We start from the raw sequence: 57,671 nt of genomic DNA, 5'->3' as shown, positions 1-57,671 counted from the left end.
TAAGCGATTATATTCTAGCGCATTATCACGCCATGCTGGAGCATTATGGTGAGAAAACCGGTATCCGCCATGCCCGCAAACATCTGGGCTGGTATATGGAACGTCATACGTCAAATGTTCCTGATACGGTCAAGAAGGCGCTGATGACCTCAGGCAATGCGCAGGAAGTATCAGACATTCTCACGGATATTTTTACCGGCCTGTCACCGGTCGCAGGGACAAAATCCCTGAAGGATGCTGCCTGATGGACGCTGCTGCATTCTCTTTGTCCGATCATGTGCTGAATACATTGCCGCAAGCGGTGATAATGGCGGATGCTGCGGGACAGATTATTTACGCCAATGCGCAGGCTGAGGTGTTTTTCCGCTCCAGTGCGGGAATCTTGAAGCGCCATGGTCTCAATTATTTTCTGCCGCCTTCAAGTCCGCTGATCGGACTGATTACGCAGGTTATTCAAAGCGGTACAGCGGTTAATGAATATCATATTGATCTGTCATCGCCGCGTATGGGCACTGAGCGCATGGTGGATGTGCAGGTGACTCCGGTCAGTGAAATACCGGATCAGGTGGTTATCCTGTTTAAAGAAACAGCCATGGCAGAGAAGCTCAATCGCCAGATGAGCCATCGCGGCGCGGCACGTTCTGTCACCGGTCTGGCGGCAATGCTGGCGCATGAAATCAAGAACCCACTTTCGGGTATTCGCGGTGCGGCGCAATTGCTGGAAATGTCGGCACGCGATGCAGCCAATGAGTCCGACTGCGAACTGACACAGCTGATCCGTGATGAAGCTGACCGTATAGTCGCACTGGTCGATCGGATGAATGTGTTTTCCGACGAGCGTCCGATTGAGCGCTCTGCCGTTAATCTTCACACTGTGCTGGGGCATGTCAAAACATTGGCGAGCCACGGTTTTGCATCCCATGTCACGATCCGCGAGGATTATGATCCGTCTTTGCCGCGTGTCTGGGGCAATCGTGATCAGCTGATACAGGTATTTCTCAACCTGATTAAAAATGCGGCTGAGGCGATTGAGCCGGAAGAGCGCTCGGGGCGCAAAGGCGAGATCCTGCTGACCTCTGCCTATAAAGCGGGCATGCATATGATTGTACCGGCGACGGGCGAGCGCCTGTCTCTGCCGCTGGAATATTGCGTGATTGATAATGGCGGCGGTGTCGCACCGGATATTCTGCCGATCCTGTTTGACCCGTTTATTACCACCAAAACCAATGGATCTGGTCTGGGCTTGCCCTTGGTTGCCAAGATCATTGCCGATCATGGCGGTATGATTGAGTGTGAAAGTTTCGCGGGAAAAACCATTTTCCGTATTCTGTTGCCAATATGGAAACAGGACAGTTCTGTCGTTTAAATTTAAATATTAAAATATCGATCTAATATCATGTAATATAATATTTATATATGTGGGAGTGAGGCATTGAATGAACCGGTAATCATCGTTGCGGAAGATGATGCAGCCATGCGCACAGTGCTTAATCAGGCGCTGAGCAGAGCAGGTTATGCTGTGCGTCTTGCCAGTAATCGTGCGGCGCTTTGGGGGCTGATTACGAGCGGCGAAGGTGATCTGGTTATCAGCGATGTGAATATGCCGGATGGTTCGGTGTTCGAAATTCTGCCGCGCATCCGCAAAGCGCGCCCCGATCTGCCGGTAGTGGTGATGAGTGCGCAGAATACTTTCATGACCGCGATCCGCGCCTCCGAAGCCGGTGCCTATGATTATCTGCCAAAGCCTTTTGACCTGAGCGAGATGGTGAGCCTGCTGCGTCGTGCGCTGTCCGAACCAAAGCCGGTGCAGGCAAAGCAGGAGAGTGACGAACAGGTGGAGAATATGCCGCTTGTCGGCCGCTCGGTCGCGATGCAGGATGTTTATCGTGTGCTGGCACGCATGATGCAGACTGATCTGACACTGATGATTACAGGGGAATCCGGTACGGGTAAGGAACTGGTTGCCCGCGCTTTGCATGAATATGGCCGTCGCCGTAACGGGCCTTTTGTGGCGATCAATATGGCAGCTATTCCGCGTGATCTGATTGAATCTGAATTATTCGGCCATGAAAAAGGTGCCTTTACCGGTGCTCAGCAGCGTTTTTCAGGTCGTTTTGAGCAGGCCAATGGCGGAACGCTGTTTCTCGATGAAATCGGCGATATGCCGATGGAGGCGCAGACGCGTCTATTGCGCGTACTGCAGCAGGGCGAATATATGACCGTTGGCGGACGCACGCCGATTAAAACCGATGTGCGTATTGTGGCTGCAACCAATAAGGATTTGCTCAAGGCAATTCACAAAGGTCAGTTCCGCGAGGATTTATACTACCGGCTTAATGTGGTGCCGCTGCGTATGCCGCCGCTGCGTGAGCGCAGCGAGGATGTGCCGGATCTGGTGCAGCATTTCTTCCGGCTGGTGGAAAAGGAAGGTCTGCCGCCAAAGCAGATCAGTGCCGAGGGTTTTGCAGCGCTGCGCCATTACACATGGCCGGGCAATGTGCGCGAACTGGAAAATCTGGTGCGTAGACTTGCAGCACTCTATCCGCAGGATGAGATTAATGCGGAGATTATCCGTCACGAATTGCAGCATCTGCCACCGTCATTACAGGCTGATGAAACAGGGCTGAAAGCGGATCAGATCACTAACTTACGTGAGGCGACGGAAATTTATCTGCGGCAGTATTTCGCCTCCTTCAACGGTGAACTGCCGCCGCAGGGGCTATACGACCGGATTTTGCACGAGATTGAATATCCGCTGCTGGCTGCAAGCCTGACAGCCACATCCGGCAATCAGATCAAGGCCGCAGAATTGCTGGGTTTGAACCGCAACACGCTGCGCAAAAAAATCCGCGACCACGACCTCAATATTTTTAGGGGTTGATGGAAATTTGTTTGATTTTTAAAGTAAAAATTTCAAGAGGTGTATTTAAGTAATTATAATATATAGGGAATATATTTTATGAGCATTATAAGAACGCTGCTGCTTGCATCGATTTCGCTTGTGTTTGTAGTTCCAGTAGCTGCTTTTGCGGAAGACAGGCGTTGTAATGATCGTAAGCCGGTGAATTCAATCAATGAAATGTTTTCGGCTCTTTATGCGTGCTGGCAACCACCGAAAGGAACTGCGGGGATGAGTATTACATTGCGATTTTCTCTGCGGCGCGATGGAACTCTCATAGGCAAGCCACGCACAACTTTTACCGAAAAAATAAATAATGATGAGCTTTCCAAGGCCTTTGTGGTTTCTATTTTAGAAGCGCTTAATAAGTCATTACCTGTGCCATTTACGGAAAGTATGGGGGGAGCGGTTGCTGGCAGACCTATGACTTTGAGATTTATATCCCAAGAAATTCGCGACCTTTAATAAAGCTAATATATTTTAATTCGCACAGCGATAACGTTGCATATGTGCAACATTCTGTTGCATGACGGCAACGGTTTATAATAGATTAACGAAATGGATAAGACGAGTCTGCTTGAGTGGTTGCGCGAATTTAAACCTGCACGGGTGAGTGAACAAAGACGTTTGCTGGCTCTGCCGGGTGTGATCATTGTTGTCCTGTCGATTATTGCATCACTTGTCTCCTTTCTGATTATGATCGGTGTCACGCCGATTGTTCCTGATCTGCATGTGACGCTGACGCTGATTATCATCAATGTGGTTCTGGTCGTCAGCCTGCTGGCGCTGATTATCCGCGAGATTTTCCGCATCACACAGGCGCGCCGTCATGGCCGTGCTGCCGCGCGTTTACATGTGCGCATTGTGGCGTTGTTCTCACTGATTGCAGCGGTTCCGGCGATTGTTGTGGCGATTGTCGCCAGCGTAACGCTCAATCTCGGGCTGGATCGCTGGTTTGAAACCAATACGCGCAATATCGTCAATTCATCGATCAGCCTTGCCAATGGTTATATCAATGAAACCGCGCGTAACCTGCAAAGCACCACCTATTCGATGCTGCAGGATATGGATGCGCAACGCACGCTCTATAGTCTCGACCGTAACGGTTTTGTGCAGCTGATGACCTTGCAGGCGCTGGGTCGCGGTTTGCTCGGTGCGCAATTATTGCGCGAAGACGGCTCGATTGCCTTGCGCAGCGAACAGGGCGGCGCAAATCTGCCGCAACCGCCGTCTGAGGCGGTTGAAACGGCACGGGACGGTAATCCGGTGATTATTCCGCCGGGTCCGACCAGCAACTTCGTTGGTGCGATTATCAAGATGCGTGAGATACCCGATGTGTATCTCTACACTGTACGTGCTGTTGATGCGCAAATTCTCGATTCCATGCGCCTGATGGAGGCGAACACCAAGCGCTATCAGGATATGGAGGCGAACCGTATCCCGACGCAGGTGATCTTTGCGCTGCTCTATTTCGGCCTGATGCTGATTGTTTTGCTGCCGGCGATCTGGACAGGTATTGCTGTGGCAGACCGTCTGGTGCGGCCGATCCGCCAGCTGATCGGCGCTGCTGATGAAGTGGCTGTCGGTAATCTGGATATTTCCGTGCCGGTGCGCTCCAGCGATGGTGATCTCGGCGCATTGTCCGGCACTTTCAACAACATGGTTGCTGAGTTGAAAAGCCAGCGCACCGATCTTTTGGCCGCTAAAGACCAGATTGATGAGCGCCGCCGCTTCTCCGAGGCTGTGTTGTCCGGTGTTACCGCCGCGGTGATCGGGGTGGATGCGCTGGGGCTGATTAATATCGTCAACCGCTCGGCAGAGCAGATGTTCTGCCTTGAGCCCGATGAGGTTATCGGTACCAGCCTGAGCACGCATATTCCGGAAATCGGACAGGTCTTTGAAGTGGCACATGATTCCGGCCGTGCGGTTTACCGCGAGCAGGTCTCGATGATGCGCGGCGGGCTGACCCGTACCTTCAATGTGCAGATCACGATTGAGGACGGCACAGGTGATGAACGCTCCTATGTCGTGACGATTGATGATATTACTGACCTGGTACAAGCACAGCGCTCAACGGCATGGGCTGATGTGGCGCGCCGTATCGCCCATGAGATCAAGAACCCGCTGACACCAATCCAGCTTTCTGCCGAGCGTATCCGCCGCCGTTATGGCAAGGTTATTACCGAAGATCGTGAGGTTTTCGACCAGTGTGTGGAAACGATTATCCGTCAGGTCGGCGATATTGGTCGTATGGTGGATGAATTCTCGTCCTTTGCACGGATGCCGAAGCCGAAAATGGAAACCATTGATTTGCGGGATTCGCTGAAAGAAGCCGCATTCTTGGTGGAAGTCAGCCGCAGTGAGATCAGTTTTGAGCAGCAATTGAGTGAAGTGCCGCTTTATGGCCATTTTGACAGTCGTCTGCTTGGACAGGCTTTTGGTAACATTATCAAGAATGCCAGCGAGGCTATTGAAGCGGTTACTGATGAAGATAATTATCACGGACATATTCTGCTGAAAGCCTATCAGGACAAGGATCAGCTGATTGTCGATGTGATTGATAACGGCAAAGGCCTGCCCGGTGATAACCGGCAGCGGCTGCTGGAGCCTTATATGACAACGCGCGAAAAAGGCACCGGCCTTGGCCTCGCTATTGTCAGAAAAATCGTTGAGGATCACGGCGGGCATATGGAACTGCATGATGCACCGGCTGATTTCTATCAGGGCAGAGGTGCGATGATCCGTATGGTTTTCCCTGCAACACCGCCGGAAATGGCAGGGACACAGACAAATGAGGAGTTGCAGGCATGACAGACAGATGCAGGCAGCTGAATGATAAATACCTGCGGATAGATCACTTTGTGGTAAATCTGCAGGATAATGGGAACAAGGCAGGTGGATTAAATGGCTTCTGATATTCTCGTCGTTGATGATGAAACGGACATCCGTGATCTGGTTGCTGGTATTTTAAGCGACGAAGGTCACGAAACCCGCACAGCTTTTGATGCGGACAGTGCATTGGCTGCGATCAATGATCGTGTGCCGCGGCTGATTTTTCTGGATATATGGTTGCAGGGCAGCCGTCTGGACGGGCTGGCATTGCTGGATGAAATCAAGAAACTGCATCCGGATCTGCCGGTGGTGATGATCTCAGGTCACGGTAATATTGAAACTGCTGTCTCGGCTATCCGTCGCGGCGCTTATGATTTCATTGAAAAGCCGTTCAAGGCAGATCGTCTGATCCTCGTGGCAGAGCGGGCATTGGAGACATCAAACCTTAAGCGCGAAGTTTCTAACTTACGTAAACGCTCCGGTGAGACATTCGAACTGCTTGGCAATTCGCTGGCGATGAACCAGTTGCGCCAGACTATCGAACGCGTGGCTCCGACCAACAGCCGTATCATGATTACCGGCCCTTCGGGTTCGGGTAAGGAAATGGTGGCACGTGCCATTCACGGACAGTCGAGCCGTGCTAACGGGCCTTTCGTGACGGTGAATGCCGCTGCTATTACGCCGGAGCGCATGGAAATCGAGCTTTTCGGCACCGAAATGGACGGCGGGGAACGCAAGGTCGGCGCACTGGAAGAGGCGCATGGCGGTATTCTCTATCTCGACGAAATCGCCGATATGCCGCGTGAAACCCAGAACAAGATTTTGCGTGTTCTGGTTGACCAGCAGTTTGAACGTGTTGGCGGAACCAAGCGTGTGAAGGTTGATGTGCGTATCATTTCTTCGACCGCGCAGAATCTTGAAGGCATGATTGCCGAAGGTCTGTTCCGTGAAGATCTGTTCCATCGTCTGGCCGTTGTTCCGGTGCAGGTGCCGCCATTGGCACAGCGCCGCGATGATATTCCGTCGCTGGTATCCTTCTTCATCAATCAGGTGGCTGAACAGGCCGGTATCAAGCCGCGCCGTATCAGCGATGATGCAATGGCGGTTCTGCAATCCCATAGCTGGCCCGGCAATGTGCGTCAGCTGCGTAACAATGTGGAACGCCTGATGATTTTGGCGCGCGGCGATGATGTGGATGCGCCGGTAACGGCTGATCTGCTGCCGGCGGAAATCGGTGATACGCTGCCGCGCACACCGACTGATTCCGATCAGCATATTATGGCGCTGCCGCTGCGCGAAGCGCGTGAAATGTTTGAAAAGGAATATCTGGTCGCACAGATCAACCGTTTCAGCGGTAATATTTCACGCACGGCTGAGTTTGTGGGTATGGAGCGTTCCGCTCTGCACCGTAAACTCAAGTCGCTCGGAGTGTAATTATGCGCATCATTATCTGCGGTGCCGGTCAGGTCGGCTTCGGTATTGCTGAGCGGCTCGCTGCGGAACATAACGATGTATCGGTGATTGATACATCGGAAAAGCTGATCCACGCCGTGCGTGATCTGCTTGATGTGCGCGGTTTTGTCGGTCACGGCTCGCATCCGGATGTGCTGGAAGCGGCCGGTGCCGATGAAGCGGATATGATTATCGCTGTCACGCTTTACGACGAGATCAATATGGTGGCCTGTCAGGTTGCCCATTCGCTGTTTAATGTGCCGACCAAAATTGCCCGTATCCGTGCGCAGACCTATCTGCAAAAGCAGTATCAGGAGATGTTCTCGCGCGATAATATGCCGATTGATGTAGTGATCTCGCCGGAGCTGGAAGTCGGCGATATGGTATTGCGCCGTATCGCTTTGCCGGGTGCTTCCGATGTGTTGCGCTTTGCCGATGACAAAGTGGTCGCGTTTGCCATTGAATGTATGGAAGACTGCCCGATCATCAACACGCCGCTGAAACAGCTGACCGATCTGTTCCCTGATCTGCCGTCAACGGTGGTCGGCGTGGTGCGTAATGACAAGTTGTTTGTGCCGCATTCCGAGGATCATCTGCTGGCAGGCGATCTGGCCTATGTGGTGACAACGGTAGAGCAGGTACGCCGTACACTTGGCCTGTTCGGGCATGACAAGCCTGAGGCGCGGCGGATTATTATCGCCGGTGGCGGTAATATCGGGCTCTATGTTGCGAAAAAGATGGAAGAGCGCCAGCCGCATACGCGGCTGAAGATCATTGAACATAATCGTGAGCGTTCAGCTTTTGTGGCTGATGAGCTGGATAAGACAATTGTTCTGAACGGCAGTGCGCTGGATCAGGAATTGCTGCGCGAGGCGGAAGTTCAGGATGCTGATCTAATGGTGGCACTGACCAATCAGGATCAGGCGAATATTCTGTCCGGCATTATGGCCAAGCGCCTTGGCTGCAAGTCGAATATGGTGCTGATTAATAATTCTGCCTATCAGGAATTCATTCATACGGTTGGTATTGATTCTTATGTCAGTCCGAAAAATGTGACGATTTCCAAGATTTTGCAGCAGGTGCGGCGCGGACGCATCCGCTCGGTGCATAGTGTCTATGACGGGCGGGCGGAGCTGATTGAGGCGGAAGCCCTTGAAACTTCACCATTAGTCGGCGCGCCATTGCGCAATATCGACCTGCCGGCCGGTTTGCGGGTGGGGGCGGTTTACCGTGACGGAAAAGTTATTAAGCCGCATGGCGATCTGCATATTCGCCGTAATGACCGCGTAGTGATGTTTGCGACAAGTGATGCGGTGAAGCACGTAGAACAGATGTTCCGCGTGAGTCTCGATTTCTTTTAAGCGCCTCATTTTAAAATTGAGTATGTTTTATGGATATTTGTACATTCTGGTACGGCAGCCAATTACGGCCGGTGGATCATATGTGCCTGACTTCCATGGTCAGAACCGGACAACGGGTTAAGCTGTTCAGCTATCAGCCTGTCGAAAATCTGCCGGAAGGCGTGGAGCAGCATGATGCTGCAACGATCATGCCGATTGAATCATTTCGCCGTCTTGATCCCGGTTTTCCGAACCTGAAAGATAATCTGACGATTGTTCAGTTCAGCGATATTTTTCGCATCAATCTGATGAAACATCGTCAGGGCGTGTGGCTGGATACGGATGTTTATCTGCATAAGCAGTTTCATCCGGATGCATCCAAACCCTATCTGGCGCGTGAAAACAGGGAGCGCGTCGGCGTTTCGGCTTTGTATTTCCCGCCCGATCATCCGGTGATTGCCGAATTTGATGCTTATATGGCCGGTGATTATCCGCTGCCGAAATGGCTCGGTTTGCGCAGACGGGTTTTGCGCCCGCTCTGGTACCGCCTTATCGGCAAGGAAGTGACCCCTGCTATGATCGGCATTACCATTTTTGGCAATGACGGTATTTCAAGGCTGGCCAAAAAATATGGCTGTTTCAATGATGCGGCGCCCAAAGAAAGTTTTTACTACTGGACGGCGCGTGACTGCCTGAACATTTTTGATCCGAAATATGGTCTGGAACCGCTCAACCATCCTGAATTTATCGGTTTTCATGTGCATCGCAAAAGTCCGGAAGAGCTGGTTGCGCGCAAGGGCAGCTTTTATGAGTGGATGCTGAAGCAGACAGGTGAGCTGACGGAGGCTGATTAAGCGCCATGAATTGTCAGAATACAGGTCAGATACAAAATATATTTGGCCTGAATGGCATAGTTCTGACTGTGCGGCAGCTAATCATCCGGCAGCATACAACATTTTGACGTTGCGCAAAAAATAGCGGCCTGTTAACCCTTTGCGGAATGTGGGATTATTCCCGCAACTATTGATTCTGTATCAATATACAGGTGCAATATCTGGGGCAGATGATAAAACCGGATGACAGGGGAAGTTTTTCTGCTGTTTCTTCGGAAATGAACTGTTTACGGGCTATGCGCTTCAGGCGGCATATTTGTAAACAGGGTGGATGTCTCCCCGAAATCAGTGCTGGTTGCGGATCGAAATAAAGGAATAAAAAAATGGCTGAACGATCGCAAAATCTTCAGGATCTCTTTCTGAATTCTGTACGTAAGCAAAAAATCTCTCTGACGATCTTTTTGATTAATGGCGTTAAGCTGACAGGTATTGTCACATCCTTTGATAACTTCTGTGTCTTGCTGCGCCGTGACGGACATTCACAGCTGGTATATAAACATGCCATCTCAACCATTATGCCAAGTCAGCCTGTGCAGATGTTTGAAGGCGAAGAAGAGTAAGCATTACAGGTCATTACGACTGTTTGCTGAAATTTCGGAATGTTTTTATATCCGCAGTGCCTCAAGGCCTGCGGATATATTTGTTTGTAAATACGGGAATAATTATCTGAGGCGCGCTCATTGATGCAGGCAGCCCTGATGATTATCTGATGGGAACAGAAGCCGTTCCGGACAAAGATGGCCGGTAAAGGCGATACATAAATCAGGATACACATTTGAAAAAACGCAATGATCCGGCAGCTGATCTGACGCCAGAAACAGAGATGCCAGAAACATATGAATTATCATCCGATGATAATTATGATGACGGCGCCAAACAGAAAAGCAGCAGAAAGCCTTTCACAACAAAAGTAGAAGATACACGGGCTTTTGTTGTCGTGCCGATTTTGCCGGAACGTTACGCGCTGGTCGTCGATCAGGATGAGAGCGAACGCCCGAAATATCGCCGGAGTGATGAGGCGCGGCTTGAAGAAGCTGCGGGACTTGCACGCGCGATTGATCTGAAAATTATCGACAGTTTTCTGGTGCAGACCTCCCAGCCGCGTCCGGCCACTTTGCTTGGCACGGGTAAGGTTGAGGATATTGCCGAACGCATCGAACGTGAAGAAATCGAGCTGGTGATTGTCGATCATCCGCTGACACCGGTGCAGCAGCGCAATCTGGAACGCGAATGGAAGGTCAAGGTTATTGACCGTACCGGTCTGATTTTGGAAATTTTCGGCCGCCGCGCGCAGACCCGTGAGGGTAGCCTGCAGGTTGAGCTGGCACATCTGAACTATCAGAAAGGCCGTCTGGTTCGCAGCTGGACGCACTTGGAGCGTCAGCGTGGTGGTGGCGGCTTTATGGGCGGTCCGGGTGAAACCCAGATCGAGGCCGACCGGCGTATGCTGCAGGAGAAAATCCTGCGGATCAAACGCGAGTTGGATACGGTTGTGCGTACCCGCCAGCTGCATCGCCAGAAACGCCGTAAGGTGCCGCATCCGGTGATTGCACTGGTCGGCTATACCAATGCGGGCAAGTCTACTTTGTTCAATCGTCTGACCGGTGCTGATGTGCTGGCGGAAGATATGCTTTTCGCGACGCTTGATCCGACTTTGCGCCGTCTGCGGCTGCCGCATGGCGATATGATTATCCTGTCCGATACGGTTGGCTTCATCTCCAACCTGCCGCACCATCTGGTTGCCGCATTTAAGGCGACACTGGAAGAGGTAATTGAGGCTGATCTGATCCTGCATGTGCGCGATATGTCAGACCCTGACAATGCGGCGCAGGCTGAGGATGTGGAGACAATTCTCAGCGGTCTCGGCATTAAAAAAGGCGATGAGCGTGTCATTGAGATCTGGAACAAGATCGACCGTTTGAGCGAGCCGATGCAGGACAGCGCGGAAAATCTGAGCAGCGGCAGTCATGAAGATGCACGGCCTTTGCCGTTGTCTGCGCTGACGGGGCAGGGTACGCCTGAATTGCTGGCTTTGATCGAAAGCCGTATTTCCGGTGCGATGGAAAAGGTGCAGGTCAGCCTGCAGCCGGATCAGTTCGGTCTGATTGACTGGATTTACCGTCATGGCAGCAATGTGCGCCGTCAGGATGAGGAAGACGGTTCGGTGATTATCGATGTGGATATGACCGCCGGTTCCGCGCAGAAATTCCGCGATAAATATGCTTCCGTAACAAAACGCAGCTAAGGATGTGCAGCAGTCTGCCGTCATTTAGATTTCGGTAAGTATGAAAGATTAGACAGGGGCGGAATAGGGCGTTTATAGCGCAACACCTTGCGAAACGGGTACGCCTCGCCCTATGTATTGAGTATTACGAATCCTGACGGCAGTGTTTCGCTCCGTTCTCCGATAGCCAAAGGCAGTTAATGATGAGAGATCCAATTGAAACCGTTATGAATCTGGTCCCGATGGTGGTTGAGCAGACTGCACGCGGTGAGCGGGCCTATGATATTTTCTCGCGTCTTCTGAAAGAACGCGTGATTTTCGTGAACGGTCCGGTTGAAGACGGCATGGCTATGCTGATCTGCGCGCAGCTTCTGTTCCTTGAAGCGGAAAACCCGAACAAGCCGATTGAAATGTACATCAATTCGCCAGGTGGCGTGGTCACTTCCGGCATGGCGATTTATGACACGATGCAGTTCATCAAGCCTCCGGTTTCCACGCTCTGCATGGGGCAGGCGGCATCTATGGGCTCGCTGCTGCTGACAGCCGGTGCAACCGGTCAGCGTCTGGCACTGCCGAATGCACGTATCATGGTTCACCAGCCATCCGGCGGTTTTCAGGGGCAGGCTTCCGATATCGAGCGTCATGCGCAGGATATCATCAAGATGAAGCGCCGCCTCAATGAAATCTACGTCAAACATACCGGCCGTGATTATGAAACTATCGAGCGTACGCTCGACCGTGATCATTTCATGACCGCTCAGGAAGCGCTCGAATTCGGCCTGATTGATAAAGTGATCGAATCACGCGATCTCGGCGAAAAGAAAGACTGATAAACCGGATTCTGATCCGTTTTGCCTGAAAAACGGATCAGTTTTCTGAAGACCGGAATTTCGTGACAAGTGGTTTTCCGGCAGAAATCTTCGGCATTGTATAATTTTAGCCACATTTTTTCTGCCATTACCGCTTTTACTGTACTGTCGCATAAAACAGTGCGGTAGACAGGTTGTAAAACTGTCTTTTGCCTGTTTATGCTGAATGCTGTGTTAAGTGATTGTTTGGGTCTTGTGCCTAAAAAGACGACTGCCGTTCATGTCGGTTTCGGTCGGGAAGACATAACGGTTAGAACTTGGTGCCTGTTGCGGACAGCGGGCGGCCATTACTGAAAGGAAACTGCGATGAGCAAAGTCAGCAACGGCGGTGGCGATTCCAAAAATACGCTCTATTGCTCCTTTTGCGGAAAAAGCCAGCATGAGGTGCGCAAGCTGATTGCGGGGCCGACCGTTTTTATCTGTGATGAGTGCGTCGAGCTTTGCATGGACATCATCCGCGAGGAAAACAAATCCTCGATGGTGAAGTCGCGTGAAGGCGTTCCGACCCCGCAGGAAATTATGGCGGTTCTCGATGATTACGTCATCGGTCAGAGCCATGCCAAGCGTGTTCTGTCGGTTGCGGTTCATAATCATTACAAGCGTCTGGCTAACCAGCCAAAGAGCGGTGATGTTGAGCTGGCAAAATCCAATATTCTTCTGGTTGGCCCTACCGGTTGCGGTAAGACCTATCTGGCACAGACACTGGCGCGCATCATTGATGTGCCGTTCACCATGGCTGATGCCACGACACTGACCGAAGCCGGTTATGTCGGTGAAGATGTTGAAAATATCATTCTCAAACTGTTGCAGGCTGCCGACTACAATGTCGAGCGTGCGCAGCGCGGTATCGTCTATATCGACGAAGTGGATAAAATCAGCCGTAAGGCCGATAATCCGTCGATTACCCGTGACGTATCCGGTGAGGGCGTACAGCAGGCTCTGCTGAAGATCATGGAAGGCACTGTGGCTTCCGTACCGCCGCAGGGCGGGCGCAAGCATCCGCAGCAGGAATTCCTGCAGGTGGACACAACCAATATCCTGTTCATTTGCGGTGGTGCATTTGCCGGACTGGATAAGATCATTTCGTCCCGTGGCGAAAAGACCTCCATCGGCTTCAGCGCGACTGTAAAAGCGCCGGATGAACGCCGTATCGGTGCGATTTTCCACGAGCTGGAGCCGGAAGATCTGGTGAAATTCGGTCTTATTCCGGAATTTGTCGGTCGTCTGCCGGTTATTGCGACACTGGAAGATCTGGATGTGGCCTCTCTGGTCAAGATCCTGTCTGAGCCGAAAAACGCTCTGGTGAAGCAGTATCAGCGTCTGTTCGAGATGGAAAATGTTGAGCTGACATTCCATGAAGATGCGCTGCTGGCAATTGCTGGCCGTGCGGTAGAGCGTAAGACCGGTGCCCGTGGTCTGCGTTCGATCATGGAAAAAATCCTGCTTGATACCATGTTTGACCTGCCGACACTGGAAGGTGTTCAGGAAGTGGTTATTTCCGGCGAAGTCGTGGATGGCAAAGCGCAGCCGCTTTACATCTATGGCGACCGTAAGGAAGAAAAAGGCACGGTTTCCGCTTAAGGAAACAAACAGCCTGTCAGCTGTGACGAAAATTAAAAACGCTCAGGAGCAATCCTGAGCGTTTTTCGTTTGAATATACGTTCAAGAGCTCACGTTCTTATATTTATGAGTTAAAATATCATATTTTATTGTGCTGGATTGTGGACGATAGGGGAAACACGGCGAAACCGGCACTTTAGGCGTTTCTTTAACCGCGAAACCGCTTTAAAAGATGGGTATGAAAATTGCATTTTGATCCGGTGGTCATAAATGCGCTGATTTATTCTGCTGTATGAAGCATAAACAGTGCTTGAAATAGCGGCAACGGGTGGCCAATTATACAGTCGATGCACGCAGTGATTTGCTGATGAAACGGGGGTCATTGTGTGGCGATCGGGTGGTTAACCCGGGAAAGGACTTAAAATGACGGATACAGAGTTGAAGACATCGGTGGGTGGTCAGGACGGGCTCTATGCCGTATTGCCATTGCGCGATATTGTTGTCTTCCCGCATATGATTGTGCCGCTTTTTGTCGGCCGCGAAAGATCAATCCGTGCGCTTGAAGAAGTGATGGGCGTTGATAAGCAGATCTTGCTTGCCACGCAGAAAAATGCTGCTGACGATGAGCCGGCCAATGACGCGATTTATGAAATCGGTACAGTTGCCAATGTGCTGCAGCTGCTGAAACTGCCGGACGGCACTGTAAAAGTGTTGGTCGAAGGTATTGCACGCGCCAAGATTTCCAAATTCAGCGACCGTGAAGATTATCACGAAGCCTATGCTGACATTCTCGAACTGCCGGAAGAAGAGCCGGTGGAAATCGAAGCGCTGTCCCGCTCGGTGATGAGCGACTTTGAAAATTATGTGAAGCTGAACAAGAAGATTTCGCCTGAAGTTGTCGGCGCGACCAGTCAGATCGACGATCATTCGAAACTGGCCGATACGGTAGCCTCGCATCTGGCGATTAAGATTGCTGAAAAGCAGGAAATGCTTTCGATCCTGTCGGTTCGTGAGCGTCTTGAAAAAGCTCTGGAATATATGGAATCCGAAATCTCGGTTCTTCAGGTTGAAAAGCGCATCCGCTCGCGTGTTAAACGCCAGATGGAAAAGACCCAGCGCGAATATTATCTGAACGAACAGATGAAGGCGATCCAGAAGGAACTGGGCGACGGTGAAGACGGCAAGGATGAACTGGCCGAGCTGGAAGAACGCATTGCCAAGACCAAGCTGAGCAAGGAAGCTGCGGAAAAAGCGCAGGCTGAAATGAAGAAGCTGCGGTCGATGAGCCCGATGTCGGCGGAAGCCACAGTGGTGCGCAACTATCTAGACTGGCTGCTGTCCCTGCCGTGGAACAAGAAGTCCAAGGTCAAAACCGATCTGGCTTTTGCCGAGGAAGTGCTGGATACAGAACATTTCGGCCTGGATAAGGTTAAGGAGCGTATTGTCGAGTATCTCGCGGTACAGTCACGCGCTGCCAAGATCAAAGGCCCGATCATCTGTCTCGTAGGCCCTCCGGGGGTTGGTAAAACCTCGCTGGCGCGCTCGATTGCCAAGGCAACCGGTCGTGAATATGTGCGTATGTCGCTTGGCGGTGTGCGTGATGAGGCTGAAATCCGCGGTCACCGCAGAACCTATATCGGCTCCATGCCGGGCAAGGTTGTGCAGTCGATGAAGAAAGCCAAGAAGTCTAACCCGCTGTTCCTTCTCGATGAGATTGACAAGATGGGGCAGGATTTCCGCGGTGATCCGTCATCGGCAATGCTGGAAGTGCTGGATCCGGAACAGAATGCAACTTTCATGGATCATTATCTGGAGGTCGAATATGACCTGTCCAATGTAATGTTTGTGACGACTGCAAACTCGCTGAATATTCCGGGCCCTCTGCTTGACCGTATGGAGATCATCCGTATTGCCGGTTACACCGAGGATGAAAAACTTGAAATTGCCAAGCGCCATTTGCTGCCAAAGGCAATCAAGGAACATGCTTTGCAGCCGAATGAATTCTCGGTTGATGAAGCAGCCATTCTTGCTGTGATCCAGCACTACACCCGCGAAGCCGGTGTGCGTAGTCTTGAACGTGAAATGATGAAGCTGGCGCGTAAAGCTGTCACGGAAATCGCACGTAAAAAGACCAAGTCGGTTCATGTGACCAAGGATAATATTTCTGATTATCTCGGTGTCATGAAGTTCCGTTACGGACAAATCGACGGTGAAGATCAGGTTGGTGTTGTTACCGGTCTGGCATGGACGGAAGTGGGCGGCGAATTGCTGACCATTGAAGGTGTGATGATGCCGGGTAAAGGTCGTATGACCGTGACTGGTAACCTGCGTGATGTGATGAAGGAATCCATTTCGGCTGCGGCATCCTATGTCCGCTCCCGTGCGGTGGATTTCGGCATCGAGCCTCCGCTGTTCGACAAGCGCGACATCCACGTGCACGTACCGGAAGGTGCGACACCGAAGGATGGTCCGTCTGCCGGTACAGCAATGGTAACCGCAATTGTTTCTGTGCTGACCGGTATTCCGGTACGCAAAGACGTTGCTATGACTGGTGAGGTTACATTGCGCGGTCGTGTTCTGCCAATCGGCGGCCTGAAGGAAAAACTGCTCGCAGCTCTGCGCGGCGGTATCAAGAAGGTGCTGATTCCGGAAGAAAACGCCAAGGATCTGGCTGAAATTCCGGACAATGTGAAAAACGCATTGGAAATCATTCCGGTCTCTTATGTCGGTGAGGTGCTTGAACATGCACTGATCCGCAAGCCGGAACCGATCGAATGGGTTGAACCGGAAGTATCAGCCATTGCTAAAACCGGCGATGATGATGCTGTTGTGGGCATGGCTCACTAATCATCTGCAATAAAAAATCAAAAGCCCCGCAAGTCTGACTTGCGGGGCTTATTCTTTAATTGGGGTAAACTGGCAAAGTTACATTCCAACGATTTTGCGGGGCGGGTTGTCCGGTATCAGCGCAATTGACACTGATGCGTTTTACCTGATCCGCATCATCTCGCCATGCTGTATCCAGTGGCAGCAGACATTCAGGTACAGCCACCTTGGCATTAACAACAGGAAATGCCCAATTGCTGTTCTGCTCTATGTTTTGATGATTGATAAAACGCGCGGCAACGGCGGCAATCTCATCAGGATTTTGCATTGTTGTATTTACCTGCCTTTGGTGTTCGGCAAAAATCGCATGGCACATACGCAGATTATCGAGGCCGAAACGCTGGCGGCAATAGATGCGGATGTCATCAATACGAGCCAGCGACAGCTTTTCAAAAGCCTCAACATCACATTCCCCGCAAACAATCGGATTAACAAAGAAGAGTTGCAGAGAGGGCTGTTGCTTGACGAAAAACGTATAATCCGTGTCATGCTCGCGATATTTTACCTCAATGCCGGTGAACAGAGCCGCTGCCAGTAACAATGGCATCAGGCCGAGGGCGGCGAACAATGCGTGTTTTCTCATGAGAGAGTACCATTCTTAAAACAGATATCTCTGCCGTAAGCAGTGAACATCCGAATGGCAAATATAAAAAAGACCAGTATCAAACTGGTCTTTTCATTTTGGGAGGCTTTATATTTTTAATGTTCTGCGCCTGAGCCGCCGACAGCAACAATGCTGAATGGCTGATCGGCCACAGGTATGGTGCGGTCTTCTTTGAGGCTTTCAATATTAATCAGGCGTACCAGACTGTGGCGCGGATCGGTAATCGCAATATGGTCACCCGCAACGGCCAGACGCGGGCGCGGATCACGCCAGTGGCCGTCTTTGCTGTAAGGCTCGGTCACTTTCGCAGAACGGGTGATTGTGCCATCCAGAATATTGATGAGATGAAGCTGGCCGTCTTCCGTCAGCACATAGGCATTTTTCAGGCGGGCAGGGTCGAGCGCAAAATCCACACGACGGGTCGGCAGATCAACCAGGCGATAAGGCGTGTCGCTTTCCGGATCGATCAGAGCAATCTTGTCCTCACCATAATTGCCGAGGAAAAACTGCATCGCTTTGCTGCCAATCAATGTACTGACTTTGCCCTTTGGCAGATCAGCACCATAGGTCAGCATTTTCAGCTCGGCTTTTTTATCTTTGGACGGGCTGGCGATCAGCACGCCTTCCTCACAACCAAACGCAGCGAGACTGGCGGAGAAGGCTTCGCCATGCAAGGCTGTGCAGGTTGCAACATCGCCGGTCTGCGTGCCGTCGGCCTCAAGAACACGCAGGCCGAGGCGTGGCGGCAGGGCGTCGGGCTTGGTTTCTGCTTCCAGATTTGGCACGGAAGCCAGATATTGATCGCCGAAAGGCACAATCACACCATGATGCGGCGCTGTGGCATCAATGATCTTTGCCTGCGGATTGCCTTTCAGAATATCCTGCTCGGACAGTTCATGGCCTTTGCCTTCGCGGTCGAAGAACAGCACAACATTGTCACCATGCATCACCGCATGAACCGGACGTTTGCCTTCAAATTTCTCATCCAGCAAGGCTGTGTCCGAAACTTCCAGATCACGATGGTCGCCATGATCGGAAAGGCTGATGCCGGTTTTAATGACATTCACCTGATCGGCATCGGATTGCACGGCGAATACAGTTTCGCCGGATGCACTCGCCGTCAGACCGGCATAGCCTTTGATATCAAATTTTCCGAGTTCTTTGCCGCTCTCCAGATCAATCGCCCGAACCACCGGCTTGGTATGATCGGCAACAAACAAACGCCAGACCTGCTTATGTTCCTCATCTGCACCGGCATGACCGGCAATCAGTAGGGAGCCTAATATGCCGAGCGCCGTTGCGCATTTTAGTTGTTTTAGCATCATAAACCTCAAGTCGAAATGTAATAACATTACGACTGATAGATGCGTTTATCTGACATGTCTATGCCGCAAAAGAAATTATTGTAATTTTATAACATAAATAGAACGGTCTGATTGAAACTTAATCGTCAGAACCGCTCTATCTTTTTATCCTCGCATTGTCCGACGCAAACCGCTTCGACTTTGTTGGAAATGCTTTTATGGCTGCGTTTATAAATGCAGCCATTCCTTTGCACGGGCAATATCGTCCTGCGAGAGCTGATGACCTGCATTGAGCGTCTCTGCCGTTAAACTCGCGCCGTTCTTGCTGAGCCATGTATTCAGCGCTTCAGCATATTTGCCGTAAGGATCAGATTTTCCGGCCAGAGTCAGTACCTCTGTGCCGGACAGGTCAGCCTGCGGTACATCTTCCAGCACATGCATCGGGCGGCACAGAATAGCGCGGCGGATCAGTTTCGGGAAAAGCGCCATCACTGCAGCGGCAAAATTTGCACCATTGGAGTAGCCGAGCACCGTGATATCTTCCGGTTTCAGGCCATAAGAAGCAATTGCCCCTTCAAAAAAGGCGTTAAATGCCTCAGCCTCCGAGCGGATATCCGCCTGATCGAACTGCGTGGCGCCAAAGCGGCGGAACCAGCGGGCAGTCCCTTCCTCATGGCTGCGTCCGCGCACGCCGAGCAGGGTAGCACGCGGGTTGACGCGATGCGCCATCGGCATCAGATCGGCTTCATTGCCGCCGGTACCGTGTAGCAGTAGAATAACACTGCCATCGGGATTTTCCGGCGTATAGAAGCGATGCACAAAGGGCAGGTCACGCATGGCAATTCTTTCCTCTCCGGGCATCGCAAATTGCGGCATTATCACTTTCAGATCCTGCGCGCGCTCCTGATTATGCGGTGGTACAAACAGTGTTTCGCCCAGATGCTCCGGTGTTTCATCAATGGTAAAACCCGGTCCGTCGGTTGCCAGCTCAATCAGTGTTCCGCCCGGTTCACGCACATAAAGTGAGGTGAAATATTTGCGGTCATGGAAGTTGGTGATCGACGAATTGAGGCGTGACAATTCTGCTTCAGCCGCTTTGACTGCATCAACATCTTTGGCGCGGAATGCCACATGGTCGGCAATGCCGGTTCCGGGAATGCCCGGCACAAAGCCGCTGACATTGCGAACATCCACGAAATCCGTATCGGAAACCATGCGCAACACAGTTTCTTCACGCTGACCTTCACTATAGCCGAAGCGCTTGATGAAAGCGGCGGTTTCTTCCTGCGTTTCAGTGAAAAGGGTAACGCTGTGCAGACGGGTGGGTGCAGAATTCCACGGATGTGCAGCCGGCATGTCATGACCGACCAGTTTGACGGTAACGCCATCGGGATCTTTGAGACGTAATACTGGTTCACCGAATTCACGCTTTGGCCCTTCAACGCGAATTTGCCGGGACAGAGCGCGTGTCAGCCAGTCACCGATTGATTCCGGCGGGACTGCGAGTGCAATTTCCGCTACCTGACCATGACCGACACGACCGCGCGCACCTTCTTCCCAGACAAGAAATGTAATCAATGAACCTGGTGAGCCAAGGGCATCACCGTAAAACAGGTGAAGCTGCTCACCGTCTTCAAAGCCGCCGGTTTGCTTGACCAGACGCAACCCCAGAAAACCTGCATAAAAATCAATATTGGCCTGCACATTGCGGGTGATAAGGGTCACATGATGGATACCGGAGGTCATATTGGCCTTTCTGAGACTGATAAAGCAGAGAATGAAATCAATCTCTGCCGAACTGTTCGGTGTTTCGCATTATATTATCGTAGATTTGTATTTTTGTAATATGGGCAGGGTGAACACTGTATCAACACCATTCAATTCCCGAAAAGTTGATTTATTTCACAGGCATAAAAAGACCCCGCATTGCAGAGCAATACGGGGCAGATATCGAGTAGGTATCATGAGGAGATCAACTTGGTGAAAATATCATCTGTTGACAGTCCAACTATACGCATGAGTGCATATTAAAATAGTCCAATATAAGACTGGCAAATTGTTGTAGTGAGAAAAATCCGGAGAAAGTGGTGAGCGCGCACGGGTTCGAACCGTGGACCTACTGATTAAAAGTCAGTTGCTCTACCGGCTGAGCTACGCGCTCTTGCAATTTCTGAGACATGAAGTCTCTGTCAGGAGCATCTCGGTAATGCTCTGCAAGTGGGGCGATACATAAGGCGGTTTGGCGCCATCGTCAACACTAAAATCAGTGTTTAAATTCAAAATCTTAAGTTTATACACAAGACAGGTACAAAGACAGATTTAATGCGCAGACAAACAAGCTGCTCAAATTTAAGAGGATTTTATAAGGGGAGAAAGTGGTGAGCGCGCACGGGTTCGAACCGTGGACCTACTGATTAAAAGTCAGTTGCTCTACCGGCTGAGCTACGCGCTCTTGCAATTTCTGAGACAAGAAGTCTCTGTCAGGAGCATCTCGGTAATGCTCTGCAAGTGCGGCGATACATAGGTGCCGATATCGCGATCGTCAACACCAAAAATCATTGTTTTTGATGTGAAAGCGGATTTTTTGAAGTTTTTTCCGGTTTTTCCCCATGTTGAGGTGCGGAAATCGCGCTCATATCATGCATATTTGATGATTTCTGTGTTCTGAAGAAAAATACAGAGGGGCGATTCATGCCTCCGAATGAGATTCTTTTAAAGAATGATTCCGGCAAGCCATTGTTTGCATGGCTGATTCCTGAAAATTTACCGATATTCGCACCTGCAGTTCCTATCCGGAACATTTCTGGCTATAAGACCCGCACGACTATAAGCAGCACCATGCCCGTGAGCTCGCACTGAATCAGCGGAGCAAGGCTGGTGGTTGCTGAAAGTCACGGATTTCGTAATTTGACAGGGAAATAATATGGCAATCGACATTTCTTATCTGACAGCCGTTGGTGCCGGTGCCTTATCTTTTCTCTCTCCTTGTGTTCTGCCGCTCGTGCCGCCTTATCTCTGTTATATGGCCGGTGTGAGTGTGGATGATTTCCGCAATGGCGGAGAGGCCTCGCAGGCCACACGCAACCGCATCCGGTTGCTGGTGACGTCATTTGCATTTGTTCTCGGCTTTACCACCGTATTTGTGGCACTTGGTGCCGGTGCATCGTCAATCGGTCACTTTCTGCGTCAATGGCAGCAGGAAATGGCGATTGCCGCCGGTCTTGTTATTATTGTGATGGGGTTGAATTTTCTTGGACTGATCCGCATTCCGTTGCTGTCACGGGAAGCACGTTTTCAGGCAAATTCCGCACCGGCCACACCTTTGGGTGCCTATATTATGGGGCTGGCCTTTGCATTCGGCTGGACACCATGTATCGGGCCGGTCTTGGGGCCGATCCTGACACTTGCAGGTTCCAAAGCTTCAGTGCTGGATGGTGCATCGCTGCTGGCTGTTTATTCGCTGGGGCTGGGCATTCCGTTTATGCTGGCGGCGCTGTTTTCCGGCCGTTTCATGCGGTTCCTGTCACGTTTCCGCGTGCATATGGGCAAGGTCGAAAAAGTAATGGGTATTTTGCTGGTGCTTGCCGGTATCCTGTTCCTCACCGGCGGTATGGAAGCTTTTGCTTTCTGGCTGCTTGAGACATTCCCTGTACTGGGCAAGCTCGGCTAATCACGATACGTACCGGTTGTTTCTGAAAAGTGACCGGCACAACCATAAATCCTGAACAGGAAACTGTTTAAAAACAGAATAATACCGCGATTCATGCAAAATCATCGGCACCTTGCTTGTTTTGTGTAAATGAATCTATACGTTTTGCCTTTAAAGTGGTTCTGATAATTCAGACCTCTTTGCCAGTTATGAAACACGGAATTAATATGGCTTCCAGATCCTGCCTGACTATCATCCTCGCTGCCGGTGAGGGTACCCGCATGAAGTCTTCCATGTCCAAAGTACTGCATGAGATTGCCGGTCTGCCGCTGGTGGGGCATGTGGTTAAGGCCGTGCAGGGTGCTGATGATGGGGCTGATCTGGCCGTTGTTGTCGGTCGCGGCGCTGCAGATGTACAGAAGGCTGTTGGCAAAATCAGCGATAAAGCACGTTTCTACGAGCAGACCGAGCGTCTTGGTACTGCCCATGCGGTTCTGGCTGCGCGTGAAGCTTTGGCGGAATCGCATGATGATGTGCTGGTCGTGTTTGGTGACACACCGCTGATCGAAGAAACCTCTTTGCGCGCTGCCCGTAACAAGCTGGCGGAAGGCGCGGATATTGTGGTGATGGGCTTCCGTCCGGAAAACCCGACCGGCTATGGCCGTCTGGTTGAAGAAAATGGCAAGCTGATTGCCATCGTTGAAGAAAAAGACGCGACGGACGAGCAGCGCAAAATCACATTCTGCAACGGCGGATTGATGGCGCTGAACGGCAAGCATGCGCTGCAGCTGATCTCTGCCGTGAAGAACGATAATTCCAAAGGCGAATATTATCTCACCGATGTGGTGAAGCTGGCACATGCGCAGGGGCTGAATGTTATTGCCATTGATGTACCGGTTGAGAATGTCATTGGCATCAATAATCGTGCAGAACTGGCCGAGGCTGAAGCTCTGTGGCAGGCACGCAAGCGCCGTGATGTAATGCTATCCGGCGTGACGCTGATTGCACCTGAAACGGTTTTCTTTGCGCATGATACGCTGATTGAGGCCGATGTGCTGATTGAGCCGAATGTGTTCTTCGGCCCTAAAGTGACCGTTGAGTGCGGTGCCGTTATCCATGCATTCTCTCATGTTGAAGGCGCACATATTGGTGCCAATACCAGTGTGGGGCCGTTCGCACGCCTGCGTCCGGGTGCAAAACTGGCCGAGAAAGCCAAGGTCGGCAATTTCTGCGAAGTGAAAAATGCGGATATCGGCGCCGGTGCCAAGGTCAATCATTTGTCCTATATCGGTGATGCAACTGTGGGTGCGGAAACCAATATCGGCGCGGGCGTGATTACCTGCAATTATGATGGCTATAACAAGTTCAAAACCATAATCGGTAGCAATGCCTTTGTTGGTTCCAACTCTGCTCTGGTTGCGCCACTGACAATCGGCAATGGTGTTTATGTGGCCTCTGGCAGCGTGATTACCGATGAAGTGCCTGAAAATGCATTGGCGCTCGGTCGTGCCCGTCAGGTTAATAAAGAAGGCCGTGCAGAGATTTTGCGCGAAAAATATAAAGCCATTAAAGCAAGCAAAAACAAATAATTATCATAAAATCGTCATTTTTAAATTTAAAGTGATGATAGGAATTGTGTGGTCTTAAGGCCTATAGGTCAGACCTTAAAACAAAGACGCAACAGGAACAGACACTCATGTGCGGAATTATTGGTATTGTCGGTAAACAGCCGGTCGCAATGCGACTTGTGGATGCGCTGAAGCGTCTTGAATATCGCGGTTATGATTCAGCCGGTATTGCCACTCTGGTGGATAATCAGATTGCCCGCAGCCGTGCCGAAGGTAAGCTGGTTAATCTGGAAAACCGTTTGGCGGCAGAACCGCTGAGCGGCACAATCGGTATCGGTCACACACGCTGGGCAACCCATGGTGCGCCGACAGAACGCAATGCGCATCCGCATGCCACTGAGCAGGTTGCGATTGTTCATAACGGTATTATCGAAAATTTTGCTGAACTGCGTACAGAGCTGGAAGCTGAAGGCGTTAAGTTCCAGAGCGATACGGATACGGAAACTGTAGCGCAGCTGGTCGCCCGCAATATCCGCTCCGGCGATGCGCCTGTTGAAGCCGTACGCAATGTGCTTAGCCGTCTGCGCGGTGCTTTTGCACTGGCTTTCCTGTTCACCGGCGAAAATGAAATGCTGGTCGCAGCACGCCGCGGTTCGCCACTGGCCATCGGCTATGGTGAAGGGGAAATGTTCCTCGGCTCCGATGCGATCGCGCTGGCACCGTTCACCGATAAAGTGACCTATCTGGAAGATGGTGATTGGGCAGTTCTGACCCGTGATAGCGTTGTCATCTATGATGAAGGCAATAATGCGGTCAGCCGTGTTGTGCAGCAGTCTGCCAGTGGTGCTTATGTTGTCAATAAAGGCAATTATCGCCATTTCATGGAAAAGGAAATCTATGAGCAGCCGGAAGTGATTTCCCGCACATTGGCGCATTATCTGGATTTCGCATCCTCGTCGATCCGCACCGATGTCAATAATATCGACTGGTCGAAGATCAACCGTATGGCTGTTTCCGCCTGCGGTACCGCTTATTACGCAGCAACAATCGGCAAATACTGGCTGGAACGTTATGCGCGTCTGCCGGTAGAGATCGATATTGCATCGGAATTCCGCTACCGCGAAATGCCGCTCTCAACCGATACGCTGGCACTGTTTGTGTCGCAGTCTGGTGAAACCGCCGACACGCTTGCATCGCTGCGCTATTGCCGCTCGCAAGGCCTGCCGATTGCCGCTGTGGTCAATGTGCGTGAATCCACCATTGCCCGCGAGTCCGATATTGTTCTGCCGACCCTGGCAGGGCCGGAAATCGGCGTGGCATCGACCAAGGCTTTCACCTGTCAGCTTTCGGTTCTGGCTTCGCTGGCACTATCCGCTGCCAAGGCACGCGGCACGATTACACCGGAAGAAGAGAAGCAGCTGGTCAGTGAGCTTGGCAATCTCTCTGGTGTGCTGCATGAAGCGCTGAAACTGGCACCAAAGATCGAAGCGATCTGCCGTGACCTGATGAATGTCAAAGATGTGCTTTATCTTGGACGCGGCACATCCTATCCGCTGGCTCTTGAAGGTGCGTTAAAGCTCAAGGAAATCTCCTATATTCATGCGGAAGGCTATGCAGCCGGTGAGCTGAAACACGGGCCGATTGCACTGATTGATGAAACCATGCCGGTGATTGTGATTGCACCATTTGACCGTCTTTATGAGAAGACCGTGTCGAATATGCAGGAAGTGGCAGCCCGCGGTGGCCGGATCATCCTGATCACGGACAAGGAAGGTGCAAAACACGCAAATGTGGAAGCACATTCCGTGCTGATTATGCCGGATGTGCCGGAATTCATTTCGCCTCTGGTTTATGCTCTGCCGATCCAGATGCTGGCTTATTACACTGCTGTCTTCATGGGGACAGACGTGGATCAGCCGCGTAATCTGGCGAAATCCGTGACTGTTGAATAGGTCAAGGCAGTCTGTTTTTTCAAAGCCCGCTTGTCTCAGATAAGCGGGCTTTTTATTTATAGATCATAAGCGGCGGGAGAATGGTTATGCTGGTGCAGCAAGGCAGATTGGCAATACGTGTTTTGCAGAAAAGCGATGCGCTGGTGATGCTGCGCTGGCTGCAGGATAAACGTGTGCTGGAATTTTATGAAGGACGCGACAAGCACTTCGATCTGCAATCCATCATCGAAATTTTTATTGAAGATCAGGGGGAAACCACACCGTGTCTGGTGTTGCTGGATAATAAGCCGCTGGGCTATGTGCAGTTTTACCCGCTGGATAGCGAAGATAAGCAGGCACTGGAATTACCTGTTGAAGATATAATCTACGGGCTGGATCAGTTTATCGGCGAGTCGGATTTCTGGGGACTGGGGCTGGGCACACAGCTTGTCTCACTAATGCGGGATTATCTCATAACAGAAAAGGCAGCACAGCGCCTTGTACTCGACCCGCAAAGCCGTAACTTGCGTGCTATTGCCTGTTATGAAAAATGCGGCTTTGAAAAACTCCGCCTGCTGCCCGCCCATGAAATGCACGAAGGGCAGCTGCAGGATTGCTGGCTGATGCAGTATTATCCTGCACGCAGCAGTCTGATTGCCTCGTCACGGCCGAAAATATAGAGCAACAACCGCAGCGCCTGACCGCGCTCAGATTGCAAATCAATATCGCGCTCCAGCATCAGACGGGCATCTTTACGGGCGATTTCCAGAAGATCAGTATGCGCTTCCATGGAAGCGAGTTTAAAGCCCGGCGTGCCGGACTGGCGGGTGCCGAGCAATTCGCCTTCACCACGCAGTTTCAGGTCTTCTTCGGCAATGCGGAAACCGTCTTCCGTCTCACGCATCACCTGCAAACGCGCTTTGGCAATCTCACCCAGCGGGCCTTTATAGAGCAGCAGACATGTGGATGGCTTATCACCACGCCCGACACGACCACGTAGCTGATGCAATTGCGACAGGCCGAAGCGCTCGGCATGTTCAATCACAATTACGGTTGCATCCGGCACGTCCACACCAACCTCAATCACCGTTGTGGCAATCAGCAGGCTTGTATCACCGCGCTTGAAAGCCAGCATGGCATCGTCTTTTTCCTGTCCGGTCATGCGGCCGTGAATGAGGCCAAGCTTGTCGCCAAATACCGGCAGAAAAGATTGAAAGCGTTCTTCGGCAGAGGTCAGCTCAACATGTTCTGATTCTTCCACCAGCGGGCAGATCCAGTAGATTTTCTGCCCCTCGGAAATTGCCTTACGCATTCGGTCAACAATTTCACTCAACCGCTCACTCGGCACAATTGCGGTGGTGATCGGCTGGCGGCCTGCCGGTTTCTCAGTGAGTTTGGAAACATCCATATCGCCAAAAGCGGTCAGAACCAGCGTGCGCGGTATCGGTGTGGCGGTCATCACCAGCATATCCGGCGCAGTACCCTTGGCGGTGAGCTGCAGACGCTGATGCACGCCAAAACGGTGCTGCTCATCAATAATCACAAATACCAGATCATGATATTCGACCTTATCCTGAAATAGCGCATGGGTACCGATAATGATATGAATTGTACCATCGGCCAGTTCGTCGAGAATGCGCTGACGCTCTTTGCCTTTTTCACGCCCTGTCAGCAAAGCAGCTTTCAATCCGGCTTTTTCAGCCAGCGGTGCAATGGTTGCAAAATGCTGACGTGCCAGCACTTCAGTCGGTGCCATCAAGGCGGATTGTCCGCCTGATTCCGCTGCATGTGCCATAGACAGTAAGCCAACTACAGTTTTACCCGCGCCGACATCACCTTGCAGCAGGCGCAGCATGCGCTCCGGCTGCTTGAGGTCGCCGATAATATCTTTAACTGCCTGTTCCTGACCTTTCGTCAGGCTATAGGGCAGATTGGCCAATATCTGCGCGGTGATTTTGCCTGTGCCATTGAGCGGGCGACCTGAGAGACGCTTGGTCTTGGCGCGCACCAGTGCCAGCGCCATTTGTCCGGCGAGAAATTCATCATAGGCGAGGCGGCGACGCGAAGGGCTCTCTTGCGCAATATCTTCCGGTTCTTCCGGCAAATGCAGATGATGCAAAGCTTGCGAGAAAGACGGAAAGCCCTCCCGCTGCATCAGCGTCTTATCCTGCCATTCCGGCAGATCAGGAATGCGTGTCAGCGCATCACGCATCGCGCGTGCCAGTGTTTTGGGTGAAAGACCGGCAGTCAGCGGATAGACCGGCTCGATCAGCGGCAGATCATCGCTGCCGTCAATCGGCGCAATATGATCGGGATGCACCATTGAGGCACGACCATTGAACCATTCGACTTTGCCGGAGACGATGACCTTTTCGCCAAGAGGCAGGCTCTTTTCCAGCCACGGGCGCTGGGCACGGAAGAAAACCAGTGTTACTTCGCCCGTATCATCATGGGCATAAATGCGATGGGGCACGGAGCCGCGCATAAAGGCGCCTGATTTGGCAGTGGAGGGTGAGAACTGATATTCATCAACTGTCACTTCCAACGTGACCACGGCCCCTTCCTGCGCAAAAGCCACACCCGGACGGTTGCGCCGGTCGATCACACTGTTTGGTGCCAGAAACAGCAATTGTCCCACACGCGGTTCAAGCATCGTCGCGCTTTCCGCGCCGAGCAGTTTCAGCAGCAGAGCAGAGACTTTAGGCCCGATACCGGTAAGGGTGCGGACGGATGCAAACAGGGGATCAAGCAGACTTGGACGCATGAAAGCAAACTTACTTAGATCTTATTAACTTGCAAGCTGACATCGCGCTCATCCCGCGTTATATGGCTGGTAACATACTTGAATACACAGACGTTAATCCGGAGAGTGATATGAGCACAGGCAGTAAATTATCGGGCACCGAGGCAGGCGCACAGCTGGATCCGCGTCGTCGCAAGCTGCTGTTCCGCTCATGGCACCGCGGTATGAAGGAAATGGATCTGATCTTCGGTCAATATGCTGACATGCATATTGCAACCATGGATGAAGATACATTGAATGAGTTTGAGCGCCTGCTCGAAGTGCTCGACCGCGATCTGTTCAAATGGATTACCGGCGAAGACAAAACACCGGAAGCTTTTGACACGGTTTTGTTCCGTGATCTTATTTTGTTCCGCGATAAAATCGACTATTGATCTTATAAATCAGAAGTTCGTACACATAGCAGAGTCATCCTATGCCCGTATTTTCCAAACTTGGTCTGAAACCGGTACTCGTCAATCATGTGCTGATTGACGGTGTTGCCGATGGTTATGAAGCCTTTGTGCTGGCCAAGATTCTGGAAGAGGCGGGCGATAAAGGGCCGATACTGTTCATCGCGCGCGACGGGCAGCGCGTGGCGGATATTGAGCAGGTGATCGGCTTCATCATGCCGGAATTGCCGGTGTTGCATATTCCTGCATGGGACTGTCTGCCTTATGACCGCGTTTCCCCCGGTGCAACCGTCTCGGCCAGACGTCTGAATGCTTTGAGCCAACTGAGCGCTTTGCGGGAGCAGAAACATCCGGCGCTGATTATTGCCACTGCCAATGCGGTATTGCAGAAACTGCCGCCACGCGCTGTGTTGGCTGAGCAGAGTTTCTCTGCACGGCCGGGCAACCGCGTGAATATGGATGAGCTGACCCAGCGCCTTGAACGCAACGGCTTTGAACGCGTGCCGACCGTACGTGATGTCGGTGAATTTGCGGTACGCGGTGGTATTCTTGATCTGTTCGTGCCGGGTGCGGAAGAGCCGCTGCGTCTGGATTTCTTTGGTGATACGTTGGAGAGCATTCGTGCGTTCGATCCGGCCTCGCAACGCACCACTGAGACGCGCAAGGAGTTCACTCTCCAGCCGATGAGCGAGATTACGCTCTCGCCGGATATGATCAGCCGTTTCCGTAAGAATTATATTGCTGCCTTTGGTGCGCCGTCACGCGATGATGCGCTTTATGCTGCGATCTCAGAAGGTCGCCGCTTTGCCGGTATGGAGCACTGGCTGCCGCTGTTCTATGACGAGATGGAAACCCTGTTCGATCACACAGGCGCAATGCCTGTTGTATTTGATCATCTGGTGCCTGAAGCTATTGCCGAGCGTCACAAGCTGGTGCTTGACCATTATGAAGCGCGTCAGAAACAGGCCGAGGGCAAAGAAGCCGCTGATGCTATTCCCTATAAGCCCGTTGCACCGAGCCAGCTCTATATGTCGCTGCGTAAGGTGGAAGAGGCCGCAGAGGCGAATGGCAAGCGCTATGATCTCACGCCTTTTGAAGCACCGGAAGCCAGCGGACGACATATTATCCATGCAGATGCCCATAAAGGCCGCAGCTTTGCCGAGGAACGCGCCGCTAAAGACGTCAATCTGTTTGAGGCCGTAACCAAATATATCGCTGAACTTCGCGCAAGTGGCAAAAAGATCATGGTCGCCGCATGGACGGAGGGCTCACTTGACCGTCTGTTGCAGGTGCTGGACGAACATGGTCTGGAAAAAATCGAGACGGTTAAAGATCTGCGGACAGTCAAAGCCCTGTCGCGTGATAAGATCACTGCAACTGTGCTGGCCGTGGAAAGCGGCTTTGATGCCGGTGATCTGGTTGTGGTGGCCGAGCAGGATATTCTCGGTGACCGCCTGATCCGACGCACCAAGAAACGCAAGCGCGATGCGGATTTCATCTCTGAGGCCGGTAGCCTCACCGCAGGCGATATCGTTGTGCATGTCGATCACGGTATCGGTAAATTTGTCGGCTTGCGCACAATCACTGCTGCCGGTGCGCCGCATGATTGCCTTGAACTGCATTATGCCGGTGACGACCGTCTGTTCCTGCCGGTTGAAAATATAGAACTGCTGTCGCGCTATGGCTCGGAAGGCTCAAGCGCTGTTCTGGATAAGCTTGGCGGCGGCGCATGGCAGGCGCGTAAAGCCAAGCTCAAGAAGCAGCTGCTGGAAATGGCCGGACAGCTCATCCGCATTGCTGCAGAACGCGCTATGCGCGGTGCGCCGGTTCTGAATCCGCCGGATGGTCTTTATGGTGAGTTTGCTGCGCGCTTCCCTTATGACGAGACAGAAGACCAGCAACGCGCCATTGATGCGATCTTTGACGATCTTGGCGATGGCAAGCCGATGGATCGTTTGGTTTGCGGCGATGTCGGCTTTGGTAAAACCGAAGTCGCGCTGCGTGCGGCTTTTGTAGCGGCGCTCAACGGCTATCAGGTGGCGGTTGTTGTGCCGACCACATTGCTGTCACGCCAGCATTTCAAAACCTTTTCCACGCGCTTTAATGGTCTGCCGATTAATGTTGCCCATGCCTCGCGTCTTGTCGGAGCCAAAGAACTGGCATTGACCAAGAAAGGTGTTGAAGAAGGCACGGTGGATATTGTTGTCGGCACCCATGCGCTGCTCGGCAATTCGATCAAGTTCAAAAATCTCGGCCTGCTGATTATCGACGAAGAACAGCATTTCGGTGTCAAGCATAAAGAACGTCTGAAAGACCTTAAATCCGATATTCACGTGCTGACACTCACTGCAACGCCGATCCCGCGCACTTTGCAGCTGGCGCTTACAGGTGTGCGTGAATTGTCGCTGATTACCACGCCGCCGGTTGACCGTATGGCGGTGCGTACCTTCATTTCACCTTTTGACGCGCTGGTCATCCGTGAAACCCTGATGCGCGAGCGCTATCGCGGCGGCCAGAGTTTCTATGTCTGTCCGCGTATTTCCGACCTTGCAGAAATCAAAGAATTCCTCGACCAGCATGTACCGGAGCTGAAAGTTGCCGTGGCTTATGGGCAGATGGCGGCCGGTGAGCTGGAAGACATTATGAATGCCTTCTATGACGGGCAGTATGATGTGTTGCTCTCCACAACCATCGTGGAATCCGGTCTGGATATTCCGACTGCCAATACCATGATCGTGCATCGTGCGGATATGTTCGGTCTTGCGCAGCTCTATCAGTTGCGTGGCCGTGTTGGCCGTTCCAAGCAGCGTGCATTCGCGCTGTTCACATTGCCTGCGGGCAAAACGCTGACGCAGACCGCTGAGCGCCGTCTCAAAGTGCTGCAATCGCTGGATACTTTGGGCGCTGGTTTCCAGCTTGCGAGCCACGATATGGATATTCGCGGCGCGGGGAACTTGCTGGGCGATGAACAGTCCGGTCATATCAAGGAAGTCGGTTTCGAGCTGTATCAGCAGATGCTGGAAGAGGCCGTTGCTGAGCTGAAATCCGAAGGCCCTGTGATTGACAGCCATTGGTCGCCACAAATTGCGGTTGGCACAGCGGTGATGATACCGGAAACTTATGTGCCGGATCTGCAATTGCGTCTGGGGCTTTATCGCCGTCTGGCCGATCTGGAAACAACGCAGGAGATCGACGGATTTGGTGCCGAGCTGATCGACCGTTTTGGCCCGCTGCCGGAAGAAGTGCAGCACCTGCTCAAGATCGTGTTTATCAAGGCGCTGTGCCGCAAGGCCAATGTTGAGAAACTGGATGCAGGGCCGAAAGGCATTGTTATCCAGTTCCGTGAGAAGACCTTCTCGAATCCGGCAGGTCTGGTGCAGATGATTGCGGCACAGGGCTCGCTGGCGAAGATCCGGCCGGATCAGAGCATTGTGTTTATCCGCGATTATCCGACCGCTGAAAAACGCCTGACCGGTTCAGCCGTAATCATGACGCAACTGGCAAAAATCGCCGGAGAATAAGCAAAAAACAGGGGGGAATAAAATGCAAAAACAGCTGGTTGAAACCAGACATGGCCGTCTTGAGGTCATGACAAGCGCAGGCAAGGGCGCTCCGGTTTTGTTTATTCACGGCAATTCTGCGTGCAAGGAAGTGTTTCACAAGCAGTTTGAATCCTCTCTGGCGCATGATTTCCGGCTGATTGCTTTTGATTTGCCGGGACATGGCGCTTCTAATGATGCTGCTGATCCGCAAAAATCCTATACATTGCATGGCTATGCGCAGGCCGCAGCCGATGTGCTGAAGGCGCTGGATGTATCATCGGCAGCGGTGTTCGGCTGGTCGCTCGGTGGGCATATCGGTCTGGAAATGATTGCGCAGCAGGCACCGGTCAACCGGTTGATGATTACCGGCACGCCGCCATTTGCCAAAGATACGGATGCGGTAGGTCAGGCTTTTGTGGCGAGTGAAGCGCTGAAATATGGTGGTCAGCGTGATCTGGACGATGCGGAGGCACAATCCTATGCGCGTCATGTGGTGCATCCGGATAAACCGACACCGGCTTTTATGGTGGATGCCGTGCGCAGAACCGACGGGCTGACACGCCAGACAATGTTCAAAAATATTCTGGCGGAGAATATTGCCGACCAGCAGCATATGGCTGAGAATTGCCCCGTGCCGCTGGCTATCCTCAATGGTGCTGAGGATCATTTCATCAATAATGCGCATATCGCATCGCTGAATTATAAAAACCTCTGGGAAGAGACGATTTTCCTGCTGCCACAGGTCGGCCATGCGGCTTTTCTGGAAAAGCCGCAGCTGTTTAACCGCATATTGGAACGCTTCCTGCGCGGCTAATTTTGTGGTTTGCGCAGGCGCACAATCCATGCAATCGGCGTAACGCGCGTATCGGCAACGACTTCTTCTTGTGCAGCCAGTTCTTTCGAGGCCATTGGTTCAACACTGGCCTCGAGAATAAAACCTGCAGCGTTAATCATGCCGATCCATTCGCTTAAAGTGCGGTGGAAGCGCGGAATATTGAACGGTTTATGCTGCTCGCGCTCAGTTTGCGGAACGCTTGAAAACAGCCATGTCTCAAGACTGCCGTCAATATTCTCAAAATAATCTGCAACCAGAACCGCGGTTACTTTACCATTCTCATCACGAATATTCTTACGAAATGGCGGCACAAAACACGGATGCAGAATGGTGAACTGGAAGAAACCCTGCGGTTTAAGAATGCGGAATATTTCTTTCAGTACATCGCCTTGTTGCGGCATATCCATCATCGACATGAAGGCGCTGGCGAAGTCAAATTGTGCATCATCGAATGACAGGTGCAGGGCATCCGCCGTCAGATAACGGATACCAAGCGGCTCGTTTTCTTCATATTCGGAAGCATGGTGCACAAAGGTCGGCGCAATATCAATGCCGGTCATTTTCGCACCGGCGCGTGCCAGAGCGCGCGTATTGGCACCTTCACCGCAGCCGACATCTAATCCGTTCAAGCCTTTGATATCCGGCAGCATTTCCAGAAAAGCCGGTGTGTGCAGCGCATCGCGGTAAATATCATAACCGGCGCGGACAAGCTTCGTCCATGTCGCAGCATTGGCCTCCCAATTTTCTGATACAGAGCGTTTCAATGCATCATTTGTGGACTGATCTGCTTTATAATGGAAGGAAAGACGAAAAAGGCTCCTTGGCGAGCACCAAAGAGCCTTAGAATAATATTGTTGCAGTGGTTTAAAGATCAGCGATCTTCGCTCAGACCCGGCTCATAACCTTCCGCAATCTGACGGATAGCATCAGCCATGGCCTCGGCGCTCTGTGCACCCATGACCGCATATTTCTGATCGAGAATGAAGCATGGCACACCGGTCACGCCCATCTGTCCGGCAACGGCGATTTCCGCACGAACATTGTCGCTGTCCGTGTCACCTTCAAGCAGGGTTTCGATAATGGTATATTCCATACCGGCATCTTCTGCGGCTTCGATCAGGATTTCATGGCTGCCGATATTTTCGCCCTGTTCAAAATAGAGTGAGAACAATTCGCCGACAACGCGATCCTGTACTTCCGCGCTGACTTCACCCGCCCAGCGGATCAGGCGATGGGCATCCAGAGTATTTGGTGCGACTTCAATCGCATCAAAGTCGAACTCGATGTCTTCTTCTTTGCCGATGGCGATCAGCTGGTCATGCACTTCATTTACGCGGCTCTGGGAGCCGAGCTTTTCAACCAGATAGCGTTTGCGCTCTTTGCCTTCAGCAGGAAGTGTCGGGTCGAGCTGAAACGGACGCCAGCGCACTTCAACATTCAGTTCCGGCAACATTTCAAGGGCGGCTTTCAGGCGCTGACGGCCGAGAAAGCACCACGGACAGACGACATCGGAAATAACATCGATTGTGATTTGTTTATTAGTCATGAAATTACCTGTCATCATTTGCCAGTTATTATTAGTTCACAGAGGTGGTTTCAGTCCACCATGTAGGGAATTGATAGCCGTAAAGCGAGGTTTTTTGTGGAATTTTTATCCGCTCCCACCGTGCAACCTGCTGTTTCGGCAAATAATAGAGTGGCAGATAATAGCTGCCGGAAATCAGTAACCGGTCAAAGGCGCGCACTGCATCGGTAAAAGCAGGGCGGTCTTTTGCGGCAAGCATAGCTTCAATCATCGCATCAATAGCTGGATCCTGCGCACCCGGATAGTTGAAACTGCCGGATGCATCACGAGAGCCGGAACCCCAGCGCATCCATTGTTCATTGCCGGGTGAGAGCGAGGCTGTCAGCGCACCGATAATCATATCATAATCGAAATTCTGCAAGCGCTGCTGATATTGTGCATCATCGGCACTGCGGATTTCCGCAACAATACCAAGCCGTGCCAGATTGCGCTTATAGGCCAATGCCAGCTTTTCCTCATCGACCGAGCGGGTCATGATTTCGAAACTCAGACGTGTGCCTTCCGGTGTGTGCGCTACACCGTTTTCAAAAGTAAAGCCTGCCTGTTCCAGAAGATCATAGGCCTTTTTGGCAGGCGCACGGTCATGACCGCTGCCATTGGTTGTGGTCGGGCGCCATGTGCCGTCCATTGTTTCCGGCAGAATTTTATCCTGATAGGGCGCGAGTAACTGCTTTTCACCTTCGCTCGCCGGACGACCGACGGATGACAATTCCGAACCCTGCCAGAAACTCGCCATACGGTCATATTGACCGGAGAACAGTGAGCGGTTTGCCCATTCAAAATCAAAGAGCTCGGAGAGTGCGCGGCGCACTTTAACATCAGCAAATTTCTCGCGCCGCGTATTGAAGACAAAGCCGAGCATATTGGCCGGTGTGCCTTTGACAAAAGTGTCCTTAATGACTTTTCCCTGTTTTACCGCAGGAAAGTCATAGGCTTTGCTCCAGTGATTAGGTGAACCGTCAACATAAACATCAACGATTCCCTTCTTGAAAGCCTCGAAATAGGAGGTTTCATTGCGGAAATATTCGATGGTGATGGTGTCGAAATTGCTGAAGCCGCTGCGGCTTGGCAGGTCTTTTGCCCAGTAGTCAGGATTGCGTTGATAGGTGATGCGCTCACCAGGTTTAACTGCCTTAACAATATAAGGGCCGCTGGCGATCGGTGGCTTCAGCGAAGCTTTGCCGAAAGTTTCCGGATCAACGGCATGTTTCGGCAGCACCGGCATAGTACTGGCCAGCAGTAACGGGAATTCCCTGTCAGCCTTGTCATTAAAGGTAAAACGGATGCCGCGTTCACCGGTTTTCTCGATTTTGGCAATGCGGTTCATACGGGCATTATAGGGCGGGCGGCCTTTTTCCGTCAGGATTTCATAGGTGAATATCACATCTTCCGGTGTCACCGGCTTGCCGTCCGACCATTTTGCCTGTTCGTTCAGCGTAAATTCAATAAAACTGCGCGCATCATCCGTTTCAACACGTTCTGCCAGCAGGCCGTAAAGCGTGAAAGGCTCATTGGCAGAACGCTGCATCAGTGTTTCAAACATCAGATTGCCGAAATCCGCATCATTGAACATGCCACGCGCCGTGGTACGCATGCTTTGCAGAACAAACGGATTGAGACTGTCAAAGGTACCGACCACACCATAAGTGATATTGCCGTCTTTAGGTGCAGCCGGATTGGTATAAGGGAAATGTTTGAAATCGGCTGGCAGCGCAATGTCGCCATGCATGGACAATGCGTAGGATGGCACGCTGTCTTGTGCGGTAGCTACAGTCTGCGCCTGTGCTGTACCATGAGTAAAGGGCAGGCCGGTTGTGCCAAATGCGGTTGCCAGAACGGAAGTTCCCAGCATGGCAAGCAGATGACGCCTGTTGATGATGCGCGGGAAGGGCTGGAACGGCTGTGTCATTGGTCAATCACTATCCGGTAAAATTATAAGAATGCTCTGATTTGTCAGAATTTTGCGTGTTTTTGATTAATTTTGAGAATGTTTGAGGATTATACCGTTCCGGTACCATATTTGATTCGTATCAGATGCACTGTATAAACCGCTTTTTTAGCGGGAATATGCAGCAAGCCACAGAATTATAATATGAAATATTGACCGGCCGGTTTTCGTTTTCTGATAAGTCAGGCGGGAAATGCGTTGTTTTTATAGCGCAAATCGACGTTAAAAAACTATGGTTAATAAAACGGCACTGGATAATACGTTACAGTCAGTGTAACACCGCAAATAACGCAGGGTCACGCTGTTGCCGTATTTTATCCGCAGTCATGGTTGCGAAAATTCGGTTCACTTGCTGATCCGCAAGGGGAAAATGTTGTCTTGCCAGTCTCGATGATAATTCCCGTAAAAAATACAGGCTGTTTATTTCTCTGAAACAGCATAGCCAGAATTCAGATCAGAGTGTTGAAAGGAACCTGTTGATCATGACCAGCACGAAGACATTCGCTGCCGCATCCGCAATTGCCGGCGCCGTTGCCCTGCTTGCAACCGCGACCCTTCCGGCCACAGCTCAACAGCTGCCGCCGCAGGGATGGTTCAAGGTCTGCTCGAAGCAGGAAGATAATGATATTTGCAATACACAGAATATCGTGACTGCAGATTCCGGTCAGCTGCTGACCGCGATCAACCTGATCGAAATCAAAGGCAAGATTAATCGTAAGATTTTTCAGGTTTCCGTTCCGACCGGTCGTCTGATCCCTGCGGGTATCGGCATGCAGATTGATGCGAACAAAACCACTAAGGTTGAATACGGTATCTGCTTCCCGGATCGCTGCATTGCAGAAGCTCCGCTGACAGATGAAATGGTCAATGCGCTGAAAAAAGGCGGCAAACTGACCCTTACATCCGTAAACTTCCAGAATAAGCCAAATCCGATCACTGTTCAGCTCACCGGTTTCTCCGATGCTCTGAATGGCAAAGGTCTGCAGCAGAACGAACTTGAACAGCGCCAGAAAGAACTTCAGGACGCAGTTCAGAAGCGCCAGAAAGAATTTGAAGCCAAGATGAAAGCAGAACAGGAAAAGGCGAAAGCCGGTAACTGATCTGGAACATCCGGAAACAGATTTTAAAGGGCGCCTCTGGCGCCCTTTTTTATTGGAGGAAAAATGACAAGACCTGAACTGACAACGCAGCGTCTGAAACTGCGGATATATACACCGCAGGATGCTGCTGAAATGTACAGCCATATCACACCGACGCTGACCCGTTTTATGGCGTGGGAGCCGCCTGCATCCTATGAAGAGTTTTTGGAGAACAAACCTCTTTGGGAGGAGCGTTTTCTGAAGGGGACGGATTACCACTTCGTTGCCAGAGATATCCAAAACGGGCGTTATATTGGTATTGTCGGGGTGCATCGGGCAACAACGACCACACCGGAATTCGGCGTTTGGATGTGTGAGGATGTGCACGGGCAGGGCTTCGGAAAAGAGGCGGTCACTGCTGTGTTCGACTGGGCAAAGGAAGCGTTACAGGCAGACTATTTCGTCTATCCGGTAGCCGAAGAAAATCGGGCTAGCCGCAAGATTGCCGAAACTCTGGGCGGCAAGCTTGTCTCCTCGGAGCAGAAGCCGAAATATATGGCTGTGACTTATCACATTCCGGCTTGAAACATACGCGGAGTATAGGCGGTAACGTGTAATTTCTTGTAATTTCTTGTAATTGCCACGTAATGCTGAAGTCATATCATCGGGTTTTCTTTATAAGGAAACTCGATGATACCAGAAATTGAAACAACGCGTATGATCTTGCGTCCATTCAGGGCAGAAGATGCGGATGAAATCTGGCCGTGTATGACAGCGAATTTAGCACGTTATATGCGCTGGGAGCCGCCTGAGCGGGCTGAAGATTTTGAAAAAATTTGGCGTAAATGGCCGATGCAATTTGCTGAAGAAAGCAATTGCATTTTCATCGCGCGGAAAAAAATGGATCATTCTTTTATTGGTCTATTCGGTATACATAGTTTTAAAACACCAACGCCACGTTTAGGTCTTTGGGTGCGTGAGGAACTGCACAGGCAAGGGTTCGGGCCTGAAGGCATAGTTTCTGTCATGAATTGGGCGCGAGGGGATTATTCACCAGACTATTTTATTTATCCGGTAGCAGAAGAAAATATACCGAGCCGCAAGCTTGTAGAAAGCCTTGGCGGTAAAGCTGTGACAACGGAACAAGATCCCAAGTTCACGTTGATTATTTATCATATTCCGGCTTGAAAATTTCATGATAATAATGGCCGGATATGTCCGGTCATTGTCCTGATACTGACTTTTTCATTATGTTTTAGCGCGGTAATTTCTGTTATACCACTTTACAGGAGTTACCTAAAATGTCCGCCAATGATACTGCTCTGATCGTTATTGATGTTCAGGAATCTTTTCGCCAGCGTGCCGTATGGCAGGATGATATCGCCCGACCTTTTATCCGGAATGTGCAGACGCTGATTGATGGTGCTACAAAGCGCAAGATTCCGGTCGTGCAGATTTTGCACACGGATAATGATGATGTGTTTCAGCTGGAAAGCGGTTTTGTACGCACATTGGAAGGCGTGGAGATTGAGCCAACCGTGCAGTTTTACAAGAAACGCCACTCTGCTCTGGTGGAAAGCGGGCTGAATATCTGGCTGACGGAGCGCGGTATTCGCAAGCTGATTATCTGCGGCATCAGAACCGAACAGTGCTGTGAAACGACAACGCGTCATGCGTCTGATCTGGGCTATCAGGTTGATTATGTAACGGAAGCCACACTGACTTTTCCGATGCAGCATCCTTCAGGACAGGTCTTCTCTGTTGAGGATATCAAAATGCGCACGGAGCTGGTTCTGGCAGGGCGTTTTGCACGCATTGCTACGGTTGAAGAAGCACTTCAGGCTGCTTCAGTATAAGGAAATTGGATTGTGAATAAGCCAAGCGGCACGACGACCCCAAAGATTATACCTGTCTATGTTGTTGTGCCGCCGCATATCCTGCTGCTGGATGTGGCGGGGCCGGTAGAAGTGCTGCGCCGTGCCAATGCGGAGCAGCAGGACATTCTGTTCGATTATCATTTTGTCTCAACGCGAACGGAGCAGGTGAGTTCAATCGGGCTGGCTGTTGCAGGGCTTGAGCCATTGCCAGCACAGCTGCCGGATGATGCCTATATTCTTGTCTGCGGCACCATAACAGCACCGGCAGAGGCAAATGATCCTGAGCCGGAATACCGGCAATTGGCAGCATGGCTGAAAACAATCTTCCGGCCATCAATGCATCTGGTAACGATCTGCTCCGGTGCTCTGATCGCTGCACGTGCCGGTTTGTTCGATGGTTATGCCTGCACTACTCATGCGCTGTCTGTTGATGAATTGCGTGAAATTGCTCCGGCGGCGCGTGTGCTGGATAACCGGCTTTATGTGCAAGATGGCTCACGTTATTCGAGTGCAGGTATCTCCACCGGAACTGACCTTATGCTGCATCTGGTGGCAAAGCTGACATCGCCGGTCGTAGCTCTGAATATTGCCCGTTACATGGTTGTCTATATCAGGCGTACTGGTGGCGAGCCGCAATTCTCGCCGTGGCTGAGCGGGCGTAATCATATTCATCCGGCAATTCATCGCATTCAGGATGCGATTATTGCTGATCCGGCGCGGTGCTGGTCTCTGGCAGAGCTGGCTGATACCGGTTTTATGAGTGTTCGCAATCTGTCGCGTCTGTTTCAGGAGCATACGGGGCTGACGGTGACGGAATATGTCAATCTGATCCGCGTAACACTGGCCAAAGATATTCTGACCAATTCGCCGCTGGATATGGAGAATATCGCCGAGAAAACCGGCTTTACCTCAGCCCGCCATCTGCGCCGTGTCTGGTCGAAATATAATGCGGTGCCGCCGAGCCATTATCGCCGGATTACCGGACAGGTGTAAGATCGCGTTGTGCAATACCACAAATCACTGCCAGCAATAACAATCCGGCTGAAGCCCACAGACCACTTGAGAGATTGTGCGTCAGGTCATTGATAAAGCCGATCAGCACAGGGCCGACAATTTGTCCGATTGAGAACATAACAGTCATCATACCGATTGCTGCTGCCCAGCCTTCCGGTGGCAGATTGCGGCGCACATAGACTGTAGTTGAAGCAACAACTGCGAAAAAGGCACAACCGAAACCGGCAGCAGAAACCATCAGCAGAGGCGTGCCGGATGAGAAAATCGGCAGCAGTGATGCAATCAGCGTGACGAGTGAGAGCAGAGCGAAACCATAGCCATGCAGTACTTTTTTCTGAATACCTGCGCAAATCCATGGCGAGGAAATTGCGCCAAGCCCGATCACAAACCAAAAGGCTGATTGCAGCATAGCCCCGCCGCTGGAATTCTGCACCCATGCGATCATAAAGGTCATATAGGCAATATAACCGGCACCGACAAAGAGATATCCCGCTAGAATGCCGCTCATGGCTTTGTAATCAACGCGGTAAGGTTTGCTTTTCTGATCCGGCTTGTAGAGCGTTACATTTTGTCCGCGCGCACCGATCAGCAACAGAGCCAGCGGGGCGGCGATCAGCGCCAGCAAGGCCCATGCATAAGGCCATGAGCCTGCACCCAAATAAGCAATCAGATAAGGAATGACGAGACCGGACAGGAAAATACCGATACCCGGCCCTGCATAGAAAATACCGAGAATAACCGAACTGCGTTCAGGATGGCGTTGAGCAAGACCGGTTGTCAGCAGGCCACCGGCCACAAAAGCCAGACCTGCACTGAGACCGGCAATAAATCGCAGCAGGTTGAGAATAAGCACATCGCGGAAGACCGCGCAGAATGCCAGCGAAGCGACAACCAGCCAGATATTGATGATCATCATTTTATAGGCACTGATATAGCGCAGCAGGCGCGATGCGAGCAAAGCGCCGAACAGATAGCCGATCCCGTTGCTGGTATTCATCCAGCCCGCATCTGCATAGGACCAGTGCAGATCGGCACGCATATCCGGCAGCACAAGCGCATAGGCAAAACGTGCAAAACCCAATCCCAGTGCCGGAACCATTGCTAAGGCCAGCACAACGGCTAAGGCATTTTCACTTTTTCCGAACGGGTCTTGGGTGGTCATTACAGGCATTCCGGTATTGTTTTACAGTATAACTTATAGCGGATTCACAGCTTGGCGGTGATGATTAATCCGCATGAGAGAGCGTGTTCAAATAGAAAAAGCCCCGCCTGATTATTCAGGCGGGGCTTTTACAAATCATGACTGATTAAGCAGCCATTGCTTTCTGCAGGTTTTCGTCGATCTTGTCGAGGAAGCCTGTTGTCGACAGCCAAGGCTGGTCCGGACCGATCAGCAGAGCCAGATCCTTGGTCATGTAGCCGGATTCAACTGTGTCTACGCAGACTTTTTCCAGTGTATCGGCAAAGCGCTTCAGCTCGGCATTGTCGTCGAGCTTGGCGCGGTGCGCGAGGCCACGGGTCCATGCGAAGATCGAAGCGATCGAGTTGGTTGAGGTTTCCTCACCCTTCTGATGCTGACGATAGTGACGGGTTACAGTACCGTGAGCAGCTTCTGCTTCAACGGTCTTGCCATCCGGTGTCATCAGAACCGAGGTCATCAGGCCGAGCGAGCCGAAGCCCTGTGCCACGATGTCGGACTGCACGTCGCCGTCATAGTTCTTACAAGCCCAGACATAGCCGCCGGACCATTTCAGAGCCGAAGCAACCATGTCGTCGATCAGGCGGTGTTCGTACCAGATCTTGGCTTCTTTGAACTTCTCAGCAAATTCAGCCTGATACACTTCTTCAAAGATATCTTTGAAACGGCCGTCATAGGCTTTGAGAATGGTGTTCTTGGTCGACAGATAAACCGGATAGCCGCGCTGCAGGCCGTAGTTCAGCGATGCGCGTGCGAATTCACGGATGGATTCGTCGATATTGTACATAGCCATAGCTACACCGGATGATGGTGCATCATAGACTTCGTGTTCAATGGTTTCGCCGTCTTCACCAACGAATTTGATCGACAGCTTGCCTTTGCCCGGGAATTTGAAATCAGTCGCGCGGTACTGGTCACCGAAAGCATGACGGCCAACGATGATCGGCTGAGTCCAGCCCGGCACCAGACGTGGTACGTTTTTGCAGATGATTGGTTCGCGGAAAATTACGCCGCCGAGAATGTTGCGGATGGTGCCGTTTGGCGATTTCCACATTTTCTTGAGTTTGAATTCTTCAACGCGGGCTTCATCAGGGGTGATGGTGGCGCATTTCACACCAACGCCGTGCTCTTTGATAGCATTCGCTGCGTCGATGGTAACCTGATCATTGGTTGCATCGCGGTGTTCTACCGACAGATCATAATATTTCAGATCGATGTCGAGATATGGATGGATGAGTTTGTCTTTGATAAACTGCCAGATGATGCGGGTCATCTCATCGCCGTCAAGCTCAACAACGGGATTTGCAACTTTGATCTTTGCCATTAAAACCTCTCCTTCATGAAGTTGCGCCTCTCATAGCACTGCTTAGGCGAGAGGCAAAGTGCTAACGACGCCTTGAGAACAGGAATAATAAAAAACGCAGGAGATAACGGGTTTTTATACTGTCAGAGGGCAATTTATTTGTTCACGATGGTGTGAGATATGCTTCGCTTCGCTGCATGACAGAGCCGTACAGGTTGCGGGCGATTCAGTTTTTTGAACTGAGACCTGTTTAATTGTCATGCATGGTTTGAATTCCGTCACTCTTCCGTTTAAGAAAAGCGCGAAAAGCGCATGCGGAATGTCTCGTTTTGCGCGTGAAGTTCGAGTTTTGAGAAGATAATGGCCGGTACAGACAAACAGCGCCCGATGATTTCAGAAGGTCCAGCAATCATTCTTGTGGAGCCGCAATTGCCGGAAAATATCGGCATGGTGGCACGCGCTATGGCGAATTTCGGCCTTGGCGAATTGCGTCTGGTCAATCCGCGTGAAGCTTTTCCGAATGACAAAGCACGCTCTGCCGCCAGCAAGGCTGACCATATTATCGATAGTGCTGTGCTCTATGATGATCTGCCGTCAGCGCTGGCTGATCTGAATTTTGTCTATGCCACAACCGCCCGCGAGCGCGACGGTTTCAAGCAGGTGCGCGGTCCCGTGGAAGCAGGTAAAATCCTGCGCCAGAAATTCCGTACCGGTGAGAAAACCGGCATCATGTTCGGGCGTGAACGCGTCGGCCTGAAAAATGATGAAGTTGGTCTGGCCGATGAGCTGGTGACTTTTCCGGTCAATCCGGCCTTTGCCTCGCTCAATATCGCGCAGGCTGTGTTGCTGATGTCCTATGAATGGATGAAATCCGGTCTGGAAAATGAAACGGACACGGTTTTCCGCGGGCCTGAACTGCAACCGGCCAATAAAGAATATCTACACGGTTTCTTTAATCATTTGGAGGAAGCTCTGGATACGCGCGGTTATTTCCGGCCAGAAGCGCGTAAGGAGATCATGGTGAATAATCTGCGGGCAGTGCTGACCCGTCCGGCATTTGCGGAAGCTGAAATCCGCTTGCTGCGCGGCGTGCTGACCTCGCTGGATTATTTCTCACCGAAGAGCCCGCGTGGATCCGGCGCGCCCGAAGGCCGCGCCAGAATACCCAATGATGCCGCTCCAGAAGGTAGAGCCAGAGTGCATAAAGACGAGACACAGAATACTGAGCAGGATAAACCGGACGAAAAGTCCTGAGGCAGGTTTGCGATGCACCATCTCGCGCAATATACAGCAACCAATATTTCCAGCAGGCAGGATGCGCCGGTCATCGTTTTTGATAGCGGTATCGGCGGTCTGACCGTGTTGCGCGAGGCGCGGGTGCTGATGCCCGACCGCCATTTTATCTATGTGGCTGATGATGCAGGTTTTCCTTATGGTTCATGGGAAGAACCGGCCTTGCGCGAGCGTATTGTCAGCCTGTTTGCTGATCTGATCCGCCGGTTTCATCCTCAGCTTTGCGTGATTGCCTGTAATACGGCGTCCACATTGGTGCTCGATGATCTGCGACAGGCTTTTCCCGATACGCCTTTTGTCGGCACGGTTCCGGCAATTAAACCCGCCGCTGAGCGCACCAATTCCGGTCTTGTCTCGGTTCTGGCAACGCCGGGCACGGTTAAGCGTGCCTATACGCGTGATCTGATCCAGTCTTTTGCCACACAATGCCATGTGCGTCTTGTCGGTGCTGACCGGCTTGCCACTTTGGCGGAAGCGCATATCCGCGGCGAAAAGATTGATGATGAGCTGGTGCTTGAGCAAATCACACCATGCTTCATTGAGAAAGACGGTAAGCGTACGGATATCGTGGTGCTTGCCTGCACGCATTATCCGTTTCTCGCCAATGTATTCCGTCGTTTAGCGCCGTGGCCGGTTGACTGGCTTGATCCGGCTGAAGCAATCGCCCGGCGCATGTTGTCGCTGCTGCCTGAGAATAAAGACAAGATTCTGCATCATCATGATGATCTGGCGGTGTTTACATCCGGAAAACCGGATTATGCGATCCGCCGCTTGTTGCAGGGCTTTGGCCTGCGGAACTAGAGTCAAGCAGCAAATTGCTATGCCCGCTTCCGGCGGGCAATCTTCACTATTCCTGCGGATAAAATCTTTTTTAAAAGAAAGCACTTGACCTTAACCTAAGGGCAAGCCTGCATAACTTGTGCGATGATAGTCACAAGGAGAAAGCATGCTCACAATAGGACAAATGGCGCGCTCCCAAGGGGTAACGACAAAAACACTGCGCCATTATGACAGTATCGGTCTGTTCAGCCCCTGCCTGAGCGGGCAGGATAATGGCTACCGCTATTACCGGCCGGAACAGATCGTAACACTGGGGCGCATTGTCTGGCTGAGGCAGCTTGGTATGGCTCTGGATGAGATCAAAGCACTGGCTGCCAGTGGCGGTCTGGACAGTGTGGAGAAGATGCATGCAAGCCTGCAAAATCATGCAGTGCAGCTTGAGGCTGACATTAACCGCCGTCAGAAAACCCTCGATCATCTTTATCGCTATCTCGCACAACCGGAGCGTAAAATGCCTGAATTACAAAAGCCTGAACGTGTTTTCTTCGCTGCTCAACGGATTATCGGCATGTGCTGGTATCCTGAGGATGAGGGCAGCATCGCGCAAATGTGGGATCGTTTTGAAGCGCGTGAGCATGAGATTGAACGCCTGAATGAGCCTGTCGGCACTTTCGGCATTTGCCAGCCGCTGGAAGACGGCCAGTGGCGTTATATTGCGGGTCTTCCGGTTGGCGCAGATGCAACCATTCCTGAAGGACTGGTCGCCATGGAAATTCCGGGACGCTATTACGCGAAAGTTGAGCATCAGGGTGAAGTGACGACTTTGCCGGAAACATTCCGCGCGGCCTATTCGGAATGGCTACCAAGCGCAGGCATGCAGCCTGATGAAGGGCCGGAATTTGAATATAGCGGTGCGCGTTTTCTCGGGCCGATGAATCCTGAAAGCGTGACCGAGATCTATATTCCGCTGAAATAATCGGCATTCAAAAATGAAGTGATAAATGAGCGACCTTGATCATGTTTCAGGTCGCTCTTTTTATGATTGGGTTGTAATGCCAGTAACGAAAAAGAATATCAGCGGAGATTGGAATGATGAAACAGACAGTGGCTGTATTGGCGGCAGGGCTTGGCATTTTGACGCTGACAGGCAGTTTGGCCTCTGCAAATGAGCAGGTGGGTTTCCGGCAAACCGAACTGGCAGATAAGAGCGGCAAGCGTGACTTGAAAGTCGCGCTTTGGTATCCGGCATCCGACACAAAAGCAGCCGAGACTGTTGGTGAAAATCCAGCATTTATTGGCATTCAGGCCGTTAAGGGCGCAGCACCGGACGGAAAAACGCATCCGCTTGTGGTGTTGTCGCATGGTTATGGCGGTAGTTGGCGTAACCTGAACTGGCTGGCAGGTGAGCTAGTCGGGCAGGGCTATATCGTTGCCGCGCCGGATCATCCGGGCACAACGACGTTCAATCGCGATAAGGAACAGGCTGCGCAGCTCTGGGAGCGGGGGCATGATCTCAGTCGTGTGATTGATGCTGTGACCACTGACAGCGCCTTAGCGGGCAAGGTTGAGCCAAGCCGCATTGCCGCAATTGGTCATTCACTCGGAGGCTGGTCTGTTGTCGCTCTGGCCGGCGCACAGTTTGACCCTGCGCGATTTGACAGGGATTGCACAGAGCAACCCAATCCGCGCACTTGTGGTCTGGCGAGTGAGCTGATTACGCCACGAGCCGAAGTGGCAGCTGAAAAGCTTAAAACAATGAAGGCCGACCCGCGTGTTGGAGCAATTGTCTCGCTTGATTTGGGCTTGGCGCGTGGTTTCACTCCGGAGAGCCTGAACAGCATTACTGTACCGGCGCTGATCTTTGGGGCAGGCGTTGATATCGGTGATCTGCCTGCGAAACTGGAATCCGGCTATGTCGCTACCAATATGCCTGCAAAAACCGCGCAATATGTTGAGATTGCGGATGCCATGCATTTCAGTTTCATGCAGATATGCAAGGCCGGTGCGGCAGAACTTATCGAGGCAGAAACCCCGGGTGACGGTATTGTCTGTAAAGACGGCGGAGAGCGCGGCCGAGAGGCAATACATCGTGAAGTCGCTGATATGATTATTGCCTTTCTGGCGAAATCATTACCTGCAAAATGATAAGAAAAAGGCCGCGCTGTTATGCAGCGCGGCCTTTCTTTTGATGGCCTTGAGAGGCTTATTTAACTTTCAACTCACTGACTTTGCCAACGGTGAAGAACTGGGTTTCACCATTGGAGTCATCCACACCGTCATTATCGGTCACAACATAGCCGATGCCGTTTTTGTCGATGGCGAAGCCTTCAAGTTTATCCGGCACAAAACCGTTGAGCTTCTTGAGGTCAGGAATGAAATCATAAACCAGTGTTTTGCTGACAAGCGGCAGTTTCTCACCGATCTTCGCTGGTTTCAGATCAGCCATTGCCACTTTGTAGAGGCGCTTGTTGACAGCTTCATTGCCGATCAGGTTATCACGCTCAACAATGTAAAGCTGACCGTCATGGGCAGTGATTTCTGACAGGCCGACCCAGCCTTTTTCTTTCTTATCCAGCGGATAGGAAACGGCAGCCCATTCTTCGCTCTTCAGATTGTAGCTGAGGATTTTGACAGTACCTTTGTCATCATCAGCCCATTCGCGCTGTACAACCATCCAGAGCGTTTCATTGTCGCCTTCACCGGTGCGGGTGATGCCTTCAATACCAAAACGGGTCTGATGCTTGAGCAGGTCTTCAGGCAAAGCAATTTCTTTTTTGATCTCGCCTTTGTCGTTCACATTGAGAATGGCATGCGGTACCAGTTTCTTCTGGTCGCCTTCATTGGCCAGCCAGAAACCGCCTTTGCCATCGGTCGTAATGCCTTCAAGATCAATCTTTTGCGCTGCATCTTTACCGCGCTTGACGAGCAGCGTAGAGGTGATTTTCGCAGGCTTCTGGTTGGCGTCAATCGTGTAGATTGTCGGCGCAGCAAAATAAGCAGAGTCAGAGACTGCATAGAGAATGCCATCTTTGCTTTCATCAGCAACCAGACCGGAGAGCGCGCCCCAAGCGATTGGTGTGCCTTCTTCCGTTAGTTCGGAAACCAGCTGCGGATAATCAGCGGCTTTGTCTTGCAGCTCATAAATCATCACATGGGAGCGGGCGGCGCCGTCTTCACCCAGATCAGTTTCATTAGCGGTTACCAGCAGGTTACGTGACGGGATCGCCAGAACACCTTCAGGGCCGATGCCCGACGGTAGCAGCTGAACGAATTCAGGATCTTTACCGGTATCTTTATAAACACCGACCATCGAGCCACGCTCGCTGGCAACGAAGAGATAGTTGGTCTCGCCAAAACGACCGACCTCGGCACCTTCCAGCTCAACGCCTTTCTTGTTGCGCTTTTCCGGATAATGGCCGTGCGCAGCAATCTTGTGCTCCAGCGTATTGCCGGATTCGTAAGTCACTTTGCCGGTCTTGTCGAAGATCGTGAAGCCGCGGGAGCCGCCTTTATAATCGCCTTCATTGGCGGTCAGCAGACGGTCATCGCCAACCCATTTGATGGTGTCCGGCTCGCGGGAGACATTTTTCATCTCGCCGTTGAATTTGATCTGCCCGTCTTTCTTGGTATCGATCTTGTCGAGGTCAACAGAACCGGCAGAGAAATGTGCAGTGATCTTGCCGGAAGCAGCATTGACGATCGCAATATGGTTGTTTTCCTGAAGGGTAACAGCAATTTCATTCTTGCTGTTGATGGAAACAAATTCCGGTTCCGGATCTTCCGGTGCAACTTCTGCAATACCGGTCAGATCAACCACTTTCATGGTTTTGCAATCCGGTGTGCCGTCTTTGAGATTGAGAATAACCAGATTACCGGCTGGCAGCTGTGGCAGCTCGCCGTCATTCAGGTCTTCATCGCGCTCATTCTCAATAGCAACGGCGAGGAATGTCTTGTCCGGTGAAACGGCAACGGAATCCGGCTGACCGCCGAGATCGCAGCTCATTTCAACCTTGCGCGATGCAATATCAATGACATCCAGACGGCCGGATGGCTTCACATAGCTTTCAGATGTGTTGACACCGGCGAAAACGCGCTTGCCTGCAACGGCAACTGATGTCGGTTCGCCTTCAACTTTAAGAACGCCACCGGCTTTAGGGTTTTTAGGGTCGGTAATATCAACAAAACCGATGCCGCCATACGGGCTGTCGGAATAAATCAGCGTGTTGCCATCTTCCGAAACCGTAATGATTTCGGAGGAGGTTGCCGCTTTTGCATCTGCATCTTTCGGCAGGTTATCGGCGACTGCAAAGCTGGCGATGCGATTGAAAACCGGCTCAGCCGAAGCGGAAAAAGCAACGGAACTTGCCAGAGTGGCAGTAAGAGCGGTGATGAGAGAAAGTCTCATAGAACGGCGCGACATGAATATCCCCGAATGTTGGATAAAATTCTGGATCTCTGATCCAAAAGCCGCCATGCCTTGCTGCAAATGGCAATTTCTACGCTTCCGGTACTCACGTACTTATATATACGCTGCGTTCCGGTGCTCGAAACCACCATTTTCGCTATGGCCTGCCACTTTTTGATTCAGACATTGAGGGGAGATTTCGCCGTTCTCTGTTTCAGACAAATGTCACTTCCATGAAGAAATGATGACATGGCTTTTATTAGCAATTTATTCGTTGATAAAACGGTGGGAAAACGGGATGCGGCCGGTTTCAGAAAACGCTGAAACGCTTGCAGATTGTATTGTCGCCGGTGCGATAGCTTTGGAAACCGATTGCGTCATAATAAGCAAGCCCGTTGGTATTATCCACGCCGATAGTCGCATCAATATTTTGCAGGCCTGTATTTTCAGCAGCAAGTTTTGTTGCGGAAAACAGTGCCTTGCCGACACCACGTCTGGCAGCACGCGGGCTGACATGTGTGCCGATAATGCCCCAACCTGCGCTAACACCGTATTTATTGCCCTCAGCTGCGCGGATCAGCGACTGGAAGCCCAAAACCTCACCATTTGCATCTTCTGCCACGCTGCACAGAATGCCATGCGGGTTATTGATATAAGTATCGCGCACGAAATCCTGATCATGCGGGCGCTGCCGTTGTGTAACTGCAATAATATCTGTCAAAATGCGGCTCATGGCTTCAGCATCACTCAATCGGGCAGGCCTGATAATCATTGTTTTATCTTCCAAATAGCTGAGTGCATTTATTTGTCTGACGGTGTTTGCGGTCGCGCGAGATTGCCTTTGCCGAATGTATAGCCGGTTTCCACTGTCTTCGAGCCGAATTTTGAGCGTAGCTTATCAATGGCAGTTTCAGCCGCCGCACGCTTGCCGGCTTTGATATCCACGAGATCCGGCGGATCAGCCTTTACCGGATCGGTGAGGTCGGTCACGCCGATGCCGAGCAGACGATATTTGGTGCCGTCAATTTCCTTTTGCAGCATATAAAGGCCGGTGCGGAAAATCCTGTCGGCAAGCTGCGTAGGATCGCTCAGACGATGATTGCGTGTACGGCTTTGGAAATCCTTGGTTTTGAGTTTCAGCACCACTGTATGACCGGCAATCTCGCCATGTTTCAGCCGTCCGGCAACTTTTTCCGATAGTGCACGCAGAACCGGCACCAATTCCTCAGCCTTGGCGATATCAATATCAAACGTGGTTTCATTGGAGATGCTCTTCATCTCACTTTCAGGCTGCACTGTGCGCGTGTCCATGCCGCGGGAGAGGCGGTAGAGACGCTGCCCCATCACGCCATAGGACTTCATCAGCGCAGATTCTTCCATTTGCTGGAGCTGTCCAATGGTCTGAATACCGTCAGCATTGAGCTTGGCATTGAGCGCCTTGCCGACACCCCAGATCATACCGACCGGCTTAGGCTTCAGAAAATCCAGTGTTTCCTTTTCCCCGATCACCGAGAAACCACGCGGCTTCTCCATGTCTGAGGCAAGTTTCGCCAGAAATTTGCAATAGGACAAGCCGACAGAAACGGTGATGCCGATTTCCTGTTCAATCCGGCGGGCGAATTCTGCCAGCACAAGAGCAGGCGGCGCACGGTGCAGTTTGGCCGTACCGCGCAAATCCAGAAATGCCTCATCAATCGAAAGCGGTTCGACCAATGGCGTGAGATCAAACATCATTTGGCGAATCTGATGCCCGACCTTGCGGTATTTCTCCATATTCGGCTTAACGAATATGGCCTGCGGGCAGAGCTCAATAGCTTTGAAGGTCGGCATGGCAGAACGCACGCCGTGAATACGCGCAATATAGCAGCAGGTAGAAACCACACCACGCTTGCCGCCGCCGACAATCACCGGCTTGTCACGCAGTTCAGGATTGTCGCGTTTTTCAATGGAGGCGTAAAAAGCATCGCAATCAATATGTGCAAAGCTTAAATCATATAGCTCTTCATGACGTACCAGACGCGGGCTGCCGCAAGCGCTGCAGCGTGGTCTCGGTTCACTACGGCGTTTTTTCTGCACAGTCAGGCAATCGCGGCAGAAACCTGCCTGCGGATCGGCCTCAGCAAAATAACCGGAAACACCGTTGACCATCGTAAAAACCTGTATCATGATCCGAACATAAGCAGAACATTTGCACAATACAGGCAGATGGTTTCAAGCGCCAGCGAATTTTATACACAATCTGCAGCGATGCAGGAGGTCACACTTACATGGATTGGTCGTAAGCACTGTCGCCGTTCGGCAGAAAGCGCAGCGCCTGATTCATGCTCTCCGGCTTATGGCCGGTGGCTTCACAAAACTGCATGAGCGTTGGCTCATGCGCCAGATAGAACTGCAAAACACCGGTCAGAAAAGCCGGTTCACCTGCGGCTTCGCGGATAGATGAGACTTCAATACCGGTGAGGGACAAAAAGCGATTCATCAGATCTGGTTGCTGCGCCAGAAAGACCAGAGCTTCAATGGCCAGATTTTCAGCATCGCTTTGATTCAAGATGGTTTTTGACATTTTATATCCGGCTGGCTTTTACGTTTTGGCAACTGTAATTGCATCTTTAGCTGTATGAAAGCTGTTTAGGAGCATTTTGGTCATTGTTCAATGCTATGCTGATGGGGTTGGAATAATCATGGTCTCTGTGTGCTGTACCCGTGCGTGGTAATTGACGTGAGCCGAAAACTACGAAATGCTGCGGCCAGCACGCGGATATATTCAGACAATGTTCTGAGTAATAAGGTATTTTTTCATGACCAAAAAAGTAATGATCGTTGAAGATAATGAGCTGAATATGAAGCTTTTCCGCGATCTGATTGAAGCCAGCGGTTATGAAACCATCCGTACGCGCAATGGTCTTGAAGCTATGGATCTGGCGCGAATCCACCATCCCGACCTGATTTTGATGGATATTCAGCTGCCAGAAGTCTCCGGTCTTGAAGTCACAAAATGGCTGAAAGAAGATGACGACCTGAAAGCCATTCCGGTTATTGCCGTCACAGCCTTTGCTATGAAGGGCGATGAAGAGCGTATTCGTCAGGGCGGTTGCGAGGCCTATATTTCCAAGCCGATCTCCGTGCCGCGCTTTATTGAGACGATCAAGTCCTATCTCGGCGACCTGTAGTTACAGGATTTCGCCTAACTGAGGTGAATGATGAAAATTCCTACGTTCCGCATTGTAAGGCCGACAGATAATCCGGATGCACTGCTTCCCTTTTATCGGGATGGTTTAGGAATGACAGTTCTTGATAGTTTTCAGGATCATGACGGTTTTGACGCGATCATTATGGGGCGTGAAAATGTGCCCTATCATTTTGCATTTACACGCACCGATAAGCATCAGGCCGGTAAGGCACCAACCAAAGAGAATCTGCTGGTTTTTTATTTGCCGGATCATGCCGAGTGGGAAAATGCTGTTGAGCGTATGAAAGCGACCGGCTTTGTACCTGTGAGCGCCTTCAATCCCTATTGGGACAAGAAAGGGGTAACTTTCGAAGATCCGGACGGTTACCGTATTGTTTTGCAGCAGACAGATTGGGCGCCTTAATTACGGTTTCGACACAAATTACCAATCAGAAATGCTCTGCATTCAGACAACAAAAAACCCGGGCTGATAACAGTCCGGGTTTTTTTTAATAACCGAAACCAGAATTATTTGATTTTGGTTTCTTTGAATTCGACGTGTGCCTTAGCAACCGGGTCGTATTTACGCTTTGTCATTTTTTCAGTCATTGTACGGCTGTTCTTCTTGGTTACGTAGAAGAAGCCTGTGTCTGCGGTCGACAACAGCTTGATTTTAATTGTTGTAGCCTTAGCCATAACGATATCCTGCTCTTTTAAATAATAAAACCGCCTGCTTGTCCGGCGATTTCATCCGGGTGCGGGAATTTGGCGCGACACTACGGATACACGCCGAAAAGTCAAGCCCGCTGTTTACGAACTACCAGTCTGATAAGCAGAATTATGATAAATGCTGCAAAAAAGAGTGATAAAGTGACCGGGAAACCTGTTGCTCCCAGCAAATCCATACCGACACCGGCTGCCTGAGGGCCTGCCAGCATACCGATGCCATAGCAGAAAATGAACGCGGCATTGGCCGAAGCAAGCTCACGTCCCTGCAATTGCGAACCAAGGTGGGCGAGGCCGACAGTGTAAAGACCGGCAACCACACCGCCCCAGATCAGTAGCAGAACTGCCATCAGATACCAGTTGCTGACAACATAAGGCAGCAGCACCATACCGGCAAAACCGATAATAGCACAAATCAGCAGCAGAATACGGCGGTCACCGATACGGTCGGAGACGAGGCCGAGCGGAATCTGCATCAGCACATTGCCGAGACCGACCATAGTCAGCAGCAGCGCGGCATCGCCTTCATTGAGGCCGACACGCGTGCCAAAGACCGGAAACAGGGCAAAACCGCCGGTTTCCACTGCACCATAGACGAAAACCGCCATTGTCGCTGCCGGAACGGCGAAAATATAAGGCATGAAGGGAACATGTTCACCTTCCTCAAATTCAGGGCTGTCTTTACTGGCAATCATGACAGGGAAGGCTGCCAGCGCAATGATGACGATACCGATACCAAATGGCATGAAGCCGCCGCTGCCGATGATTGAGAACAGCCACGGGCCGACTGCGAAGCCGAGTGAAAGACATGTCGCGTATATACCAAGCACCAGTCCGCGTTTGGCAGGCGGGGCAGAGGTATTGACCCAATATTCAGACAGCACAAACAGCACTGTGAGCGCGAAATGCAAGGAAACGCGCAGTGCAAACCATGCAATAATATTCGGAAACAGATAGAAACCGAGGAAGGATAGACCGCTGATGAACAGCATCAGCATCATTGAGCGTGCAACGCCCAGATAGGAGCCGATACGCGCGGATAGCGCTGCGCCGAACAGCGATGCAAGACCGGCAACAGCCGTATTTGCACCGATGGTGCTGGCTGAATAGCCACGGCTTTCCAGAAGCACACTCAGCAGCGGAATACCAAGGCCGATCGCTGCACCAACGGCACTGATCGTGGCAATGGCTGCGCCAAGAGAGCGCCATTGCGTTGGTTGAAGTACCTCTGATGCGGGTTCAGTTGAAAGATGGTCTTGCTGCATGAAACTTAAATCACCTCACGGACATGACGGCCATGCCGTTTACGATAGAACGGAACCGGATATATAGAGGACAAATCCCTGTCTTCGAGCAGGAGTTTTTCGATATCCCGCAAAATAATGCGCGTAATCGCTGCAATATTGAGATTAAAAGCTTCGGAAAAGCTCACAAATTTCAAATCAGACAATTCCGGCTCATTATAAGCAGATGATTCTATAGCGCTTATGTCAGCCGGATTACTGTTTCGGGCAGGGAGCTCCGGGCTGATTTCATCCAGAAAACTGGCAAAGAAACGCGCATCATAGCGGCGCACATGACCGGGCGGGGTGATCGCGCGCGCCACATAGCGCAGCTGCGATAAATCGGGCAGGTGATTGCTGCGGGCAAAACCTGTCCACGGATGTGTTTGCGCATCATCATGCGGCGTACCGAGCAGCAGGCCGGTTTCCTCATAGGTTTCGCGTATTGCAGTCATTGCAAGCGCACGCGCGCGTTGTGTACTGGCACGTTTGCCAAGCCCTGCCAGCAATTTTGCTTCATCCTGCGGCCTGAGGCTGTTGGCAGCATTAATTCTGCCGTCCTGCGCTTCTGTACCGCCGCCAGGGAAGACAAACATATCCGGCATGAAATGCATCGCACGGGCGCGGCGCCCCATGAGAATACGCGGCTCATTGCCATTGCGGTCGATAAGGATGAGTGAGGCAGCATCACGCGGCCGTATAATGCGGGATGTTGCGGTGCCCTGATTACTCAAAGCTGCCGCATCATCCGGCCGGTGCATATCCTGCAAAGCGTGGTCTGTTTTATGTCCTGACATTTGCGTCAGATATATTCCTGCTGACTTTCTTTATCAAAGCCATGCATATAAAGCGCCCATTGCAGGCCGATGGTGGCACCCTTGATCGGCTGCAGCAGCACCAGTGACATCAGAATGGTCACCGGCCCCCAGATAGCCAGATGCCCCCAGAGTGACAGGCCGCCCATATTTTCCACCATCATGAACAGCGCGACGACGACGTGGCCGACAATCAGCACGGTCAGATAGGCAGGCAGATCATCGGCACGCTGCGGTGTGTAATCTTCATTACAGACAGAGCAATTAGCAACCGGACGCAGGAAGGAGCGGAACAATTTGCCGTCACCGCAATGCGGGCAGCGGGAGAGAAAACCGCGCTGCATGGCTTGTCCCAACGGGCGCGGGGTGCGGGCGGGTTTTGTCTTCTCGCCGCCGAAAACCTGCGTTTCCGTCTGTGTCAGGGTCTGATCGCTGCTCATCATCGTCTCCCAATACCTGTGTCGGGGTTATCTTTTGCTTTTACGCGAAATATGGGCTGGTTTGCCTCTGGCCGGACCGCCGGTGCGGGATTTCCCCGCCTTGCGGCTGAATTTGGTAGCTTTGTGGTGCGATTGCAAGGATGCAGGCAGCAAACGCGGTTCTGTCAGCATTTCAAAACGCAGTGCTCCGGCAACCGGCTGCGCTTCAACGAGCCGTACTTCCACACTGTCGCCAAGACGATAGCCTTTGCCAGACCTTTCACCGGCGACAGAATGACCGGCTTCATCATAGTGATAATATTCCCGGCCCAAAGTGGAAATGGGAATAAAGCCGTCGGCACCATATGTCGCAAGGGTCACAAACAGACCGGCTTTGGTCACACCCTGCACACGCGCCTGAAACTCATTGCCAACCTGTTCGGCCAGATGATGGGCGATCAGACGATCTGTCGTTTCACGCTCGGCCAGCATGGCGCGGCGCTCTGTCTGGGAAATGCTGAGCGCAATGGCAGGCAATTCGCCAATCTCGTCATTGCTCAGACCATCGGGTCCCAGATTGAGCGCGCGGATCAGCGCACGATGCACGATCAGGTCAGCATAACGGCGGATCGGCGAGGTGAAATGCGCGTAATGGCGCAGATTCAAACCAAAATGGCCGATATTATCGGTATTATATTCGGCCTGACTTTGCGAGCGCAGTACCACCTGATTGACCAGTTCTTCATGGTCTGTACCCCGAACGCGGGACAGAATGCCGTTGAACTGACTCGGGCGCAGTTCCGCACCGCGGGCAAGGCTGATTTCCAGTGTCTTGAGGAAGTCACGCAGGGATTCCTGCTTGGTCAGCGACGGCAGATCATGAATACGATAGATCAGCGGCTGGTTTTTTGCTTCCAATGTTTCAGCGGCGGCGACATTGGCCTGAATCATAAATTCTTCGATGAGCTTATGCGCATCGAGCCGGTCAGGCACGATAACTTTCAGCACCTGTCCCTGATCGTCGAGGATCAGTTTCTTCTCCGGCAGATCAAGCTCCAGCGGCTCGCGCTTGTCGCGGGCTTTTTTCAGCGCCGCATAGGCCTTCCACAGCGGCTTCAGGCTGATATCAATAACGCGTTCGGTCTTCTCATCCAGAGCGCCGTCAATGGCCGCCTGTGCCTGCTGGTAGGCGAG

Annotated in this window: 50 protein-coding genes and 2 tRNA genes (2 of these 52 only partly in view); 31 read left to right on the top strand and 21 right to left on the bottom strand. The window is 51.6% G+C overall.

Annotated features, from left to right (window positions below):
* The 13 genes from dusB to lon form a co-directional block, all read left to right on the top strand.
* Positions 1-245: the 3' portion of a tRNA dihydrouridine synthase DusB gene (dusB, locus tag F7P81_RS08995; protein ID WP_151159384.1), read on the top strand. It extends 775 nt beyond the left edge of the window; 245 of the gene's 1,020 nt are visible here — the last part of the coding sequence; its start codon lies off the left edge, out of view; the stop codon is at positions 243-245.
* On the top strand, positions 245-1,366 hold the full coding sequence (locus F7P81_RS08990) for a two-component system sensor histidine kinase NtrB (protein ID WP_151159244.1): 1,122 nt from the start codon (positions 245-247) through the stop codon (positions 1,364-1,366). The genes dusB and F7P81_RS08990 overlap by 1 nt, the downstream gene beginning before the upstream one ends.
* Positions 1,367-1,474: 108 nt before the next feature.
* Entirely contained in the window at positions 1,475-2,881 is a 1,407-nt protein-coding gene (ntrC, locus tag F7P81_RS08985) for a nitrogen regulation protein NR(I) (RefSeq protein WP_246176096.1), read from the top strand.
* A 78-nt stretch (positions 2,882-2,959) separates the two neighbouring features.
* Entirely contained in the window at positions 2,960-3,364 is a 405-nt protein-coding gene (locus F7P81_RS08980; RefSeq protein ID WP_151159242.1) for a hypothetical protein, read from the top strand.
* Positions 3,365-3,457: 93 nt separating this feature from the next.
* Entirely contained in the window at positions 3,458-5,710 is a 2,253-nt protein-coding gene (locus tag F7P81_RS08975) for a sensor histidine kinase NtrY-like (RefSeq protein ID WP_151159241.1), read from the top strand.
* 93 nt (positions 5,711-5,803) lie between these two features.
* Positions 5,804-7,165 (top strand): nitrogen assimilation response regulator NtrX, encoded by a 1,362-nt coding sequence (gene ntrX, locus F7P81_RS08970; RefSeq protein WP_022712355.1) that lies wholly within the window; start codon positions 5,804-5,806, stop codon positions 7,163-7,165.
* A gap of 2 nt (positions 7,166-7,167) precedes the next feature.
* Positions 7,168-8,544 carry a Trk system potassium transporter TrkA gene (trkA, locus tag F7P81_RS08965; RefSeq protein WP_075655375.1) on the top strand — a complete coding sequence of 459 codons (1,377 nt, stop codon included), beginning with the start codon at positions 7,168-7,170 and terminating at the stop codon, positions 8,542-8,544.
* 29 nt (positions 8,545-8,573) lie between these two features.
* Positions 8,574-9,377 (top strand): glycosyltransferase family 32 protein, encoded by an 804-nt coding sequence (locus F7P81_RS08960; RefSeq protein WP_028233973.1) that lies wholly within the window; start codon positions 8,574-8,576, stop codon positions 9,375-9,377.
* A gap of 362 nt (positions 9,378-9,739) precedes the next feature.
* Positions 9,740-9,976 (top strand): RNA chaperone Hfq, encoded by a 237-nt coding sequence (gene hfq, locus F7P81_RS08955; RefSeq protein ID WP_022712353.1) that lies wholly within the window; start codon positions 9,740-9,742, stop codon positions 9,974-9,976.
* 263 nt (positions 9,977-10,239) lie between these two features.
* Positions 10,240-11,661 (top strand): GTPase HflX, encoded by a 1,422-nt coding sequence (gene hflX / locus F7P81_RS08950; RefSeq protein ID WP_116088227.1) that lies wholly within the window; start codon positions 10,240-10,242, stop codon positions 11,659-11,661.
* Positions 11,662-11,843: 182 nt separating this feature from the next.
* Positions 11,844-12,470 carry an ATP-dependent Clp protease proteolytic subunit gene (locus F7P81_RS08945; RefSeq protein WP_022712351.1) on the top strand — a complete coding sequence of 209 codons (627 nt, stop codon included), beginning with the start codon at positions 11,844-11,846 and terminating at the stop codon, positions 12,468-12,470.
* Positions 12,471-12,815: 345 nt separating this feature from the next.
* Positions 12,816-14,090, top strand: coding sequence for an ATP-dependent Clp protease ATP-binding subunit ClpX (gene clpX / locus F7P81_RS08940; protein WP_075655371.1), 1,275 nt, complete (start codon positions 12,816-12,818; stop codon positions 14,088-14,090).
* Between the two features lie 402 nt (positions 14,091-14,492).
* Complete coding sequence (lon, locus tag F7P81_RS08935) at positions 14,493-16,916, top strand: endopeptidase La (protein WP_075655370.1); 2,424 nt, start codon at positions 14,493-14,495, stop codon at positions 16,914-16,916.
* Positions 16,917-16,971: 55 nt separating this feature from the next.
* Here the strand turns inward: lon and F7P81_RS08930 are convergent, their stop codons facing one another.
* The 6 genes from F7P81_RS08930 to F7P81_RS08905 all read right to left on the bottom strand — a co-directional run bounded on the left by F7P81_RS08930 (position 16,972) and on the right by F7P81_RS08905 (position 21,664).
* Complete coding sequence (locus F7P81_RS08930; protein WP_151159240.1) at positions 16,972-17,538, bottom strand: hypothetical protein; 567 nt, start codon at positions 17,536-17,538, stop codon at positions 16,972-16,974.
* A 116-nt stretch (positions 17,539-17,654) separates the two neighbouring features.
* Positions 17,655-18,884, bottom strand: coding sequence for a metallochaperone AztD (locus F7P81_RS08925; protein ID WP_151159239.1), 1,230 nt, complete (start codon positions 18,882-18,884; stop codon positions 17,655-17,657).
* 207 nt (positions 18,885-19,091) lie between these two features.
* Positions 19,092-20,609 carry a VOC family protein gene (locus F7P81_RS08920; protein WP_151159238.1) on the bottom strand — a complete coding sequence of 506 codons (1,518 nt, stop codon included), beginning with the start codon at positions 20,607-20,609 and terminating at the stop codon, positions 19,092-19,094.
* A gap of 339 nt (positions 20,610-20,948) precedes the next feature.
* Positions 20,949-21,024, bottom strand: a tRNA-Lys gene (locus F7P81_RS08915).
* Positions 21,025-21,239: 215 nt separating this feature from the next.
* Positions 21,240-21,315, bottom strand: a tRNA-Lys gene (locus F7P81_RS08910).
* Between the two features lie 103 nt (positions 21,316-21,418).
* A complete protein-coding gene (locus F7P81_RS08905) occupies positions 21,419-21,664 on the bottom strand; it encodes a hypothetical protein (protein ID WP_151159237.1) in 246 nt (81 codons plus the stop codon).
* Positions 21,665-21,786: 122 nt separating this feature from the next.
* Between F7P81_RS08905 and F7P81_RS08900 the strand changes: the two genes are divergently transcribed.
* From F7P81_RS08900 to aac(6')-Ian, 4 genes are all read left to right on the top strand, one after another.
* Positions 21,787-22,533, top strand: coding sequence for a cytochrome c biogenesis CcdA family protein (locus F7P81_RS08900; protein WP_022712343.1), 747 nt, complete (start codon positions 21,787-21,789; stop codon positions 22,531-22,533).
* A gap of 206 nt (positions 22,534-22,739) precedes the next feature.
* Positions 22,740-24,101 (top strand): bifunctional UDP-N-acetylglucosamine diphosphorylase/glucosamine-1-phosphate N-acetyltransferase GlmU, encoded by a 1,362-nt coding sequence (glmU, locus tag F7P81_RS08895; RefSeq protein WP_151159236.1) that lies wholly within the window; start codon positions 22,740-22,742, stop codon positions 24,099-24,101.
* A 107-nt stretch (positions 24,102-24,208) separates the two neighbouring features.
* Positions 24,209-26,032 carry a glutamine--fructose-6-phosphate transaminase (isomerizing) gene (gene glmS / locus F7P81_RS08890; protein WP_151159235.1) on the top strand — a complete coding sequence of 608 codons (1,824 nt, stop codon included), beginning with the start codon at positions 24,209-24,211 and terminating at the stop codon, positions 26,030-26,032.
* 86 nt (positions 26,033-26,118) lie between these two features.
* Positions 26,119-26,691: an aminoglycoside N-acetyltransferase AAC(6')-Ian gene (gene aac(6')-Ian / locus F7P81_RS08885; protein ID WP_151159234.1), complete on the top strand. Its 573-nt coding sequence runs from the start codon at positions 26,119-26,121 to the stop codon at positions 26,689-26,691.
* Here aac(6')-Ian and recG read toward each other — a convergent pair.
* Entirely contained in the window at positions 26,643-28,775 is a 2,133-nt protein-coding gene (recG, locus tag F7P81_RS08880; protein ID WP_151159233.1) for an ATP-dependent DNA helicase RecG, read from the bottom strand. The genes aac(6')-Ian and recG overlap by 49 nt on opposite strands.
* Before the next feature lie 110 nt (positions 28,776-28,885).
* Here recG and F7P81_RS08875 point away from each other — a divergent pair, with 110 nt between their 5' ends.
* The 3 genes from F7P81_RS08875 to F7P81_RS08865 are packed head-to-tail and all read left to right on the top strand — an operon-like array spanning position 28,886 to position 33,562.
* Positions 28,886-29,188 (top strand): FAD assembly factor SdhE, encoded by a 303-nt coding sequence (locus F7P81_RS08875; RefSeq protein ID WP_116088034.1) that lies wholly within the window; start codon positions 28,886-28,888, stop codon positions 29,186-29,188.
* A gap of 41 nt (positions 29,189-29,229) precedes the next feature.
* Entirely contained in the window at positions 29,230-32,727 is a 3,498-nt protein-coding gene (mfd, locus tag F7P81_RS08870) for a transcription-repair coupling factor (RefSeq protein WP_151159232.1), read from the top strand.
* Between the two features lie 22 nt (positions 32,728-32,749).
* Positions 32,750-33,562, top strand: a complete 813-nt coding sequence (locus F7P81_RS08865) for an alpha/beta fold hydrolase (RefSeq protein ID WP_151159231.1) — start codon at positions 32,750-32,752, stop codon at positions 33,560-33,562.
* Here the strand turns inward: F7P81_RS08865 and F7P81_RS08860 are convergent.
* From F7P81_RS08860 to F7P81_RS08850, 3 genes are all read right to left on the bottom strand, one after another.
* A complete protein-coding gene (locus tag F7P81_RS08860) occupies positions 33,559-34,347 on the bottom strand; it encodes a class I SAM-dependent methyltransferase (RefSeq protein WP_151159230.1) in 789 nt (262 codons plus the stop codon). The genes F7P81_RS08865 and F7P81_RS08860 overlap by 4 nt on opposite strands.
* Before the next feature lie 107 nt (positions 34,348-34,454).
* Positions 34,455-35,129 (bottom strand): DsbA family oxidoreductase, encoded by a 675-nt coding sequence (locus F7P81_RS08855; protein ID WP_151159229.1) that lies wholly within the window; start codon positions 35,127-35,129, stop codon positions 34,455-34,457.
* 31 nt (positions 35,130-35,160) lie between these two features.
* Positions 35,161-36,897 carry an extracellular solute-binding protein gene (locus F7P81_RS08850; protein ID WP_246176095.1) on the bottom strand — a complete coding sequence of 579 codons (1,737 nt, stop codon included), beginning with the start codon at positions 36,895-36,897 and terminating at the stop codon, positions 35,161-35,163.
* Positions 36,898-37,598: 701 nt separating this feature from the next.
* Here F7P81_RS08850 and F7P81_RS08845 point away from each other — a divergent pair.
* The 5 genes from F7P81_RS08845 to F7P81_RS08825 all read left to right on the top strand — a co-directional run bounded on the left by F7P81_RS08845 (position 37,599) and on the right by F7P81_RS08825 (position 41,065).
* A complete protein-coding gene (locus tag F7P81_RS08845; RefSeq protein ID WP_075655347.1) occupies positions 37,599-38,216 on the top strand; it encodes an invasion associated locus B family protein in 618 nt (205 codons plus the stop codon).
* 63 nt (positions 38,217-38,279) lie between these two features.
* A complete protein-coding gene (locus F7P81_RS08840) occupies positions 38,280-38,780 on the top strand; it encodes a GNAT family N-acetyltransferase (protein ID WP_151159228.1) in 501 nt (166 codons plus the stop codon).
* A gap of 105 nt (positions 38,781-38,885) precedes the next feature.
* Positions 38,886-39,383 (top strand): GNAT family N-acetyltransferase, encoded by a 498-nt coding sequence (locus tag F7P81_RS08835; RefSeq protein WP_151159227.1) that lies wholly within the window; start codon positions 38,886-38,888, stop codon positions 39,381-39,383.
* A 113-nt stretch (positions 39,384-39,496) separates the two neighbouring features.
* Positions 39,497-40,051: an isochorismatase family protein gene (locus F7P81_RS08830; protein WP_151159226.1), complete on the top strand. Its 555-nt coding sequence runs from the start codon at positions 39,497-39,499 to the stop codon at positions 40,049-40,051.
* Positions 40,052-40,063: 12 nt separating this feature from the next.
* Positions 40,064-41,065, top strand: a complete 1,002-nt coding sequence (locus F7P81_RS08825; RefSeq protein ID WP_151159225.1) for a GlxA family transcriptional regulator — start codon at positions 40,064-40,066, stop codon at positions 41,063-41,065.
* Here the strand turns inward: F7P81_RS08825 and F7P81_RS08820 are convergent.
* Positions 41,049-42,248: a YbfB/YjiJ family MFS transporter gene (locus tag F7P81_RS08820; RefSeq protein ID WP_210246211.1), complete on the bottom strand. Its 1,200-nt coding sequence runs from the start codon at positions 42,246-42,248 to the stop codon at positions 41,049-41,051. The two genes, F7P81_RS08825 and F7P81_RS08820, sit on opposite strands and share 17 nt — an antisense overlap.
* A 145-nt stretch (positions 42,249-42,393) precedes the next feature.
* A complete protein-coding gene (locus tag F7P81_RS08815; RefSeq protein WP_075655334.1) occupies positions 42,394-43,608 on the bottom strand; it encodes an NADP-dependent isocitrate dehydrogenase in 1,215 nt (404 codons plus the stop codon).
* 339 nt (positions 43,609-43,947) lie between these two features.
* Here F7P81_RS08815 and F7P81_RS08810 point away from each other — a divergent pair, with 339 nt between their 5' ends.
* From F7P81_RS08810 to F7P81_RS08795, 4 genes are all read left to right on the top strand, one after another.
* A complete protein-coding gene (locus F7P81_RS08810; protein ID WP_075655332.1) occupies positions 43,948-44,841 on the top strand; it encodes an RNA methyltransferase in 894 nt (297 codons plus the stop codon).
* 12 nt (positions 44,842-44,853) lie between these two features.
* Positions 44,854-45,681, top strand: a complete 828-nt coding sequence (murI, locus tag F7P81_RS08805) for a glutamate racemase (protein ID WP_151159224.1) — start codon at positions 44,854-44,856, stop codon at positions 45,679-45,681.
* Positions 45,682-45,826: 145 nt separating this feature from the next.
* Positions 45,827-46,636 carry a MerR family transcriptional regulator gene (locus tag F7P81_RS08800; RefSeq protein ID WP_151159223.1) on the top strand — a complete coding sequence of 270 codons (810 nt, stop codon included), beginning with the start codon at positions 45,827-45,829 and terminating at the stop codon, positions 46,634-46,636.
* A 113-nt stretch (positions 46,637-46,749) separates the two neighbouring features.
* The gene (locus tag F7P81_RS08795; RefSeq protein ID WP_151159222.1) at positions 46,750-47,805 is read left to right on the top strand and encodes an alpha/beta hydrolase family protein; all 1,056 of its coding nucleotides are present in this window, start codon (positions 46,750-46,752) and stop codon (positions 47,803-47,805) included.
* 58 nt (positions 47,806-47,863) lie between these two features.
* Here the strand turns inward: F7P81_RS08795 and F7P81_RS08790 are convergent, their stop codons facing one another.
* The 4 genes from F7P81_RS08790 to F7P81_RS08770 all read right to left on the bottom strand — a co-directional run bounded on the left by F7P81_RS08790 (position 47,864) and on the right by F7P81_RS08770 (position 52,628).
* Positions 47,864-50,080, bottom strand: coding sequence for an esterase-like activity of phytase family protein (locus tag F7P81_RS08790; RefSeq protein ID WP_151159221.1), 2,217 nt, complete (start codon positions 50,078-50,080; stop codon positions 47,864-47,866).
* Between the two features lie 295 nt (positions 50,081-50,375).
* Positions 50,376-50,837 (bottom strand): GNAT family N-acetyltransferase, encoded by a 462-nt coding sequence (locus F7P81_RS08780; RefSeq protein ID WP_151159220.1) that lies wholly within the window; start codon positions 50,835-50,837, stop codon positions 50,376-50,378.
* A gap of 29 nt (positions 50,838-50,866) precedes the next feature.
* The gene (locus F7P81_RS08775; protein WP_116088024.1) at positions 50,867-52,213 is read right to left on the bottom strand and encodes a DNA polymerase IV; all 1,347 of its coding nucleotides are present in this window, start codon (positions 52,211-52,213) and stop codon (positions 50,867-50,869) included.
* A gap of 115 nt (positions 52,214-52,328) precedes the next feature.
* Positions 52,329-52,628 carry a DUF3572 domain-containing protein gene (locus F7P81_RS08770; RefSeq protein WP_075655324.1) on the bottom strand — a complete coding sequence of 100 codons (300 nt, stop codon included), beginning with the start codon at positions 52,626-52,628 and terminating at the stop codon, positions 52,329-52,331.
* Positions 52,629-52,863: 235 nt separating this feature from the next.
* Here F7P81_RS08770 and F7P81_RS08765 point away from each other — a divergent pair, with 235 nt between their 5' ends.
* Entirely contained in the window at positions 52,864-53,235 is a 372-nt protein-coding gene (locus F7P81_RS08765; RefSeq protein WP_022712318.1) for a response regulator, read from the top strand.
* Positions 53,236-53,262: 27 nt separating this feature from the next.
* Entirely contained in the window at positions 53,263-53,658 is a 396-nt protein-coding gene (locus F7P81_RS08760) for a VOC family protein (RefSeq protein WP_022712317.1), read from the top strand.
* Between the two features lie 104 nt (positions 53,659-53,762).
* Here F7P81_RS08760 and rpmG read toward each other — a convergent pair whose 3' ends face one another.
* The 5 genes from rpmG to rnr form a co-directional block, all read right to left on the bottom strand.
* Entirely contained in the window at positions 53,763-53,930 is a 168-nt protein-coding gene (rpmG, locus tag F7P81_RS08755) for a 50S ribosomal protein L33 (protein ID WP_022712316.1), read from the bottom strand.
* Positions 53,931-54,031: 101 nt separating this feature from the next.
* Positions 54,032-55,225: an MFS transporter gene (locus F7P81_RS08750; protein ID WP_075655320.1), complete on the bottom strand. Its 1,194-nt coding sequence runs from the start codon at positions 55,223-55,225 to the stop codon at positions 54,032-54,034.
* 5 nt (positions 55,226-55,230) lie between these two features.
* Positions 55,231-56,004 (bottom strand): NUDIX hydrolase, encoded by a 774-nt coding sequence (locus F7P81_RS08745; RefSeq protein WP_151159381.1) that lies wholly within the window; start codon positions 56,002-56,004, stop codon positions 55,231-55,233.
* A gap of 41 nt (positions 56,005-56,045) precedes the next feature.
* Positions 56,046-56,498, bottom strand: a complete 453-nt coding sequence (locus F7P81_RS08740; protein WP_028233962.1) for a DUF983 domain-containing protein — start codon at positions 56,496-56,498, stop codon at positions 56,046-56,048.
* A 27-nt stretch (positions 56,499-56,525) separates the two neighbouring features.
* Positions 56,526-57,671: the 3' portion of a ribonuclease R gene (gene rnr / locus F7P81_RS08735; protein ID WP_374828080.1), read on the bottom strand. It continues 1,140 nt past the right edge of the window; 1,146 of the gene's 2,286 nt are visible here — the last part of the coding sequence; its start codon lies beyond the right edge, outside the window; the stop codon is at positions 56,526-56,528.

This window comes from Pseudochrobactrum saccharolyticum, from assembly GCF_008801715.1.
GTDB classification, from domain to species: Bacteria; Pseudomonadota; Alphaproteobacteria; order Rhizobiales; family Rhizobiaceae; genus Pseudochrobactrum; species Pseudochrobactrum saccharolyticum.
This window is presented reverse-complemented; position numbering and strand designations above follow the sequence as displayed.

Excerpts from the sequence above, each read along its gene's own strand:
- F7P81_RS08740 (WP_028233962.1), bottom strand. The coding sequence starts at position 56,498 with ATGAGCAGCGATCAGACCCTGACACAGACGGAAACGCAGGTTTTCGGC.
- glmS (WP_151159235.1), top strand. The coding sequence starts at position 24,209 with ATGTGCGGAATTATTGGTATTGTCGGTAAACAGCCGGTCGCAATGCGA.
- F7P81_RS08810 (WP_075655332.1), top strand. The coding sequence starts at position 43,948 with ATGGCCGGTACAGACAAACAGCGCCCGATGATTTCAGAAGGTCCAGCA.
- F7P81_RS08760 (WP_022712317.1), top strand. The coding sequence starts at position 53,263 with ATGATGAAAATTCCTACGTTCCGCATTGTAAGGCCGACAGATAATCCG.
- F7P81_RS08790 (WP_151159221.1), bottom strand. The coding sequence starts at position 50,080 with ATGTCGCGCCGTTCTATGAGACTTTCTCTCATCACCGCTCTTACTGCC.
- recG (WP_151159233.1), bottom strand. The coding sequence starts at position 28,775 with ATGCGTCCAAGTCTGCTTGATCCCCTGTTTGCATCCGTCCGCACCCTT.
- F7P81_RS08900 (WP_022712343.1), top strand. The coding sequence starts at position 21,787 with ATGGCAATCGACATTTCTTATCTGACAGCCGTTGGTGCCGGTGCCTTA.
- F7P81_RS08835 (WP_151159227.1), top strand. The coding sequence starts at position 38,886 with ATGATACCAGAAATTGAAACAACGCGTATGATCTTGCGTCCATTCAGG.
- F7P81_RS08845 (WP_075655347.1), top strand. The coding sequence starts at position 37,599 with ATGACCAGCACGAAGACATTCGCTGCCGCATCCGCAATTGCCGGCGCC.
- murI (WP_151159224.1), top strand. The coding sequence starts at position 44,854 with ATGCACCATCTCGCGCAATATACAGCAACCAATATTTCCAGCAGGCAG.
- F7P81_RS08765 (WP_022712318.1), top strand. The coding sequence starts at position 52,864 with ATGACCAAAAAAGTAATGATCGTTGAAGATAATGAGCTGAATATGAAG.
- F7P81_RS08925 (WP_151159239.1), bottom strand. The coding sequence starts at position 18,884 with ATGATGCTAAAACAACTAAAATGCGCAACGGCGCTCGGCATATTAGGC.
- F7P81_RS08980 (WP_151159242.1), top strand. The coding sequence starts at position 2,960 with ATGAGCATTATAAGAACGCTGCTGCTTGCATCGATTTCGCTTGTGTTT.
- ntrX (WP_022712355.1), top strand. The coding sequence starts at position 5,804 with ATGGCTTCTGATATTCTCGTCGTTGATGATGAAACGGACATCCGTGAT.
- F7P81_RS08800 (WP_151159223.1), top strand. The coding sequence starts at position 45,827 with ATGCTCACAATAGGACAAATGGCGCGCTCCCAAGGGGTAACGACAAAA.
- F7P81_RS08775 (WP_116088024.1), bottom strand. The coding sequence starts at position 52,213 with ATGGTCAACGGTGTTTCCGGTTATTTTGCTGAGGCCGATCCGCAGGCA.
- F7P81_RS08905 (WP_151159237.1), bottom strand. The coding sequence starts at position 21,664 with ATGTTCCGGATAGGAACTGCAGGTGCGAATATCGGTAAATTTTCAGGA.
- lon (WP_075655370.1), top strand. The coding sequence starts at position 14,493 with ATGACGGATACAGAGTTGAAGACATCGGTGGGTGGTCAGGACGGGCTC.
- F7P81_RS08920 (WP_151159238.1), bottom strand. The coding sequence starts at position 20,609 with ATGACCTCCGGTATCCATCATGTGACCCTTATCACCCGCAATGTGCAG.
- F7P81_RS08780 (WP_151159220.1), bottom strand. The coding sequence starts at position 50,837 with ATGATTATCAGGCCTGCCCGATTGAGTGATGCTGAAGCCATGAGCCGC.
- F7P81_RS08990 (WP_151159244.1), top strand. The coding sequence starts at position 245 with ATGGACGCTGCTGCATTCTCTTTGTCCGATCATGTGCTGAATACATTG.
- F7P81_RS08820 (WP_210246211.1), bottom strand. The coding sequence starts at position 42,248 with ATGACCACCCAAGACCCGTTCGGAAAAAGTGAAAATGCCTTAGCCGTT.
- F7P81_RS08750 (WP_075655320.1), bottom strand. The coding sequence starts at position 55,225 with ATGCAGCAAGACCATCTTTCAACTGAACCCGCATCAGAGGTACTTCAA.
- ntrC (WP_246176096.1), top strand. The coding sequence starts at position 1,475 with ATGCGCACAGTGCTTAATCAGGCGCTGAGCAGAGCAGGTTATGCTGTG.
- F7P81_RS08855 (WP_151159229.1), bottom strand. The coding sequence starts at position 35,129 with ATGACTAATAAACAAATCACAATCGATGTTATTTCCGATGTCGTCTGT.
- F7P81_RS08945 (WP_022712351.1), top strand. The coding sequence starts at position 11,844 with ATGAGAGATCCAATTGAAACCGTTATGAATCTGGTCCCGATGGTGGTT.
- mfd (WP_151159232.1), top strand. The coding sequence starts at position 29,230 with ATGCCCGTATTTTCCAAACTTGGTCTGAAACCGGTACTCGTCAATCAT.
- hfq (WP_022712353.1), top strand. The coding sequence starts at position 9,740 with ATGGCTGAACGATCGCAAAATCTTCAGGATCTCTTTCTGAATTCTGTA.
- F7P81_RS08795 (WP_151159222.1), top strand. The coding sequence starts at position 46,750 with ATGATGAAACAGACAGTGGCTGTATTGGCGGCAGGGCTTGGCATTTTG.
- glmU (WP_151159236.1), top strand. The coding sequence starts at position 22,740 with ATGGCTTCCAGATCCTGCCTGACTATCATCCTCGCTGCCGGTGAGGGT.
- F7P81_RS08975 (WP_151159241.1), top strand. The coding sequence starts at position 3,458 with ATGGATAAGACGAGTCTGCTTGAGTGGTTGCGCGAATTTAAACCTGCA.
- F7P81_RS08865 (WP_151159231.1), top strand. The coding sequence starts at position 32,750 with ATGCAAAAACAGCTGGTTGAAACCAGACATGGCCGTCTTGAGGTCATG.
- F7P81_RS08815 (WP_075655334.1), bottom strand. The coding sequence starts at position 43,608 with ATGGCAAAGATCAAAGTTGCAAATCCCGTTGTTGAGCTTGACGGCGAT.
- F7P81_RS08840 (WP_151159228.1), top strand. The coding sequence starts at position 38,280 with ATGACAAGACCTGAACTGACAACGCAGCGTCTGAAACTGCGGATATAT.
- F7P81_RS08960 (WP_028233973.1), top strand. The coding sequence starts at position 8,574 with ATGGATATTTGTACATTCTGGTACGGCAGCCAATTACGGCCGGTGGAT.
- hflX (WP_116088227.1), top strand. The coding sequence starts at position 10,240 with ATGCCAGAAACATATGAATTATCATCCGATGATAATTATGATGACGGC.
- F7P81_RS08830 (WP_151159226.1), top strand. The coding sequence starts at position 39,497 with ATGTCCGCCAATGATACTGCTCTGATCGTTATTGATGTTCAGGAATCT.
- F7P81_RS08770 (WP_075655324.1), bottom strand. The coding sequence starts at position 52,628 with ATGTCAAAAACCATCTTGAATCAAAGCGATGCTGAAAATCTGGCCATT.
- trkA (WP_075655375.1), top strand. The coding sequence starts at position 7,168 with ATGCGCATCATTATCTGCGGTGCCGGTCAGGTCGGCTTCGGTATTGCT.
- F7P81_RS08930 (WP_151159240.1), bottom strand. The coding sequence starts at position 17,538 with ATGAGAAAACACGCATTGTTCGCCGCCCTCGGCCTGATGCCATTGTTA.
- clpX (WP_075655371.1), top strand. The coding sequence starts at position 12,816 with ATGAGCAAAGTCAGCAACGGCGGTGGCGATTCCAAAAATACGCTCTAT.
- rpmG (WP_022712316.1), bottom strand. The coding sequence starts at position 53,930 with ATGGCTAAGGCTACAACAATTAAAATCAAGCTGTTGTCGACCGCAGAC.
- F7P81_RS08850 (WP_246176095.1), bottom strand. The coding sequence starts at position 36,897 with ATGCATGGCGACATTGCGCTGCCAGCCGATTTCAAACATTTCCCTTAT.
- F7P81_RS08875 (WP_116088034.1), top strand. The coding sequence starts at position 28,886 with ATGAGCACAGGCAGTAAATTATCGGGCACCGAGGCAGGCGCACAGCTG.
- F7P81_RS08745 (WP_151159381.1), bottom strand. The coding sequence starts at position 56,004 with ATGCACCGGCCGGATGATGCGGCAGCTTTGAGTAATCAGGGCACCGCA.